The 57,375-nt window shown below is 30.5% G+C and carries 65 protein-coding genes, 1 other RNA gene, 1 riboswitch and 1 other annotated feature (2 of these 68 running past the window's edge); of the genes, 49 read left to right on the top strand and 17 right to left on the bottom strand.

What is annotated here, in order from left to right:
- Both L1S47_RS12165 and ssrS read left to right on the top strand, forming a co-directional pair.
- Positions 1–454: the end of an alkaline phosphatase family protein gene (locus L1S47_RS12165; RefSeq protein WP_238883801.1), read on the top strand. It extends 812 nt beyond the left edge of the window; the window shows 454 of its 1,266 coding nt (coding positions 813–1,266); its start codon lies off the left edge, out of view; the stop codon is at positions 452–454.
- Between the two features lie 143 nt (positions 455–597).
- Positions 598–810, top strand: a non-coding RNA gene (gene ssrS, locus L1S47_RS12160) — 6S RNA.
- Between the two features lie 62 nt (positions 811–872).
- Here ssrS and L1S47_RS12155 read toward each other — a convergent pair.
- The 3 genes from L1S47_RS12155 to L1S47_RS12145 form a co-directional block, all read right to left on the bottom strand.
- The gene (locus tag L1S47_RS12155; protein ID WP_238883800.1) at positions 873–1,064 is read right to left on the bottom strand and encodes a hypothetical protein; all 192 of its coding nucleotides are present in this window, start codon (positions 1,062–1,064) and stop codon (positions 873–875) included.
- A gap of 65 nt (positions 1,065–1,129) precedes the next feature.
- The gene (locus L1S47_RS12150) at positions 1,130–1,558 is read right to left on the bottom strand and encodes a CBS domain-containing protein (RefSeq protein WP_202768705.1); all 429 of its coding nucleotides are present in this window, start codon (positions 1,556–1,558) and stop codon (positions 1,130–1,132) included.
- Positions 1,559–1,606: 48 nt separating this feature from the next.
- On the bottom strand, positions 1,607–2,554 hold the full coding sequence (locus L1S47_RS12145) for a LacI family DNA-binding transcriptional regulator (protein ID WP_238883799.1): 948 nt from the start codon (positions 2,552–2,554) through the stop codon (positions 1,607–1,609).
- Positions 2,555–2,702: 148 nt separating this feature from the next.
- Between L1S47_RS12145 and L1S47_RS12140 the strand changes: the two genes are divergently transcribed.
- Positions 2,703–3,596, top strand: a complete 894-nt coding sequence (locus L1S47_RS12140; protein WP_238883798.1) for a haloacid dehalogenase-like hydrolase — start codon at positions 2,703–2,705, stop codon at positions 3,594–3,596.
- A gap of 101 nt (positions 3,597–3,697) precedes the next feature.
- Complete coding sequence (locus L1S47_RS12135) at positions 3,698–4,654, top strand: NAD(P)-dependent oxidoreductase (protein WP_238883797.1); 957 nt, start codon at positions 3,698–3,700, stop codon at positions 4,652–4,654.
- 56 nt (positions 4,655–4,710) lie between these two features.
- Here the strand turns inward: L1S47_RS12135 and L1S47_RS12130 are convergent, their stop codons facing one another.
- From L1S47_RS12130 to L1S47_RS12120, 3 genes are read right to left on the bottom strand one after another with little or no spacing between them, the layout of a single operon-like run.
- Positions 4,711–5,028, bottom strand: a complete 318-nt coding sequence (locus tag L1S47_RS12130) for a hypothetical protein (protein WP_238883796.1) — start codon at positions 5,026–5,028, stop codon at positions 4,711–4,713.
- A gap of 51 nt (positions 5,029–5,079) precedes the next feature.
- Positions 5,080–5,391, bottom strand: a complete 312-nt coding sequence (locus L1S47_RS12125; protein ID WP_238883795.1) for a hypothetical protein — start codon at positions 5,389–5,391, stop codon at positions 5,080–5,082.
- Positions 5,392–5,446: 55 nt separating this feature from the next.
- Positions 5,447–5,770: a hypothetical protein gene (locus L1S47_RS12120; RefSeq protein ID WP_238883794.1), complete on the bottom strand. Its 324-nt coding sequence runs from the start codon at positions 5,768–5,770 to the stop codon at positions 5,447–5,449.
- Between the two features lie 149 nt (positions 5,771–5,919).
- On the opposite strand from L1S47_RS12120, the gene L1S47_RS12115 reads away from it, so the two are divergent.
- The 3 genes from L1S47_RS12115 to L1S47_RS12105 all read left to right on the top strand — a co-directional run bounded on the left by L1S47_RS12115 (position 5,920) and on the right by L1S47_RS12105 (position 8,756).
- A complete protein-coding gene (locus L1S47_RS12115) occupies positions 5,920–6,876 on the top strand; it encodes an alpha/beta fold hydrolase (RefSeq protein WP_238883793.1) in 957 nt (318 codons plus the stop codon).
- 637 nt (positions 6,877–7,513) lie between these two features.
- Positions 7,514–8,278, top strand: coding sequence for a hypothetical protein (locus L1S47_RS12110; protein WP_238883792.1), 765 nt, complete (start codon positions 7,514–7,516; stop codon positions 8,276–8,278).
- Between the two features lie 4 nt (positions 8,279–8,282).
- Entirely contained in the window at positions 8,283–8,756 is a 474-nt protein-coding gene (locus L1S47_RS12105) for an HD domain-containing protein (RefSeq protein ID WP_238883791.1), read from the top strand.
- On the opposite strand, the gene L1S47_RS12100 is transcribed toward L1S47_RS12105, so the two are convergent.
- The 3 genes from L1S47_RS12100 to L1S47_RS12090 form a co-directional block, all read right to left on the bottom strand.
- A complete protein-coding gene (locus L1S47_RS12100; RefSeq protein ID WP_238883790.1) occupies positions 8,745–9,347 on the bottom strand; it encodes a hypothetical protein in 603 nt (200 codons plus the stop codon). The genes L1S47_RS12105 and L1S47_RS12100 overlap by 12 nt on opposite strands.
- Before the next feature lie 180 nt (positions 9,348–9,527).
- Positions 9,528–10,097, bottom strand: a complete 570-nt coding sequence (locus tag L1S47_RS12095; RefSeq protein WP_238883789.1) for a hypothetical protein — start codon at positions 10,095–10,097, stop codon at positions 9,528–9,530.
- A complete protein-coding gene (locus L1S47_RS12090) occupies positions 10,094–10,561 on the bottom strand; it encodes a DUF5643 domain-containing protein (RefSeq protein ID WP_238883788.1) in 468 nt (155 codons plus the stop codon). Before L1S47_RS12090 ends, L1S47_RS12095 begins: the two co-directional genes overlap by 4 nt.
- A 142-nt stretch (positions 10,562–10,703) precedes the next feature.
- Between L1S47_RS12090 and L1S47_RS12085 the strand changes: the two genes are divergently transcribed.
- The 16 genes from L1S47_RS12085 (at position 10,704) to L1S47_RS12010 (ending at position 25,905) form a co-directional block, all read left to right on the top strand.
- Complete coding sequence (locus L1S47_RS12085; protein WP_202768718.1) at positions 10,704–11,036, top strand: hypothetical protein; 333 nt, start codon at positions 10,704–10,706, stop codon at positions 11,034–11,036.
- Positions 11,037–11,083: 47 nt separating this feature from the next.
- Positions 11,084–11,419 carry a hypothetical protein gene (locus L1S47_RS12080; RefSeq protein ID WP_238883787.1) on the top strand — a complete coding sequence of 112 codons (336 nt, stop codon included), beginning with the start codon at positions 11,084–11,086 and terminating at the stop codon, positions 11,417–11,419.
- 135 nt (positions 11,420–11,554) lie between these two features.
- Entirely contained in the window at positions 11,555–15,244 is a 3,690-nt protein-coding gene (locus tag L1S47_RS12075; RefSeq protein WP_238883786.1) for a nitrate reductase subunit alpha, read from the top strand.
- Positions 15,234–16,703, top strand: coding sequence for a nitrate reductase subunit beta (gene narH, locus L1S47_RS12070; RefSeq protein ID WP_238883785.1), 1,470 nt, complete (start codon positions 15,234–15,236; stop codon positions 16,701–16,703). The genes L1S47_RS12075 and narH overlap by 11 nt, the downstream gene beginning before the upstream one ends.
- Positions 16,704–16,718: 15 nt before the next feature.
- Entirely contained in the window at positions 16,719–17,264 is a 546-nt protein-coding gene (gene narJ, locus L1S47_RS12065) for a nitrate reductase molybdenum cofactor assembly chaperone (RefSeq protein WP_238883784.1), read from the top strand.
- Complete coding sequence (narI, locus tag L1S47_RS12060) at positions 17,261–17,941, top strand: respiratory nitrate reductase subunit gamma (protein ID WP_238883783.1); 681 nt, start codon at positions 17,261–17,263, stop codon at positions 17,939–17,941. Before narJ ends, narI begins: the two co-directional genes overlap by 4 nt.
- 26 nt (positions 17,942–17,967) lie before the next feature.
- Positions 17,968–19,053 carry a hypothetical protein gene (locus L1S47_RS12055; protein WP_238883782.1) on the top strand — a complete coding sequence of 362 codons (1,086 nt, stop codon included), beginning with the start codon at positions 17,968–17,970 and terminating at the stop codon, positions 19,051–19,053.
- 35 nt (positions 19,054–19,088) lie between these two features.
- Positions 19,089–20,306, top strand: coding sequence for a gephyrin-like molybdotransferase Glp (glp, locus tag L1S47_RS20755; RefSeq protein ID WP_238883781.1), 1,218 nt, complete (start codon positions 19,089–19,091; stop codon positions 20,304–20,306).
- A 4-nt stretch (positions 20,307–20,310) separates the two neighbouring features.
- Complete coding sequence (gene mobB / locus L1S47_RS12045) at positions 20,311–20,832, top strand: molybdopterin-guanine dinucleotide biosynthesis protein B (RefSeq protein ID WP_238883780.1); 522 nt, start codon at positions 20,311–20,313, stop codon at positions 20,830–20,832.
- Positions 20,819–21,433, top strand: coding sequence for a molybdenum cofactor guanylyltransferase (locus tag L1S47_RS12040; protein ID WP_238883779.1), 615 nt, complete (start codon positions 20,819–20,821; stop codon positions 21,431–21,433). Before mobB ends, L1S47_RS12040 begins: the two co-directional genes overlap by 14 nt.
- A 21-nt stretch (positions 21,434–21,454) precedes the next feature.
- The gene (locus L1S47_RS12035; RefSeq protein ID WP_238883778.1) at positions 21,455–21,946 is read left to right on the top strand and encodes a molybdenum cofactor biosynthesis protein B; all 492 of its coding nucleotides are present in this window, start codon (positions 21,455–21,457) and stop codon (positions 21,944–21,946) included.
- Positions 21,947–21,972: 26 nt separating this feature from the next.
- Positions 21,973–22,440, top strand: a complete 468-nt coding sequence (locus tag L1S47_RS12030; RefSeq protein ID WP_238883777.1) for an MOSC domain-containing protein — start codon at positions 21,973–21,975, stop codon at positions 22,438–22,440.
- Between the two features lie 88 nt (positions 22,441–22,528).
- A complete protein-coding gene (gene moaC / locus L1S47_RS12025) occupies positions 22,529–23,014 on the top strand; it encodes a cyclic pyranopterin monophosphate synthase MoaC (protein ID WP_238883776.1) in 486 nt (161 codons plus the stop codon).
- Positions 22,995–23,978: a GTP 3',8-cyclase MoaA gene (moaA, locus tag L1S47_RS12020; RefSeq protein WP_238883911.1), complete on the top strand. Its 984-nt coding sequence runs from the start codon at positions 22,995–22,997 to the stop codon at positions 23,976–23,978. The genes moaC and moaA overlap by 20 nt, the downstream gene beginning before the upstream one ends.
- Positions 23,979–24,064: 86 nt before the next feature.
- A riboswitch (cobalamin riboswitch) is annotated at positions 24,065–24,251 on the top strand.
- A gap of 126 nt (positions 24,252–24,377) precedes the next feature.
- Positions 24,378–25,397: a HoxN/HupN/NixA family nickel/cobalt transporter gene (locus tag L1S47_RS12015; RefSeq protein ID WP_238883775.1), complete on the top strand. Its 1,020-nt coding sequence runs from the start codon at positions 24,378–24,380 to the stop codon at positions 25,395–25,397.
- 70 nt (positions 25,398–25,467) lie between these two features.
- Positions 25,468–25,905 carry a GNAT family N-acetyltransferase gene (locus tag L1S47_RS12010; RefSeq protein WP_238883774.1) on the top strand — a complete coding sequence of 146 codons (438 nt, stop codon included), beginning with the start codon at positions 25,468–25,470 and terminating at the stop codon, positions 25,903–25,905.
- 48 nt (positions 25,906–25,953) lie between these two features.
- Here L1S47_RS12010 and L1S47_RS12005 read toward each other — a convergent pair whose 3' ends face one another.
- Positions 25,954–26,544 carry a TetR/AcrR family transcriptional regulator gene (locus L1S47_RS12005; protein WP_238883773.1) on the bottom strand — a complete coding sequence of 197 codons (591 nt, stop codon included), beginning with the start codon at positions 26,542–26,544 and terminating at the stop codon, positions 25,954–25,956.
- A gap of 124 nt (positions 26,545–26,668) precedes the next feature.
- Here L1S47_RS12005 and L1S47_RS12000 point away from each other — a divergent pair, with 124 nt between their 5' ends.
- From L1S47_RS12000 to L1S47_RS11970, 7 genes are all read left to right on the top strand, one after another.
- Positions 26,669–27,244, top strand: a complete 576-nt coding sequence (locus tag L1S47_RS12000) for an NAD(P)H-dependent oxidoreductase (protein ID WP_238883772.1) — start codon at positions 26,669–26,671, stop codon at positions 27,242–27,244.
- Positions 27,244–27,894 (top strand): flavodoxin, encoded by a 651-nt coding sequence (locus L1S47_RS11995; protein ID WP_238883771.1) that lies wholly within the window; start codon positions 27,244–27,246, stop codon positions 27,892–27,894. Before L1S47_RS12000 ends, L1S47_RS11995 begins: the two co-directional genes overlap by 1 nt.
- Before the next feature lie 138 nt (positions 27,895–28,032).
- Positions 28,033–29,226, top strand: coding sequence for an MFS transporter (locus tag L1S47_RS11990; RefSeq protein WP_238883770.1), 1,194 nt, complete (start codon positions 28,033–28,035; stop codon positions 29,224–29,226).
- Positions 29,219–29,869: a TetR/AcrR family transcriptional regulator gene (locus L1S47_RS11985; protein ID WP_238883769.1), complete on the top strand. Its 651-nt coding sequence runs from the start codon at positions 29,219–29,221 to the stop codon at positions 29,867–29,869. The genes L1S47_RS11990 and L1S47_RS11985 overlap by 8 nt, the downstream gene beginning before the upstream one ends.
- A 351-nt stretch (positions 29,870–30,220) precedes the next feature.
- A complete protein-coding gene (gene motA, locus L1S47_RS11980) occupies positions 30,221–31,012 on the top strand; it encodes a flagellar motor stator protein MotA (protein WP_202768738.1) in 792 nt (263 codons plus the stop codon).
- A gap of 17 nt (positions 31,013–31,029) precedes the next feature.
- Positions 31,030–31,755 carry a flagellar motor protein MotB gene (locus L1S47_RS11975; RefSeq protein WP_238883768.1) on the top strand — a complete coding sequence of 242 codons (726 nt, stop codon included), beginning with the start codon at positions 31,030–31,032 and terminating at the stop codon, positions 31,753–31,755.
- 19 nt (positions 31,756–31,774) lie between these two features.
- On the top strand, positions 31,775–32,254 hold the full coding sequence (locus L1S47_RS11970; RefSeq protein ID WP_238883767.1) for a MarR family winged helix-turn-helix transcriptional regulator: 480 nt from the start codon (positions 31,775–31,777) through the stop codon (positions 32,252–32,254).
- A gap of 86 nt (positions 32,255–32,340) precedes the next feature.
- Here L1S47_RS11970 and L1S47_RS11965 read toward each other — a convergent pair whose 3' ends face one another.
- The gene (locus L1S47_RS11965; protein WP_238883766.1) at positions 32,341–32,913 is read right to left on the bottom strand and encodes a TetR/AcrR family transcriptional regulator; all 573 of its coding nucleotides are present in this window, start codon (positions 32,911–32,913) and stop codon (positions 32,341–32,343) included.
- Positions 32,914–33,076: 163 nt separating this feature from the next.
- Between L1S47_RS11965 and L1S47_RS11960 the strand changes: the two genes are divergently transcribed.
- The 5 genes from L1S47_RS11960 (at position 33,077) to L1S47_RS11940 (ending at position 39,959) form a co-directional block, all read left to right on the top strand.
- Positions 33,077–34,267 (top strand): multidrug efflux MFS transporter, encoded by a 1,191-nt coding sequence (locus tag L1S47_RS11960; protein WP_238883765.1) that lies wholly within the window; start codon positions 33,077–33,079, stop codon positions 34,265–34,267.
- A gap of 56 nt (positions 34,268–34,323) precedes the next feature.
- Entirely contained in the window at positions 34,324–34,968 is a 645-nt protein-coding gene (locus L1S47_RS11955) for an MBL fold metallo-hydrolase (protein ID WP_238883764.1), read from the top strand.
- Between the two features lie 56 nt (positions 34,969–35,024).
- Positions 35,025–35,268, top strand: a binding site (T-box leader).
- 102 nt (positions 35,269–35,370) lie between these two features.
- Positions 35,371–37,362 (top strand): class I tRNA ligase family protein, encoded by a 1,992-nt coding sequence (locus L1S47_RS11950; RefSeq protein WP_238883763.1) that lies wholly within the window; start codon positions 35,371–35,373, stop codon positions 37,360–37,362.
- Between the two features lie 48 nt (positions 37,363–37,410).
- Positions 37,411–38,292 carry a VOC family protein gene (locus tag L1S47_RS11945; protein ID WP_238883762.1) on the top strand — a complete coding sequence of 294 codons (882 nt, stop codon included), beginning with the start codon at positions 37,411–37,413 and terminating at the stop codon, positions 38,290–38,292.
- A 119-nt stretch (positions 38,293–38,411) separates the two neighbouring features.
- A complete protein-coding gene (locus L1S47_RS11940; RefSeq protein ID WP_238883761.1) occupies positions 38,412–39,959 on the top strand; it encodes a carbohydrate-binding protein in 1,548 nt (515 codons plus the stop codon).
- A gap of 106 nt (positions 39,960–40,065) precedes the next feature.
- On the opposite strand, the gene L1S47_RS11935 is transcribed toward L1S47_RS11940, so the two are convergent.
- Together L1S47_RS11935 and L1S47_RS11930 are read right to left on the bottom strand one after the other, a co-directional pair.
- The gene (locus L1S47_RS11935; protein ID WP_238883760.1) at positions 40,066–40,758 is read right to left on the bottom strand and encodes a hypothetical protein; all 693 of its coding nucleotides are present in this window, start codon (positions 40,756–40,758) and stop codon (positions 40,066–40,068) included.
- Positions 40,759–40,919: 161 nt separating this feature from the next.
- A complete protein-coding gene (locus L1S47_RS11930) occupies positions 40,920–41,732 on the bottom strand; it encodes an alpha/beta fold hydrolase (protein WP_238883759.1) in 813 nt (270 codons plus the stop codon).
- 170 nt (positions 41,733–41,902) lie between these two features.
- Here L1S47_RS11930 and L1S47_RS11925 point away from each other — a divergent pair, with 170 nt between their 5' ends.
- The 8 genes from L1S47_RS11925 to L1S47_RS11890 all read left to right on the top strand — a co-directional run bounded on the left by L1S47_RS11925 (position 41,903) and on the right by L1S47_RS11890 (position 49,166).
- Positions 41,903–42,919, top strand: a complete 1,017-nt coding sequence (locus L1S47_RS11925; RefSeq protein WP_238883758.1) for an oxidoreductase — start codon at positions 41,903–41,905, stop codon at positions 42,917–42,919.
- A 136-nt stretch (positions 42,920–43,055) separates the two neighbouring features.
- A complete protein-coding gene (locus L1S47_RS11920) occupies positions 43,056–44,045 on the top strand; it encodes an HD domain-containing protein (protein WP_238883757.1) in 990 nt (329 codons plus the stop codon).
- A gap of 177 nt (positions 44,046–44,222) precedes the next feature.
- Complete coding sequence (locus L1S47_RS11915; protein ID WP_238883756.1) at positions 44,223–44,654, top strand: MarR family transcriptional regulator; 432 nt, start codon at positions 44,223–44,225, stop codon at positions 44,652–44,654.
- Positions 44,655–44,773: 119 nt separating this feature from the next.
- Positions 44,774–46,141: an MATE family efflux transporter gene (locus L1S47_RS11910; protein ID WP_238883755.1), complete on the top strand. Its 1,368-nt coding sequence runs from the start codon at positions 44,774–44,776 to the stop codon at positions 46,139–46,141.
- Positions 46,142–46,245: 104 nt separating this feature from the next.
- Entirely contained in the window at positions 46,246–47,106 is an 861-nt protein-coding gene (locus L1S47_RS11905) for a pentapeptide repeat-containing protein (RefSeq protein WP_238883754.1), read from the top strand.
- Between the two features lie 150 nt (positions 47,107–47,256).
- Positions 47,257–48,150: a GNAT family N-acetyltransferase gene (locus L1S47_RS11900; RefSeq protein ID WP_238883753.1), complete on the top strand. Its 894-nt coding sequence runs from the start codon at positions 47,257–47,259 to the stop codon at positions 48,148–48,150.
- A gap of 24 nt (positions 48,151–48,174) precedes the next feature.
- The gene (locus tag L1S47_RS11895) at positions 48,175–48,762 is read left to right on the top strand and encodes a GNAT family N-acetyltransferase (protein WP_238883752.1); all 588 of its coding nucleotides are present in this window, start codon (positions 48,175–48,177) and stop codon (positions 48,760–48,762) included.
- A gap of 167 nt (positions 48,763–48,929) precedes the next feature.
- Positions 48,930–49,166, top strand: coding sequence for a hypothetical protein (locus tag L1S47_RS11890; RefSeq protein WP_238883751.1), 237 nt, complete (start codon positions 48,930–48,932; stop codon positions 49,164–49,166).
- Between the two features lie 100 nt (positions 49,167–49,266).
- Here L1S47_RS11890 and L1S47_RS11885 read toward each other — a convergent pair whose 3' ends face one another.
- A complete protein-coding gene (locus tag L1S47_RS11885) occupies positions 49,267–49,599 on the bottom strand; it encodes a helix-turn-helix domain-containing protein (protein WP_202765776.1) in 333 nt (110 codons plus the stop codon).
- A 144-nt stretch (positions 49,600–49,743) separates the two neighbouring features.
- Between L1S47_RS11885 and namA the strand changes: the two genes are divergently transcribed.
- Positions 49,744–50,757, top strand: coding sequence for an NADPH dehydrogenase NamA (gene namA, locus L1S47_RS11880; RefSeq protein ID WP_238883750.1), 1,014 nt, complete (start codon positions 49,744–49,746; stop codon positions 50,755–50,757).
- Positions 50,758–50,861: 104 nt separating this feature from the next.
- Here the strand turns inward: namA and L1S47_RS11875 are convergent, their stop codons facing one another.
- Positions 50,862–51,779 carry a DMT family transporter gene (locus L1S47_RS11875; RefSeq protein ID WP_373689077.1) on the bottom strand — a complete coding sequence of 306 codons (918 nt, stop codon included), beginning with the start codon at positions 51,777–51,779 and terminating at the stop codon, positions 50,862–50,864.
- A 208-nt stretch (positions 51,780–51,987) separates the two neighbouring features.
- Between L1S47_RS11875 and L1S47_RS11870 the strand changes: the two genes are divergently transcribed.
- On the top strand, positions 51,988–52,365 hold the full coding sequence (locus L1S47_RS11870; protein WP_238883748.1) for a nuclear transport factor 2 family protein: 378 nt from the start codon (positions 51,988–51,990) through the stop codon (positions 52,363–52,365).
- A 52-nt stretch (positions 52,366–52,417) separates the two neighbouring features.
- Here L1S47_RS11870 and L1S47_RS11865 read toward each other — a convergent pair whose 3' ends face one another.
- Together L1S47_RS11865 and L1S47_RS11860 are read right to left on the bottom strand one after the other, a co-directional pair.
- On the bottom strand, positions 52,418–52,630 hold the full coding sequence (locus L1S47_RS11865) for a helix-turn-helix transcriptional regulator (protein WP_238883747.1): 213 nt from the start codon (positions 52,628–52,630) through the stop codon (positions 52,418–52,420).
- Between the two features lie 169 nt (positions 52,631–52,799).
- A complete protein-coding gene (locus tag L1S47_RS11860; protein ID WP_202765771.1) occupies positions 52,800–53,174 on the bottom strand; it encodes a pyridoxamine 5'-phosphate oxidase family protein in 375 nt (124 codons plus the stop codon).
- A 212-nt stretch (positions 53,175–53,386) separates the two neighbouring features.
- On the opposite strand from L1S47_RS11860, the gene L1S47_RS11855 reads away from it, so the two are divergent.
- From L1S47_RS11855 to L1S47_RS11840, 4 genes are all read left to right on the top strand, one after another.
- A complete protein-coding gene (locus tag L1S47_RS11855; protein ID WP_238883746.1) occupies positions 53,387–53,893 on the top strand; it encodes an Rrf2 family transcriptional regulator in 507 nt (168 codons plus the stop codon).
- A gap of 326 nt (positions 53,894–54,219) precedes the next feature.
- Entirely contained in the window at positions 54,220–55,983 is a 1,764-nt protein-coding gene (locus tag L1S47_RS11850) for a PocR ligand-binding domain-containing protein (RefSeq protein ID WP_238883745.1), read from the top strand.
- 118 nt (positions 55,984–56,101) lie between these two features.
- Entirely contained in the window at positions 56,102–57,163 is a 1,062-nt protein-coding gene (locus L1S47_RS11845; protein ID WP_238883744.1) for an IS1595 family transposase, read from the top strand.
- Positions 57,164–57,220: 57 nt separating this feature from the next.
- On the top strand, positions 57,221–57,375 hold the start of the coding sequence (locus tag L1S47_RS11840) for a hypothetical protein (RefSeq protein ID WP_238883743.1). It continues 637 nt past the right edge of the window; the window shows 155 of its 792 coding nt (coding positions 1–155); it begins with the start codon at positions 57,221–57,223; its stop codon lies beyond the right edge, outside the window.

Below are 57,375 nucleotides of genomic sequence, written 5' to 3'. Positions count from 1 at the left end.
GTTTAATGATACACTGATTATGATCAGTGCTGACCATGGACAGATAGAAAGTGATTTAAACAAAAAGTATTATTTAAATGAAATGATACCTGATATTGATAAGTATTTAGTTAAAAATAAAAATGGTGATATTATGTCTCCAACTGGTTACGCAAGAGACCTAATCCTACATGTAAAAGAGGAGCATTTAATTTTCTTAAAGGAACTTTTGGTGAATGAATTAAAAGGGTTAGCAGAAGTTTATACTTTTGATGAACTAGCTAAAATAGGTTTTTTTAATAATCCATCAAAAAGATTAAAAGAAAGATGTGGTAATCTTATTGTATTACCAAGAGGAAATACTAACATATGGTGGTATGAGAAAGATGTTTTCGAAATTATCTTTAAAGGGGTACACGGTGGAGCAAACAAAAAAGAAATGGAGATACCATTATTAACCTATTTATTTGACTAATTTTTGGTTAGAATTTCTAATTGACTATTATTAATTTACCTTATATAATTACTTATACAGACACCGATTAAACATTCTCAAGATGTTATGGAGTCTTAGAAAATAGTATATAAAGACTGAAAGTAAGTTCAGTCTTACATAATAAATTTCTGAAATATTTGAAAAGCTCCTATTTTGAATCTACATTACAACAAAGGGAGTCTCATAAAATTAAGATTATATTAGGCCTATGGTGAGTCCCATATGATTTCATAATTGAAAACATAACGGCAGTAGGAAAATAGAAGCTTATTTGCGGACACCCACCTATCAAGAGATAGGTCTCAAAATTGGAGAAACGGTATTTTGGACGCAATATGCAAATAATGAACTACCTTTATGGTAGTTCTTTTTTGTTTTACAGATTAATTAAAACAATTTATTCTCTTAAATCTTCTTTAATTCTTTGTTCAGCGTAGCTTTCTTCATTTTTCATATTACTTAAACCCATATTAACGGGACCAAAAGCTAAGAGTGTGTTTATTGGCTTAGCAGCTTCTTCTTTTTGCTCATGATTTCTTTTTAAATAAATTCCTTCTTCAATTTCTATATCCTTCTCCTTATGTATCATAGTTACACCTCCATATAATTAGGAAACCAGTATAAGGATACTGGTTTTTATATTTATATATTTAATTAGATGTGATTAGTTGCTGGTTGAGAAATATTTTTAAGTGCGTCTTCAGCATTATCTTGAAGAGTAGGCTCTACAGAAATATCTCCAAGTGCAACTATACCAACAAGATTGTTGTTTTGAATAATTGGAAGTCTTCTTATTTGTTGGTCACTCATTATTTTAGCTGCATCATGAATATCCATATCAGGGGTTCCTGTTACAGGCTTTGATGTCATGACATCCTTTATTTTTTGAATACTTGTATTTTGACCTGTTGCTACTGATCTTACAGCAATATCTCTATCTGTAACAACACCAACTAAATTTTGTTCTTGGCATACAGGAATTGATCCAATATCGAATTGTTTCATCATTTGAGCAGCTCTTTCAACAGAATCATCTTGACTTAAACTTACTAAATCTTTTGACATTATATCTTTTACTTGCATAACATTCACCTCCAAATATATATTTCCCAAGGTGGATGTTTTTTATTATTATAAATCTCCTCTTTTTATAAAAGAACTTCTTATTATTTCATTTCTAAATTCTCCAGATATACACATGGAAACAGCTTTCTTTCCTAAAGTAGTTATATGAAAATCAATAGTAGATATATCTAAAAGCTTACTTATAGCTTGATTATCCTGCCCTATAATTAATGGAACTTTAATTCTATTATCTTTAAAAAATTTATAAATTCCAGCTGCAACTTCATCACTGTTTGCGAATATGCAATCAACATTGTCCTTTAAACTATAAAAATATTTTCCAGCACAGTAGCCGTCCTCAAAATTTTTACAATTATTATATATTAATTTTGTTGAAAAACTTTTTAAGTTAGTTTGAAATATATTAAAAACTTTTTGTGAAGCCAAACTTGAATCATAGGTCCTACTAAAGGTAAGAGCAAAGTTTTTATAATTCTTCTTTTTAAGCTCTGCTAATATAGGTTCATAGGCCTCAAATCTATTTATGTAGACAGAAGGAAGACTGCAGTTACCTACATCTTCACAGCAGATAATTGGGCCATATTTTGTATATTCTTCTATTAATTTAAAAGAATTTGAAGCAGATAAAATTATAAGACCATCAAATTCTTTTGAGGAAAACATTTTTAGATAGTCAAGTTCTATCTCTTTATCGTAGTTTGTAGGTAAAAAGGTAACTTTATAACCATCTCTAAAACCTTCTTCCATAATCCCACTTATTATCGCATCATAATAACTATTAGAACTGCTATAAGGTACTATTATTCCTAGGTTAAAGCTCTTCCCAATACTAAGACTTACTGCCTTGCTATTTGGAATATAATCGTATTTAGATACTATTTCTAAGATCTTATCTCGAGTTTCTTTAGAAATTCTAGGTTGATTATTTAATGCACGAGATACTGTAGAAACAGAATAACCCGAAATTTTTGCAATATCATAAATAGTTATCATAAAGCTCACTCCTTAAACCATTAGTTAAAATAATTTTACCTTAAAATGTTTTTTAAAAAAAGTATTGACGCAGAACCCGTTTCGCAAATTATACTTAGGTAAAGTTAACAATAAAATACCACAGAGATGTAATTAATAGGAGGAAAAAATGAAAAGATTATTAAGTTGTTTTGCAAGTGATTTTAAGAAAATGAGTAGAGATGAATTAAAACAAGCAATTTTAGCAAGTGAAGGAAGAACTGTTCTAGGAGAAACAGTGGTAACTGCAGCACCTTTAATAGAAGGGCTTACTAATGCAGAAGTAATGGCATCTTTTGGTGCTGATTTAATACTACTTAATGAATATGATGTGTATGAGAAGAAGGTTCAAGGATTAAAAGAATGCGATAAAACCATTGATAGACTAAAAGAGATGGTTGGAAGACCAATTGGAATTAATTTAGAGCCTGTTGATGAAGATGCAACATTTATAGAGGATAAGTTAAATATTTCAAAGGGAAGAAAAGCAACTAAAGAGACATTTATTGAAGCAAATAATCAAGGAATAGATTTTATTTGCTTAACAGGAAACCCAGCTACTGGAGTTTCAAATAGTGCTATTTTAAACTCAATTAATATTGCTAAGAAGTATTATAAGGGATTAATATTTGCTGGTAAAATGCATGGAGCAGGAATAAATGAAAAATTTCTTGATGTAGACATTATAGAAAGATTTATAGATGAAGGTGCAGATGGAATTTTGGTTCCTGCAGTAGGTACAGTTCCAGGAGTTCAAGAACAAGAACTATATAATTTAGTTAAGAAAGTAAAAGAAAAAGGGGCACTGAATATAAGTGCAATAGGAACTAGTCAAGAAAGTGCAGATGTAGACACCATAAGGCAATTTGCATTAAGTAATAAAAGAGTTGGGATTGATATTCATCATATAGGAGATGGTGGATATGGAAGAATGGCAGACCCAGAAAATATTATGGCTTTATCTATAGTAGTTAGGGGAAAAAGACATACTTATTTTAGAATGTCACAATCACTAATGAGATAATTCCATAAATTTATTGTGATATAATAAAAGCATATTACCCGGAAAATATTTAAATCAGAAATATATATAAAATGAGGAATGAGAGTAATAAGGAGGACAAAATGAGTAACATTGTATTTCTTAATTCAAGCAGAGTAAATTTTGATAATTCACTTGATTTTTCAACTCTAGATAGCTTAGGTAAAGTTACAAAATATGATGATAGTAATGAAATTGAAATTCTAGAAAGAGTAAAAGATCAAAACATTGTAGTTACTAAAGAACTTGCTATAGGAAGAGAGTTAATAGAAAAGTTTCCTACAAGTGTTAAATTAATATGTGAAGCTGGTACAGGATACAATAATATTGATATAAAGGCTGCAAAAGAGAAAAACATAGCAGTTTGTAATGTGCCAGGTTATAGTAGCGAAGCGGTGGCTCAATTAGTGATTACATTTATGTTAAGTTTAAGTTCATCTTTATCAGAGCAGCAAAGGATGATTGAAAATAATAACTATAGTAATTTTACTAAATACCTAGGGGTGCCACATTTTGAAATACAAAATAAAACACTGGGAGTTATAGGAGCAGGTTCTATAGGACAACAAGTGATGAAAGTAGCTAAAGCCTTAGGAATGAATATACTTGTTTACAGCAGAAGTCATAAAGATTTAGGTGACTCAAGTATTAAGTTTGTAAGTATAGATGAACTACTTAAGGAAAGTGATTTTGTTACTATTCATTGTCCACTTACTCAGGAAACAAAGCATCTTATTGATAAGAGTAAGTTGAAATTTATGAAGCCTTCAAGCTTTATAATAAATACTGCTAGAGGAGCAATTATAAAGGAAGTAGATTTAATTGAGGCTTTAGAAAATAAAATCATAGCTGGAGCAGCGCTTGATGTTCAAGAGATTGAACCGCCAGAATTAGATAATCCTCTTTTTAGTATGAAAAATGTTATTTTAACTCCTCATATTGGTTGGAAGTGCCTTGAATCAAGACAAAGACTTTTGGATATTTTAGCTAAGAATATTGAAGCCTTTATAAAGGAAAAACCAATAAATAGAGTTTGTTAGTTATATAAAGGATATATGGAGTAAAGCATAGAATAACAAACATTTTTTCGTGTTTGTTATTCTATAGATAATTCCCCTTTGCCTAATATAGCTATACTAAAATTAGGGTTTAAAGTAATTAAGTTGAATTTTGGTGAATTAGGAGATAATTTTACTGCCTGTATTATTCTTAAGTTTTCATCAGCAAACACTACAAAAAGCTCTTCATTTGGAGATATATTTTTAATATAGTGTTCTGATTCAGCTGGAAAACTAAAATCTTTGGCACTATATACCCCTTGCTTTAAAGTAGTTGCAGCAGATACAGGAATAACGTTATTAATATTAATTAACATAGATAAAAAAATAAGGGCTGAAACAATAAGTTTTTTCATAAATATAACCACCTCTCAATCTTATTATTTGATTTTAATTAGAATAAGTCCTTAAGTAATTGATATTTGACCATTTCCTAATATTACGATTCTGTAAGTAGGTTTTAAAGCAACTAAATTTACATTTTTAGAGCCTGGCGGCATTTTTAAAAACTGAAGTAGTACTTGCTTTTCATCATAAATCTGTAGAAGTACTTCGTTTTCTTTAGATAGATTTGCTGCAGAATAGAACTCACCTTCTGGAACATTTAAATCTGATAATTTATACACTCCTTCTTTAAATAGTGTTGCAGCATGTGTCGGTATGATTATATTAAATGAAATACAGGAAAAAATAATAAAAAAAGCAATAAATTTCTTCATTAGCATAACAACCTCTCGAAATTATTATATTTAATAACATTTGATTGAGCTTAAATCAGCGTCTTTCTTCTGAAATAAACAATTCTCCTGGACCGAGTATTACAAGTCTATAGTCTGGCTTTAATGCAACTAAAGTAAATTTTCTTGAACCAGGGGGGATTCTTAAAAATTGTTGTATCTCTCTGTCTCCGTTATAAATTTGCACAAATATTTCACTATCTTTAGATAAATTTTGTGCTGTATAAAAGTTACCAGCTGAAATATTGAAATCAGATAATTTGTATACTCCTTCTTTAAATACATTTACAGCAGAAATAGGAATGATCGTATAAAATAATATGCATGAAAAAATCACAAAAAAAGCAAGAAGTTTTCTCATCTAGATAACCACCTTTCCAGTTTATTATTTGTGTTAATTTATAAACTATACCTCTGGCCTACTTAGTAACTCATTAAGTTAAAAAACTACAATATATATAAATTATATTATTAGTAGAATTTAAACAATTAAAGAGGGGAATTAGAGTTATGGGAAAGAAGAAAGATAAATTAATTTATTTGGAGGAGTATGTATTAGTAAACGGAATAAAACAATACCTTTTTCATTCAGGTACAAGCTATGATAATCCAGTAATGTTATTTTTGCATGGAGGACCTGGAAATGCAGAATCCATATTTGCATATGCGTTTCAGGATAAATGGGAAGATATTTTTACAGTAGTTCACTGGGATCAACGTGGAGCCGGAAAAACACTTATTAAAAATCCAGATAAACATCCAACAATTGATTTGCTTTTAAAGGACTTAAATGAAATAATTCAATATTTAAAGAAAAAGTATAATAAGCAAAAGATAATAATACTTGGACATTCTTGGGGAAGTGTTTTAGGCAGTATATTTATAAAAAAGTATCCTAAAAATGTAGCTTATTATATTGGGGTTGGGCAAGTAATAAATATGCGTGAAAATGAGCGTGTAGGATATGATAAAGTTAAGGAGTTAATTATAAGTGCTAATGATAAAAAATCATTAAAAAAAATAGAAGCTATTGAAAATTATCCTGGTGATAAATATGATAGTGAATTTATGAAAAAATGTATTAAACTTAGAAGACTTCAAGGAAAGTATAATTTAGCAGTAAAGATAGGTCTTTCAATGACACTAATTGCATTTAAAAGTCCTATTTCTAAGTTATCTGATTTTTCAGCACTTTTAAAAGGTAATAAAGCAAACGAGAAAATAATAAGTTATTTATTTAACTTTGATTTAAATTCGGAGACGGCAGAGTATAAAGTACCAATCTATTATGTTTTAGGTGAAGATGATTGGCAAACACCTTATGTAATAGCTAAGGAATATTTTGAAAATATTAAGTCACCATATAAAAAGATTTATTTAATACCTAATGCGGGTCACATGACTATGCTAGATCAGCCAGAACTGTTTTATAATGCACTAATTGAAATAAATAATCACGAAAAATAAGTAGTTAAGGGACTTTTTGTTAGCAAAATTGCAAACAGAAAGTCCCTCTGTGCACCTAAAAACTTTTTAGGGCAAATATTTAGAATTTATATTAAATATAATGCATTATATACAAACAAATTAGTCTCAAGCCATATAGTTAACTATAAAGATTTAGCATGCTAATAAGGACAAATAAAGATTTAAGAGCACTAATATAAATAATTTATTATAGATATATAATCTTTTGACTATATACATATTTTATTACTTATAATAATGGTTTTTTATCATATAAGATAATTATATAAACTTATATAATCCAACGACTATAAAGTGTTAGTACAAAAGCTTATATGATGTTAGCTTAAACCTACATGGTAAGTCTAAATATTACTATGATAAAAGATAACTTAAACCATAATAACACTATATCACTTCCATATAGATTAGCTAATCTTTATCTGTCCTCTGATATTATATTAACCAGATTAACTCTAATTACACTGGAAAGTAGAGATAATAAAATGATAACATTAGCTATTAAATTAAAATTTTAGAAATTTGATTATTTTAAAGGTTGCATTTGTGTTAATTATAAAATTCAAATATAATATTAACAAGCATTTGGATTTATTTGTAAGTTGAAATTTTGGAGGTGAGTACCATTAGTAAAAAGAAAAGGTTACTTTTAATTATAGTTCCTATAATAGTATTTTTAGCATCTGTAACTTTTATAGTTTTTAATTTCAATGGTAATAAGCGTAAGGAAGTAGTATCAATTGAGATAATTCAACAAAAGGATGAAGATAAAATTATTCTTTTAGATAAAAATATAATAGACAAGTTTATGAAAGCTTTAAATGATAAAAAGAGAACTAATAAAAAACTTGATATACGCTCACCTGATTATATGGTTAAGATAAATTATATAGATAAATCAAAGGAAGAATATAATCTATGGATAGATAAAAATGATAGTGCACAAGGTGTCTTAATGAAAGGGAGTAAAGTTTGGTTTATAAATAAAAATTCAAATGTTATTTTAAATGAACTTTTAAAAAATAAAGTTAGTACTATTAATATAGAAGAGGCACAAGATATTATATCAAGCTATCTAGAGGCATTAACGCAAAAAGATTTAGAAACTTTAAAGAAATATGGAACTGAAGTCTTTACAAAAGGACTTAATGAAGAAGGAATTTCTTATCTTAGAAAAACTCTTCAATCTGCAAAGTTATTAAATGCTAAAATCAATACTTGTGATAAAGATAGAGTTTTAATTGATTCAGAGGTAGAAATTATATGTTATGAGGATGCACAAACTGCAGGTGATTGGATTCCAGGAAGATCAATTTCTACTAAGCAATTTGAACTAATTAAGGTAGAAGGTAAATGGAAGATTAATTCATGGGGGTATTAATACAATGAATAGATTAGAAGAAATAAGAAAGTTAATTAACAATATTTTGATAGAAGGTAATATATCAGAAGAGAAGAGTGGAGTATTTTCACATTTATATGGTGTATCAAATACATGTAGTTTAATAGCTCTTAAACGTGGACTAAATGTTGAATTATGCGCAATTATAGGAATGCTTCATGATATTTCAACCTATAAAACTCATTATACTTTAGACCACGGTATATTAGGAGCTATCGAAGCGAAAAAAATATTTGAAGAAATTAAGCTTTTCAATGAAAAAGAAATAGAAATTATTTGTAGTGCTATAAGTAAACATAGCAACAAATATAACATAGATAATGAATATGATGAGGTATTAAAGGATGCAGATGTTTTACAGCATTATTTATATAATACAAGCTTTGAAGTAAGTGAGAAAGAGAAGAATAGGTTAAGTAAAGTATTGGGTGAATTGGGAATAGTCTCAAATATTTAAAGTTGATTTTTCATGAAAGTAATAAATTATAGAGTATATAGTAGCACCAACAAGTTTTACTATAATATCTGTCATAGTATCTTCAAGTCCTCCAGCAGCCATGCTGGTTTTTAGAAAATAATCACCAAGATATTCAAAGATTTCCCATAGGGTTCCTAATGTTATGGCAAGACTAAAAGCAAATAGGATTTTAAAGAGTATAAATCTTTTTTCAGTAGATTCAGCACCCTTATTCAAATTACCTTTTATTAAGTAGAATCCAGTTAAGGTAGCATAATAGCCAAATACTCCGTGAAGTAGTAAATCCCACCACCAAAACATAGTATAGAAATTTATAATTTCACCTAAATATTGAGCAGAAAAGATAAAAATTACTGAAACTAGCTTAAAACTAGGAGGTAAGAAAATATTTCTATTTTTAAGAATAGCTGAAATGACAAAAGGTAAGAAAAGACATACAAAGGCTAAGCCGCATAACGCTAAGTCGCCCCACTTAGCAGAAAATAGTGTGGTTACAGTTGTGATGAGCACTATTATTTCAAATATTAAGGTTAATATTATTGGTATTCTATTTCTATAAGTATTATCCATGACCTAAATCCTTTCTTAGCTACATAAGTCCTACATATAGTAATGTTTCAATAATAAATGCTTTTTATACAAAGTTTGAAGGAAGAAGGACATGTTGAAAATGATAAAGGAATCTTGTTATAAATTAGTACAAGATTCCTTTTGGTTTTGCGTTTATATTAATAAATAAATTTTTAATAATTAATGAGGGTACTTATATATATAAACTAAATTATTGTCCTTATCAAAACCGCTTAATGATACTAAGTTACCTCCTTTATTATCAGTATCCCAATAGAATATAAACATTTTACTTGAATCAATTGAATAATCCATAATAGTTTCCTTGCTATTTATTTCGGCATATAGCCTTACTGAAGTTATATTTGGATCATTTACATATCCAAAGACATAATTTTTAGATAAATCTCTAAAGGTTGTAGTTCCTTCAAAAGATTGAGTGATCTTTTCTGAATTATTTATGGGAAGAACATAAGTGTAACCGGAAGGATACCACTTTATTATTTTTTTCTCAATAGCAGTTATTGAAATCCAATCTTTATATTTACCTAAAAATATTTTACCATACTCTAAAGAGAGTTCTTTTTTTGTTTCAGAGGGTCCATAGTGTTCATTTATCTCAGAATCTCTCAATGCTCCATTAGCAGTAAATCTACCATAAGAAAGAAGATAGTAGTGAATGCATAATAGTAGAAGAATTATTGCTAGTATCCATTTAATAACATCCGGCAATTTGTCTTTTATCTTCATATGCTTGTACTCCTTGAACATGGTATTTTCATTTCAAAGTTTCTATCGTATAGTTGAAGTTTTAGTGTAATCTCTTTGCTATTTGAATTGATAAAGTTATAGGAAATTAAATCATCTTGGCCAAAGAGTTTTCCTTTGCTTTCTCCACTATGGCTAATATATTTATTACCGTTATCATCATATAATTCTATCGATTGAAAATAAAAGTTTCCTCCTATTTTTTTATGCTTATAACTATATCTTAAGTAAGTATTTTCATCTGTAAAAGTTATTCTTTGAATTGTTAATACAGCATTATCAATTTTTAAGCTCTTATTAACTTCTATATCATATGCAGTACCTTTTTTTATTTTATCCTTTAATTCAGCATTATCTAAGTATTTCCCTGAGGGTATACTTGTTAAAATTATTGGAATTAATAAAATAGTACAAATAATAATGATTGCTTTTCTAACTCTTTTCAATATAATATCCCCCATAGATTTAATAATTAAAGAGTAATCTTATCAATAGACTTTAACAAATTATAACATTTTATTACATATATTGTATATATGTATATTGCTTTTTGTATTACGCATAATAAAACTGAAAGGTGGTTACATGATGAAGAAGTTTAGAGTTTTATTAATAGTTTTATTAAGCTTATTCTTAAACACATTTGTAGCAATACCGGTGTTTGCGAGTCCAGCAACTACTTTTAAGGAAGGGGTTTACAAAATATCTGATTTAGAACCATCCCCTAATAATTTATATACAATTGAAAATATTTCTCCTAAGAAAAGTATTTTTATATTGCTTGCAAATGAAGATCAAGTTGCAATGCAAATTATAAAATTAGAGCCCGGAACACAAAAATATGATTTGAGACCTATGAAGCCTGAGTATAGAATTTTATTAATTGGTGATGGAGAGGCGCGAATACTTCCTAAAACCTGATAAAGATATAAATGTAAGAGCCAATAGAATTGAAAGGTGGATATATGATGAAAAAGTTTGTTATTTCTCTAATGTTATTTTTCTTATTAGCCTTTAATATTGTTAATGCTGCACCTCAAGTTAGGGCCACTGCAAATACCTTTAAGGAAGGCGTTTATAAATTATCAGATTTTATTTATTCTCCGAGCAATATATATAACCTTAAAAATGTTTCATCAAGCAATACTGTGTACTTACTTATATTTGATGGAAATCAAGCAATAGTGCAATCTATAAGACTAGAACCTAATTCACCTTACTATAATACAATATCACTTAGGCCAGAGGATAGACTGGCTATATTAGGCAATGGAGAAGTATATATATCACCTAAGACATTTTGAAAACACTTTTATATAAAGTGTTTTTTCTTTTAATTTTAAGGTTTTGAATAATATTACTATAGCGTAGGAAAACTATATAAGATTTTTAGGCTTATTAATAAAAACAATTAATATTGGGCTTTGAGGAGGAAATTTATGAGTAAGAGAAATTTACCTATATTAGAAAGATTAAAGTATTTTTCTAAACGAGAACATCTTTCAGATAGATGGACTGAAATTTCCCCATATTCAAGGGAACAGGAAGTTATTTATAGAAACAGATGGCAGCATGATAAAGTAGTACGCTCAACTCACGGAGTTAACTGCACTGGTTCTTGTAGTTGGGATGTATATGTAAAAGATGGGTTAGTAACTTGGGAACTTCAAAGAACAGATTATCCTTCTACTGGACCAGATATGCCAGATTTTGAACCTAGGGGGTGTCCTAGAGGAGCAACCTTCTCATGGTACCTTTATAGTCCATTAAGAATAAAATATCCTTACATTCGAAGAGTACTACTGGAGCTTTGGAGAAAAGCCATGAATGAAACTGGAGATCCTGTTTTAGCATGGGCAAGTATAGTAGAAAATCCAGAAAAAGCATCAAAATATAAGTCCGCAAGAGGAAAAGGTGGATTTATTAGAGTCTCTAAGGAGGAAGCTTACAAAATCATTTCAGCAGCCTTAATATATGACATAAAAAAATATGGGCCAGATAGAATAGTTGGAGTGTCACCAATACCTGCAATGTCTATGATTAGTTATGCTGCGGGAACTAGATTCCTATCATTATTAGGTTCTCCTCTTATGAGTTTCTACGATTGGTACGCTGATTTACCTCCAGCTTCACCACAAATTTGGGGAGACCAAACTGACGTGCCAGAAAGTAGTGATTGGTACAATTCTAGTTATATTATGATATGGGGATCTAATCTTCCGCTTACAAGAACTCCGGATGCTCATTTTATGGTAGAAGCTAGATATAAAGGAACAAAGGTAGTTTCTGTAAGCCCAGATTATGCTGAGTATGTTAAGTTTGCTGATAACTGGCTTCAAGTAAAAGCTGGGACAGATGGAGCACTAGCAATGGCAATGGGTCATGTTATTCTTAAGGAATTTTACATAGATAAAAAAGAAAGTTTTTTTATAGATTATGTAAAGGCATATACTGATATGCCATTTCTAATAATGCTTAAGAAAAAAGGCGAAAATTATGTATCAGATCGTTTCCTGAGAGCTAGTGACCTAGATAAGAATTTAACTAATAGTGAATGGAAAACAATTATATTTGATGATAATTCTCAAAAACTCTCTATCCCTAATGGAAGTGAAGGTTTCAGATGGGAAGAAGGAGGAAAATGGAACATTAAGGGGGAAGACTCTGAAACGGGTGAAAAGGTTAATCCTAGGTTAAGTTTATATGGTGTTCATGATGATATAGTTGGAGTTGAGTTCCCTTACTTTGGAGAAGAAGGAAAGGATACATTTAGACAATCGGTTCCGGTGAAAAGAATAAATAATGGAAATGAAGAAATTATTATTACAACTGTATATGATTTAACAGTTGCTAATTATGGATTAAGTTCTAATTTGGAAGAAACCACATCAATAAATTATGATAGCTTAAATCCATACACACCTGCTTGGCAGGAAGCAATAACTGGAGTAGATAGAAAGTTAGTTATACAAATTGCCAGGGAATTTGCAGAAAATGCAATTGCATCTAAAGGAAGATCAATGATAATCATGGGAGCAGGTATTAATCATTGGTATAACTCAGATACAATTTATAGAGCAATAATAAATATGGTTATGTTAACTGGATGTGAAGGTGTAAATGGAGGAGGATGGGCACATTACGTAGGACAAGAAAAGCTGCGTCCTATAGAAGGGTGGGCTACAATAGCTTTTGGAAAGGATTGGACAGTGCCACCTAAATTTCAAAATTCTACTTCATTTTATTATTTTGCTACGGACCAATGGCGCTATGAAAATATGGAAATAGATGAATTGGTTTCACCTACAGTTGATAAAGCTAGATATAAGCATTGTGCAGATTATAATGTTATGGCTGCAAGACTTGGATGGCTACCAAGTTATCCTCAGTTTGATAAAAACTCCTTATCCTTATATGATGAAGCGCTTAAAAATGGTGCTAAAACCAATGAAGAAATCGCAAACTTTGTAGGGGATATGCTTAAAAAAGGTGAATTAAGGTTTAGTATTGAGGATCCTGATGATGAAAGGAATTTCCCCAAAACAATGTTTGTTTGGAGAGCTAATTTATTATCAAGTTCAGGAAAAGGTTATGAATATTTTCTAAAGCATTTATTAGGAGCAGATAGTGGATTACTTAATGAGGATGATAATAGTATACATCCAGAAGAAGTAAAATGGAGAGAACATGGAGCAGAAGGAAAATTAGATCTTTTGGTGAACTTGGAGTTAAGAATGTCAGGTACCGCCTTATATTCAGACATTGTTTTACCTACAGCCACTTGGTATGAGAAATCAGATTTAAGTAGTACTGATATGCATCCATTTGTACATACCTTTAATCCAGCTGTTGCTCCGCAATGGGAATCACAGTCAGATTGGGAGATCTTTATTGAATTATCAAAAAGTTTTTCTAAAATGGCAGAGAAACAATTTGATGGTCCTGTAAAAGATGTATACGGAATTCCTTTGCTTCATGATACCCAGGATGAAATTGCGCAGCCATATGGTCAAGTAAATGACTGGAGTAAAGGCGATAATAAAGCTATCCCTGGAAAAAATATGCCTAGGATAAATGTAGTTGAAAGGGACTATGGAGCAATTTATGACAAGATGATTTCACTAGGACCAAATGTTAAAGAAAAGCCTATAACTACTAAAGGAGTAAGTTTTTTAGCAGCTGATGAATATGAAAAACTAAAAAATATATGTGGAACAATTAATAGAGAAGGAGTCGCCCAAGGGTGTCCTGACTTAACCGTAGATAGAAATGCCTGTGAAGCTGTACTTATGCTTTCATCTACAACAAATGGAACAGTTGCAGTTAGGGAATGGGAAGGGCTTGAAAAGAAAACCTCACTAGAGCTTAAAGAATACGCTCTTGAGAGGGCAGAAGAGCGATTTACTTTTGAGGAAATAACAGCTAGACCTAAAACAGTTATTACTTCTCCAGTGTTTACAGGCTCAGAGAAGGGAGGAAGAAGGTATTCACCATTTACTACAAATGTTGAAAAGTTAATCCCTTGGCACACATTAACCGGTAGACAACATTTTTATTTAGATCATGAGCTAATTTTAGAGTTTGGCGAAGCCTTAGCATTATTTAAACCCCCATTGAAACATTCTCCATTTGCAAAAGAGGGCAAAAGACCAGAAAGCAAAGGTAAAGAAATAACTGTAAATTATATGACTCCTCATAATAAATGGTCTATTCATACTATGTTCCATGAAACTCCTAATATGTTAACTCTGTTTAGAGGAGGTCCAGTTATATGGATTAATAATAAGGATGCGGAAGAAGCTGAGATTAAAGATAATGATTGGGTAGAGTGTTTTAATAGAAATGGAGTAGTTGTTGCAAGAGCAGTAGTAAGTCATAGACTTCCTCGTGGAAATGCCTATATGTATCATGCACAAGATAAAACAATAAATGTTCCTGGCTCAAAAATAACTAATACAAGGGGAGGAACACATAATAGCCCTACTCGAATTTTTATGAAACCAACTCATATGATTGGAGGCTATTCGCAACTTAGCTATGATTTTAATTATTACGGTACTACAGGCAGTCAAAGAGATTTAAGTGTTGTAATAAGGAAGTTATCGGAGGTTGATTGGTATGAGGATTAAAGCACAACTTGCTATGGTAATGAATCTAGACAAATGCATAGGATGTCACACTTGTAGTATTTCTTGTAAAAATGTTTGGACTAATCGCCAAGGTGCAGAACATATGTGGTGGAATAATGTTGAGACTAAGCCCGGAATTGGATACCCAAGAGAGTGGGAGAATCAAGAAAAATATAAGGGAGGCTGGAAATCAGTTGGAGGAAGGCTGGTTTTAAGAGCTGGAAACAAACCAACAGTACTTGCAAAAACCTTTTATAATCCCAATCTTCCGGTTATTGATGATTACTATGAACCTTGGAGCTATGAATATGAAAAGCTCATGAATGAAAAAGATAAGAAAAGTCCGCCATCAGCGCGCCCTATCTCATCCTTAACCGGCAAGCATATGGATATTAAGTGGGGTCCTAATTGGGAAGATGATTTGGCAGGTGTATATGAAACAGGGAAGAAAGATTCGGATATGTATGGGGTTGAAGAGGGAGTTCTTTCTGATTTTAAAAAGGTGTTTATGATGTATTTACCAAGAATATGTGAGCATTGTCTTAATCCGTCATGCGCCGCAGCATGTCCATCAGGAGCTATATATAAAAGGGATGAGGATGGCATAGTTTTAGTTGATCAAAATTTGTGTAGATCTTGGAGGCTTTGTGTATCAGCATGTCCGTATAAAAAGACCTATTATAATTGGAATAGTTTTAAAGCAGATAAATGTGTGTTTTGTTTTCCTAGAGTTGAAGCAGGGCTCCCAACATTATGTGCAGAAAGCTGTGTAGGAAGATTAAGATATATTGGAGTTATACTTTATGATGCAGATAGCGTTGGTTATGCAGCATCAGTTAAGCAAAATAGTAGAGCATATAATGCTCACCTTAATGTAATTCTAGATCCTAACGATGAGGATGTTATAAAGCAGGCAAGGAAAGATGGAATACCAGAGTCATGGATAGATGCAGCTAAAATATCACCTATATATAAATTAGCAGTTAAATGGAGAATAGCTTTTCCTCCTCATCCAGAGTATAGAACTCTTCCTATGGTTTGGTATGTCCCACCACTTAGCCCTATTTTGAAGACAATAAATGGAGAAGAACGAATTTCGGACATAAGAAAGGTATTTCCAACTATAGAGAACATGAGAATTCCAATACATTACCTAGCAAATTTATTAACAGATGGGGAAGATGGATATATTCAAGAAGCACTAAAAAAAATGGCAGCCATGAGATATCATATGAGAGCAGTTAATCTAGGGATTGAAACAGATAAAGAAATACTAAAGGAAAATGGACTTACAGAGGAGTCTGCAGAAGAAATGTATAGGCTTCTTGCAATATCAAAATATAGAGATAGGTTCGTTATTCCATCTAATCATAGAGAAATAGCAGAAGATTTATTACATGAGCAGGGAACTTGCGGGATTGACCTTGAAAATAATAAAGGACCATACATAAATAGTTAGTGGGAGGTGAGGTATATGAATGACGATTTTATAAAAAAGGTATATTTAATTACCTCTTTCTTATTGAGATATCCTGATAATAATTGGTTTATTGAATTAAAAGAGATTAAGAATGAAATAGAGGAAGAAGGAAATAAAAAAGAGTGGAGTGAAGTTTTAAGTTTTATTAATTATGTTGAGAATATTATGGAACTTGATCTTCAAGAACTCTATGTTAGTACATTTGATTTTACAAATATGACTCCCTTAAACTTATCTTATTTTAAATATAAAGAAGATAGGGATAGAGGAATGGGGCTTCTCAATATAAAAGAAAAGTATAGAAAGGCTGGCTTTGAAATGGTGGAAAATGAGCTTCCAGATTTTTTGCCTTTGATACTGGAATTCTCAGCCTTAAGCTTAAATAATGAAATACTTATGGAATATAAAGAGTCAATTTATGAAATGTTTCTAAAGCTTAGAAGGGAAGGAAATCCTTATAATAAGGTGTTTAACATACTGCTAAATGTATTAAAAAAGGATGAGATTGATTGTGAATTAACTGGGGGTGGAAACCTATGATTTTTTTTGAACAACTTTTATGGATTATATATCCCTATATAGTAATAACAGTTTTTATCCTTGGCTTATTTTTAAGATATAACAATGACCAGAGAGGTTGGAGTTCAAAATCCAGCGAGCTATTAGAGAAAAATCTTCTTAAGTGGGGGAGCACTCTTTTTCATATAGGGATTATTTTTGCATTCTTAGGCCATGTGGCTGGAATAATAGTTCCTTTGTGGTTTTATAGAGGATTAGGGGTTAGTGATGAACAGTATCACATAATGGCTACAATTATGGGGGGGCTGGCAGGGTTAGCTAGTTGTATAGGTTTAGCAATTCTTGTATATAGAAGATTTATGGTTACAAGAGTTAGAATGACAAGTAGTTTTAGTGATTTAATATCAATTCTATTACTTCTATTAGTTGTATTTAATGGAATGCTTGTAACTATAGTACATTCAATTAATCCAGCAGGGTTTGACTATAGAGCATCTCTTGCTCCATGGTTTAGAGGAATATTAACTTTAAAACCTGACGTAACGCTTATGATGCAGGTCCCAATTTTGTTCAAGTTTCATGTGTTTACAGCCTTTTTATTTTTCGCACTAATGCCATTTACAAGAATGGTTCACATAATTAGTCAACCAGTGACCTATATATTTAGAAGTTATATTGTATACCGTAAAAGAAGTTAAAGTAATTTTCTTGGAGGAAATTCACTATGCAATTTACCTTAATGTTTATCTTGTTATTTTTGATTTTTTTCATAATTAAAATATTATTATTAAAGTCTACCCCTTCTGAAACAGCTGCAGGGGCAATAGTTATGGGGTGTGGGATATTTATAAATGGAGCAATGAAGAATATACCCTTACTAGAAAATAAAGCAGGGAAGATACTTACAACTTCCTTGCTAATTATATGGATATTCATTGCTGCGTCTTTTATAGAATCTGCTATAAAAAAAACAATTAATGAAATTCATTTTAAGGGGGCAATAAAAAGCTTTGGTGTTGGGACTTGGGTGGCAGGAACTTCTGTATGCGGAATAGCCATTTTTCAAAGAATTCATGAATTAGATACATTTGCAAGGGTTATGTTTTGGGGGAATTTAGCTTTGTGGGCTTTATATTTAGCAATATGCATTAGAAATTATGGTGCTATTTTCGGTCAGGGATTATATAGTAAAGTTCACGGCATATTATTACTTTCTACAGTAAGCACTCAATCTATTGTGGTATTTGGAAATACAATCTTTGGAGAAAAATTTCCTAAGCTAGTAAGCTCCTCACTTATATACTTAGGAATAGCCTTATACATATTAGCCTTTATTCTAATAATAAGAAAATATTTTTTTTCGAAAGAATGGAATCTCGAGGATGGCTGGACAAATACAAATTGTATTCTTCATGGAGCAATGTCTATTACTGGTCTAGCAAGTGCAGTGTCTGGTGCTATTAATTACAACCTAGTGTTGTTTATATGGCTTTGGATATTATTATGGTTTATTATAGTTGAATTTATTGAAGTATTAAGAGCAATTAAAAGAGTAAATAAGTATGGCTTTATAAAGGGGGTTGCAGTGTACAATGTTACACAGTGGTCAAGAATATTTACCTTTGGAATGCTATATACTTTCACAATGAAATTTAATCTAAGTCTTCCTACTTTAACTAGTAAGTTTTTATTTTCAATTCAAAATTTTATTTTAAGAAGCGGAACTTGGATAATGGTATTAATACTTCTTTATGAAGGAGTATTGTATTTTATATACCAGTCAAAGAATAGATTGGGAAAAAGTGCATAAAATAGAAACGAAGAAAGTATATAGGGGAATGATTTGTGATTAAAGTAGAAGAAGCAATTAACACAATTTTAAGTAGTACTTCTACATTGAAAACTGAAGTGGTGGATATTATGGAAGCACTAAATAGAGTTTTGGGAGAGGATATCTATTCCAAAGAAAACATACCACCATTTAATAATTCTGCAATGGATGGATATGCAGTAATATCTTCCTGCTTCGATAGTTTTGATGAAGAAAGTGGAGTTTTATTAAATATAGAAGGAAATATTCCGGCGGGTTATGAATTAAAAGTATCTCCTTGTAAAGAAACAGCCATAAGGATTATGACAGGAGCTAAAGTTCCTGAGGGTTATGATACTGTAATCCCTATTGAACATACTAAAAGCAATAATAATAAGGTCATGATTCTTAAGAAAGCGAGAAGATGGGAAAATGTTAGATTTCAAGGAGAAGATATAAAAGAGGGAGATTTAGTCTTAAAAAAAGGAGAATTGATAAATCCTACAAAAATAGGGATGTTGGCTGCTTTAAATATTAAATATGTTAAAGTTGCTGTTAAGCCAAAGGTTGCAATATTAGCAACTGGAGATGAACTTATAAATCTTGGAGAAGAACTTTTACCAGGAAAGATAAGAAATATAAATAGTTATAGTTTGCAATCAATGTTAATTGATGCTGGATGCAATGTAGAGGATTTGGGAATTGCTAAAGATAACAGATATGAAATAACAAATAAATTAAAGAGGGCCAAGGAATGCGATATATTAATTATTTCTGGTGGTGTTTCTGTAGGAGATTATGATTATACAAAAATTACTCTAAAGGAAATGGGAGCAGAAGAAAAGTTCTGGAAAATAGCAGTTAAACCTGGGAAACCTGTGCTGTTTAGCTTACTTGTAAATACTCTTGTGTTTGGCTTACCAGGAAATCCTGCGTCAACCGTGGTAGCATTTCAGGAATTTGTATTACCTTCTATTTATAAACTTCAGGGAAGAATAAATAAACAATTAAATATGGTTACAGCAGTTCTTGAAGAATCTATAAAAAAGAAACCTGGAAAAGTCCATTTCTTAAGTGGAAAGTGTTTTTTAAAAGAAGGTAGATTATACGTTAAGGCTATGAAAAAGCAAAGTTCAGGTTCATTTAGTTCTATAATAAATTCTAATTGTTTTATCGTTGTTCCTGAAGAAGTTACTGAAATAAAAAAAGGGGAAGAAGTTCTTATTCAAATAACTAATGAAATAGGTGAATAAATAAATGATACCAGTAGTTTCAATTGTTGGATACAGCAATAGTGGAAAGACAACTCTGATAGAAAAGATAATACCGTTACTAAAAGACAAAGGATATAAAATTGGAACAATTAAACATGATGCACATGAATTTGAGATAGACCATCAAGGAAAAGATACTTGGAGAATGAGAAGAGCAGGAGCAGATGTTGTAACAATATCATCAGAAATTCAAATGGCAATGATAAAAACTGTCTATGCCGAAGAGAATATTGACGAAATTGTAAAACAACTATTTAAAGATGTTCATCTTGTAATCACAGAAGGTTATAAGGCAAGTAATAAACCTAAAATTGAAATAATTAGATTTAAAAATCCTTTAATTATGCCAGAAAACAATCTTATAGGAATAGTGGATAATACCTCTGTAGGAGAAGTTATTACTCTCCCTAAAGAATATAAGAATATTAACAAATTCAAAATAGATGACGTAAATAGTATTGCTGATTTTATAGAAGAAAGGTTCTTAAGTGATGTGGAATTATGAAGTAGAGGAGAGATTGTTAAAGGTTACTGGAGTAATTCTAGCTGGTGGAAAAAATACTCGTATGGGAGTAGATAAAGCCTTTTTAGAAATTGATGGGGTCAAATTTATAGATAGAATTCTTTCTGTATATAAAAAGATCTTTTCTGAAATAATCATAATTACAAATACTCCTGAAAAGTATAAGGTTACTGGGGTAAAAATTTATAGAGATCTTATTTGTGGGAAAGGTTCTCTAGGAGGTTTATATACCGGCATATTAAAATCTCAAAATGATTATGCGTTTATTACTGCATGCGATATGCCCTATCCTAATAAAGATTTAGTAGAATACATAGCCTCAATAAAAGAATATGATGCAGTGGTGCCACTAATAAAAGAAAGATATCACCCTCTTTTTGCTATGTATTCAAAAAAATCAATAGAGATAATAGAAAGCCAATTAAAAGCAAATAACTTAAGAATTCAAGAAATATTTCAAAAGTTAAATGTAAGAAAAATTAATGAAAATGAAATAATGAAATTTGATAGGATGATGCTTTCATTATTAAATATTAATACTCCTCAGGAATATAGAAATTTCCTAAAGTGTGAAGTGAAATAAAATTAAAAAAGGGGAGATACTATGTATAATGTTGGGATAATTACTTGTAGTGATAAAGCTTATAAAGGTTTAAGACTAGATGAAAGTGGAAAAGTTATTGAAAAAGTAGCAAAGGAAAATGGCTTTAATGTATCTAGATATACTATATTACCCGATGAAAAAGAGAAAATAGCTGATGAATTAAAACATATGAGTGATGAACTTAAGCTAAATGTAATCTTTACAACTGGTGGTACAGGCTTTAGTAAACGAGATGTAACTCCAGAGGCAACAAAGGAAGTTATAGAAAGAGAAACTCCAGGTATTCCTGAGGCTATGAGAGGATACAGCCTTACTATAACAAAAAGGGCAATGCTTTCAAGGGCAGTTGCTGGAATAAGGGGAGAGAGTCTAATAATAAATTTACCTGGAAGTCCAAAGGGAGTTAAGGAATCATTGGATGTAATTATAAGTAGTATTACTCATGGGCTAGACATACTTACAGGAAAAGCAAATGAATGCGCTAGTAAATAGAAAACACTAATTAATGGGAGAGTAAAATGGGAGAAGTTATTGCACTTTGCATTAGCAAGGAAAAAGGGACAGCTAAAGATGAAATTCCTATTGCTAATTTTATTGAAGATTACGGTATTGAAGGTGATGCTCATGCAGGAAAATGGCACAGGCAAATAAGCTTACTTTCATTAGAACGCATAGAAGAATTTAGACAAAAAGGCGGCAAGGTGAAGTTTGGAGATTTTGGGGAGAATATTGTTGTGAAAGGAATTGAACTTACTAAGCTTCCTATTGGGACAAGACTTAAGTGTGGAGATGTCATCTTAGAAATGACACAAATAGGAAAGGAATGCCATAGCAGATGTCATATATTCTATTCCGTTGGAGACTGCATAATGCCTAGAGAAGGAGTATTCTGTAGAGTTATTAGAGGAGGAGTCTTAACTATAGGAGAAAAAATAGGACTTTTAAGTGAGGATGAGAGGCAGAGGAATTTAACAAATCAAGGGTGATAGAAGAAACATAAGTTCAAAATCTTTTATTGTCTTATCAAATTTGATTATAAAGAATAACAAATAACTTTGGTTAGGGGAGCGTACTATGGAAAAGAGATTCACACATTTTAATAAGGCTGGAAATGCTGTAATGGTCGATGTAAGCGAAAAATCCAACACAAGTAGAAAAGCTATTGCCAAAGGTAATATAAAAATGAATAAGGAAACCCTTGATCTTATAAGTGAAGGAAAAATAGGAAAAGGAGATGTACTTGGAGTTGCAAGAGTTGCAGCGATAATGGGCAGCAAAAGGGCACAGGATATTATTCCTATGTGTCATACTCTCATAATAACTAACTGCCAAGTTGATTTCGAGATAGATTATAAGAATAATTGTATTCAAATTGAAGCTATAGTAAAGACAACAGGAAAAACTGGCGTTGAAATGGAGGCATTAACTTCAGTCTCAATTGCTGCACTTACTATATATGATATGTGTAAAGCTGTGGACAAGAGTATGATTATTGAAAATATATACTTAACTCAGAAAAGTGGAGGAAAGAGTGGGGATTATGTTAGACATGTACTGTAGAACTATTAGCTACTTAAGAATTTCAATTACGGATAATTGTAATCTAAGATGTATATACTGCCTTGGAAAAGGTAATACATATTTTAAAAAGGAGCATGAATTGTTGTCCTTCGATGAAGTTATTAGAGTTGTAAGTATTGCAGCTAAGTTAGGTATAGAAAAAATCAGAATTACTGGGGGAGAACCTCTAATGAGGAAAAATGTATGCAGCCTAGTAAGAAAAATTAAAAATGTTGAAGGTATTAAAGAAGTGCTAATGACTACTAATGGAATTCTACTTAATGAATACTTAGAAGAGCTAATTGATAGTGGTGTTAATAAAATCAATTTAAGTCTAGATAGTATAGATCATGAGAAATATAGAAAATTAACAGGAGGGGGTGAGCTTAGTACAATAATTGAAGTTATTGATAGATGTATAGAAAAAGGTGTGATTTTAAAACTTAATACAGTAATTATTAATAGCTATAATAATGGTGAAATTTTAAATCTTATAAAATTTGCACTAGAAAGAAATATAGATATTCGCTTTATTGAGATGATGCCAATAGGGCTTAGTAAAGGGACAGAAGGTATAACCTCAGATGAAATTAAAAATATAATTGAAGAGGAGTATATTCTTAAACCTTATGAAGGAAATATTTTAGGCTCCGGGCCAGCTATATATTATTATGCTCATAGTAAAAATTATAACAGAGGAGGAAGAATAGGATTTATAAGTCCATTAACTCATAATTTTTGTAGTTCATGCAATAGGCTTAGAATAACTTCTGATGGTTTTCTAAAGCAATGTTTGCATTGGAAATATGGTGTTGATTTGAAAAACATATTAAGAAAAGGAGTTTCAGATGATGAACTTGAGAAAATAATTAAAAATACAATTCTAAATAAGCCGAATAAACATAATTTTGGAACAAACAATCAAGACGAAGATAAAAGGCTTATGTCACAGATTGGTGGATAAAGGCAAGAGAGTTTTTCTAAAAGAATACACAGAATTATAATCTTGAACAAAATAACTATACTTGTTTAATGTAATGTGCTATTATACCATTTGTATATAATATAGGTTTAATCGTAGTTGATTAATTAAAAGGGAAGTTGGGTGAAAATCCCTCACGGTCCCGCCACTGTAAAAGAGTAGTTCTTATAAAATATGTCACTGAGATATCTTGGGAAGGCTTATAAGAATGTAGATACTTAAGTCAGGAGACCTGCCTATATTTTGAGAAAATAACTCTACGGATGATAGGGGGTATTTGTAATGATAAATGTTTATATTTATTTTCGCAATTATGCCTCTTGACGAATAAAGTTAAGAGGCTTTTTAAATGAGAATATTATATAAAGGATGGAAAACTTTTTGGAGACAATAAAATCAAATATACAAGAAAAGAAATATTCAGGATTCGTTAGATATATTATTGCTGTACTAGCATTGCATATCATAGGTATTGCACTATTACTAACAGGTGTTAGCGAGTATCCACAAATAATTGGTATGGCAGTTCTTTCTTATACATTAGGGCTTAGGCACGCTTTTGATGCAGACCATATAACTGCAATAGATAATACAGTTCGAAAGCTGGTGCAAGAAAGACAAAATCCAAAAGGAGTAGGTTTTCTATTTTCCTTTGGACATTCAACTGTAGTAATAATAATGGCAGCACTTACAGTTTTTGCAGTAAAGTGGACTGAAAGCAGTATGCCACAGTTTCAAAAGTATGGAGGTGCTATTTCACTTGCAGTTTCAGGTAGTTTCCTTCTTATTATTGGATTAGTTAACCTCTTCATGTGGAAGGATATTTTTAAAACTTTTTTAAAAGTAAGAAAAGGCACCTATAAGGAAGAAGAGCTAGATTATGACAATTCCAAAGGATTTATTAATAAATTAACTGGAATTGTGTACAAGTCTATTAGAAAAGGATGGCATGTGTATATACTAGGATTTCTATTTGGATTAGGGTTTGATACTGCAACTCAAGTTTCTCTTTTAGCAACTTCAGCAACTGCAGCAAGTCATGAGATACCGATTCTTGCCACGTTATCTTTCCCAATATTATTTACAGCAGGAATGAGTTTAATGGATACAGCAGACGGCTTCTTTATGTGCACGGCATACGAATGGGTTTTCTCAACACCAATTCGTAAAATCTATTACAATCTTACCATTACAGGGCTTTCAGTAATTGCAGCTTTGTTTATTGGATTCATTGAAATAATACAAATGATAACACCTATACTTGGACTAGATAATGAATTCTGTAATTTTATTAGTAACTTAGATTTTAATATTGCTGGTTATATTTTAGTTGGATTATTTATAGTGGTATGGGGAATATCCTATGCTGGTTGGAGGATACTTAATATAGGAGAAAAATAGAATTATTTGTAGGAGTACAATAAGCATAGTATAATTCTATTAAGATTAACAGTAAATTGGGGTGGTAATTTTGAATATAGAAAAAGTTAAGCAAGAAAACATGGAAGAGGTCATAAAGCTATCAATAGAAGTTTTTAAAAAAGAACAACATATACCGGAAGAATTAATTCCCATAAGTGAAGAATTTGAACCCATTTGGTGGTGTGGAAAATTAAATGGAGAAATAGTCGCTGTTGTTGCAAGTTGGAAAAAAGAAGGAGAATGGCATTGGGGCAGATACGCAGTTGATAAAAAGTTACGTGGAAAAGGTTTAGGTAAGAAGATTGCTTTATTTTCACTTAATGAAGTCTTTAACCTCGGAGCAGAGGAAATATATATTGAAGCAAGAGATATAACATTAAAAATGTTAGAAAAGTTAGGATGCGAAGTAATTGGAAATGCAGAAGATTTCTATGGAGATAGGGTAACACCTATTGTTTTAAAAAAGAATAAATTTATCCACAGATAAAGAATTAAGAGAAGCCATTTTATATTTATGGCTTCTCTTTTTTATAAGCTATTCAAGTTTTTCATTAATCATTTTTTCTACTAATTCTAAATAATCTCCATCATATTCGATTACTTTATTTGCGATAAGTAGTGCTATACCGTGTACTAAACTCCACATTGATATAGTATCTAAGTAATACATTTCTTTTTTAGTTGATATTGAATTAAGGTAATTTTCACAGCTCTTTTTAAAAATATCAAAAGGAGTATCATTAAGATGATGTAAATCTTTATTACTAATAAATATTGGATACTTATGTTCTGTAAGAAACATAAATTTTAAATATTCAGGATTTTCTACCATAAACTTAACGTAGGATTTTCCCATCTCAAGAATTTGAATTCTTGGATTATCAGGATATTTTTCTGTAGACTCTAATAAAGAAATAGAAAAAGCCTCCCAAACTTCTAAAGCTATTGAGTTAATTAAATCTTCTTTATCTTTAAAATGCTTATATGGTGCAGTATGACTAACACCACACATACTAGCAACTTTTCTTAATGAAAACCTTTCAAAACCTTCTTTGTTTAAAAGCTGTAGACCATTTCTTATCATATCTTCTTTTAATGTGCCATGATGATAGTTATCTTTTGCCATTTAGTTTTTCCTCCAAAAAATTTTCTAAAAAAAATTATATCATAAAATGTTGACAGTGTAAACTTAGTGAAATATAATACAAATATAAAGTTTACAGTGTAAACATACTAAAAGGAGGATAACTATGAATATATTGTTAGTTAGTGATGGTGAAGCTACAAGTAGCGTGGGAGAAAAACTTCAAGAAGAGTTACTTAAAAAACTTAGAGAGAGTAATTATAATTACAAATACTATAATGTTAAAGATGAGAAAATGAACAAATGTATAGGGTGTTTTAATTGTTGGTTAAAGACACCTGGTATATGTGTTTTTGATGATATAACTAGAGAAATAAGTAGAACTGAGATAAATAGTGATTTGTATATTGTTTTAAGTGAAATAAAATATGGATGCTATAGCCCTAAAATAAAAAGGGTATTAGATCGTGGTATATGCAAAATTCTGCCTTTCTTTAAAGATGTTAATGGTGAAATGCATCATGCACCACGTTACGAGAAGTATCCAGAGCTTGTTTTTGTCGGTTATGGTAGAGATATTACTGCTAATGAGGAAGAGACATTTAAAGGGTTAAATCAAGCAAATGCTATAAACTTTCAAAAGGATAATGCAGAAAGCTATGTATGTAGAGATGCAGCAGAAATTGAAAACTTGGTAAATAGTATATTAAGTTATATTAAAGTTGTGGGGGAGGAAATATAATGGGAAAATTATATTTTGTTAATGGAAGTCCAAGAGGTAATAACAGTGCTTCTATGTTTTTTATTGAGGAACTTACTAAGTTGATCCAACTTGAAAATGTTGAAGTAAATAATTGTACTATAAATAATAAGGTGAATTATGAAGAACTAGCAAGTTCAGATATATTAGTAATTACTTTCCCGCTATACGTAGATTCTTTACCATCGACAGTAGTTGAGTTTTTGGTTAATTTAGAAGAACAGGCTAAGATTATTAAAAAATCTGTAAAAGTTTATGGAGTAGTTAACTGCGGATTTTTTGAGGGAATACAAAATAGATATGCTCTTAAAATATTAGAACATTTCTGCAAAAAAGTAGGTTATGAGTGGAGATTTGGTGTAGGTATTGGAGCGGGAGAATTTATGAGAGGGACAAAAGATATTATTCCATTTAATAGCGAAATGAAAAAAGATGCATATAATGCATTCTTAGAAGTAAGTGAAGATATTGTTAGTAATTCAAATAAATCAAAAGATAACTTTTTTATATCCCCCAAAATACCTAGGGAGATGTTTTTTTCAGAAGGACAAAAAAATTGGGTGGAAGCTGCCAAGAGTATGTCTGTTAGTGAAGAGAAGTTATATGATAAGCCTTTTATAGGGAGTGTTTAATGAATAAATAAATTTTTATAAATAGAGTGTGCGAGAATTCTGCATACTCTATTTTTTTCTTTACAAAACAAAAAAAGAAATATAAAATAGTTTACATAGTGTAAACTATTTACTATGTGTAAACTAAGGAGGATAATAATGTTTAAACTATATGAAAAAAAGAGATTTCCTTTATTTATATTGATGCTTAATTTGTTTATTGCTTTATTGGGACAAGGCATGGTTATTCCAATATTACCTGACTATCTTAAGCAATTTAATGTTGCTGGAGCAGCTGCAGGATACCTAGTTGCAGCCTTTGGAGCAGCTCAATTCCTCTTTTCACCTATTGGTGGAAGACTTTCTGATAGGCATGGTAGAAAAATAATGATATTAGCAGGTTTATCTTTAACTGTAATTGCTGACTTTATATTTGCAATTTCACATACTTTAATGTTACTCTACATAGCTCGCATTATTGGGGGAATTGGACTAGGAATAATGGTTCCATCTGTTTTAGCATATGTTGCAGATATAACTACAAGAGAAACTAGAGCAAAAGGGATGGGGTATATAAGTGCAGCTATGAATTTAGGTATGGTATTAGGTCCAGGAATTGGAGGTATAATAGCTCAATTTGGATTAAGAGCGCCATATTTTTTAGCCTCATTTTTAGGACTGATTTCAACGTTACTAACTATAATACTTCCAGAAACTCTTCCAATAGAAAAAAGAAATATTTCAAAGGCATCAAAAAAGCAGGAGTCAATCATTAAACAACTTACAAGATCGTTTCATATGTCATATTTTAAATACTTGTTATTAATACTCGTTATGACTTTTGGGCTGGTTAGCTATGAAACAGTATACTCACTTTATGCAGAATATAAATATGGATTTAATTCTCAATATATTTCCATATTAATTACACTGGGTGCAGCCATTGGAATTCTAACTCAAGTATGGCTTTTAGATAAAGTAGTAACAAGATTTGGGGAGTTTAAGTTAATTAAGTTTTCTTTACTAATGTCATCAATTGCGCTTTTATTAATGATAGTAAAAGTAAATTTTATTTATCTTTTAGCTGTATCTTCTATATTTTTCGCATTTAATTCATTTTTAAGGCCAACTGTAAATACATTGTTATCGAATGAAGCAAAGAGTGATGAGCAAGGGTTTGTTTCTGGATTAAATACTACGTATACTAGTATGGGAAATATAATCGGCCCAATAATGGCAGGCAACCTTTTTGATATTAATTTTAATTTACCATATATATTGGGTGCATTAATTCTTTTTGGTACAATATTCTTAACTAAAAAAGATAAAGATGAGGTTATACAAAATGAGTGATTCATGGCATGAGAATTTAAAAAGTAAAAATCGACTTGAGATTATTGCTTCAGCAAGAGAATTATTTCTAGAAAATAATTTTTTTAATGTTAGCGTCAAGGATGTATGTAACTTAGCAGGAGTAAGCAGAGTTACTTTTTATAAACATTTTAAATCCATAGATGAGTTAATATTTGAAGTGCAAATGAATGTTTTAGATAATATGACGGAATATATAGTTAGTAGAGATAATAGTGATGTTAGTGGAATGGAAAGGCTTAAATTAATACTTAATGCTTGGATTCAATTTGCAAAAGAGCATAGGGAACAGATGAAATTTATTATTTTATTTGATCTTTATTATAATACCTATGATTCTGATGAAGAACTTAAAAATAAGTATGCGAACTTTGTTAGTAAGGAAAACCAAAATTATTTTCTGAATTCAGCAATTAACAAAGGAATAAGTGACGGAACACTAAGAAAAGATATAAATCCAATTAGAACTGGTTACTATATATTTCAAACGATAATGGGAGTTTTGCAAAGAATGAGCTATACTAAATTGCCTGAAAATAATGAAGATATTACGTTTGAAGATATTTCTTCATCTGTATTGGAGATGATCATAAATTCTATTAAAGCACAAAATATAAAAAATTGATTTTGGATTATATGGAACGTCTGGGTAAGTAATGCTTATCCAGGCTTTTTTATATTTAAAATTATTTAATTATTAATTAATAAATGTTAAGAATAGACAAACACTTACACAAAATGGTAACAAATTAATTATTTTTGTTAATTGTGAAGTGGTGTAAAGTGTTATAAAACCACGTCTCTTAGTGAATTATTCATGGGTTGGAAAAAATTAATTTGCAGTTAAATCTATCGAAAGATACTTTTCATACGATATATATTATGGTAAGATATTTATATCATAAATCAACAAATTTGTACTAAAATATACAAATTTCGGGTTTAAAAAATACATAAATACTGAAGGGGTGAGAAGATGGACATATTTCTATTGATTGGTATTGTTGTTGGGTTTTTTGCGGTTTTGACAGGATTACTTTTAAAAGGTGCTAGTGTTGCTATACTAGTAAATGGAGAAGCTGTAATAGTTATACTTGTAGGTACTATGGCTGCAGTAATGAATGCTTATACTTCAAAAGAATTCTTAAATATGCCAAAGCTATTTGGAGCTCTTTTTAGTAATAAAGTAAAGCAAGATCCAATAGACATCATAAACCTAATAATCAATTTAGCTCAAGAAACTCGTAGAAATGGATTACTATCGCTAGAGACTAAAATTCAAGAGATGGAAGCAGGTTTCATGAAGAGAGGTTTAGAGATGGTAGTTGATGGTGTTGAACCTGATATTTGTAGACAAGTCCTTGAAGGTGAAATTCAGGCTTTGGAAGAAAGACACAGAGTCGGAGCTTCAATGTTTACTACTGCAGGAGGAACGTCTCCTACACTTGGGGTTTTAGGTGCAGTTATAGGATTAATAGGAGCGCTTGGAAACCTAAATGATACTCAAAAGCTAGGAGAATCGATAGCTTCAGCTTTCGTTGCGACACTTTATGGTATTTTCTTTGGTTACGTTATTTGGCATCCATTTGCTTCAAGACTTAAAAGAAAGTCAACTGTAGAAGTGAGTAATATGGAATTAATGCTAGAAGGTATTTTATCTATACAAGAAGGAATAAATCCAAAGGCAATTGAACAAAAGTTAGCAAGTATGTTGAGTCCAAAAGACAGAAAAAGACTTGAAGAAGGTAGTAGCACTACTGAAAATTAATTGAGAGGAGGCCAATGATGAAACGTAAAAAAGAACATCATGAAGAACATGTTGATGAAACATGGCTTCTTCCATATTCAGACATGTTGACACTTCTATTGGCACTTTTCATAGTAATGTTTGCAATGAGTCAAGTAGATAACAAAAAACTTGCAAGAGTAAGTCAAACATTCAATGCAATTTTTGCTGGTGGTAAAGGTGTCTTAGTTGATAGTGGCGGAGATACTCCTGGGGCAGCAGCAGTAACAAATAGTATAATGGAACAAGATAAGATGGCTGATATTAAAGTAGCCTTAGATGAAGAGATCAAAAGCAATGGATATGATAATCAAGTAAAAGTGAATCTTGGTGCAGAAGGATTAAGTATTAATATTCAAGATACAGTGCTTTTCAATTCAGGTGAAGCAGATGTTCTAGAAAAATTTAATCCAGTGCTTTTACAAATATCTGGTATGATAAAAGATTTAGATAATGAGATAAGAATTAGTGGACATACTGATAATATACCCATAAAGAATGCAAAGTTCCGTTCAAATTGGGACTTAAGTTATATGCGTGCCTCAAATGTTATGGAGTTCTTCGTTCATAGTGGTAAGGTTGCGCCAGAGAAATTTTCAATTGAGGCTGATGGTGAATATAGACCTAAATATGACAATTCCACAGCCGAAGGAAGGGCTAAAAATCGAAGCATAGACATACTAGTAGTCCGTAAATATGCGCTTAATGATAAAAAATCAGAATAGTTATTTATGGAGGAAGTATATGAGTGAGGTTGAAAGGAAAGAGGCAATATACACAATAGTTAATTTTCATACAATATTTCAAAAGGAAGTTCTAGATTTATTTCCATACTGGGTTTCAGGACTTAGCCCACTTTTATCAAGGGCCCTTATTGAGATATATAATTCTCAGGATATAACTCCGTCTATTTTAAACAAGAGATTATCAATTACAGTTCCTAATACTAGTAGATGTTTACAGCAATTGAGCGATTTGGGCTATATAGTTAAAATTAAAGATAAGGCTGATAGAAGAATTACTCATATTAAACTAACTGAAAAGGGACTAGCTTTAGTTGGAAAGTCTATTGAAATTATGGAGAGTATATTGTTAGAGAAACTAAGTGTATTAGAAGTGGGCGAGATAGTTAAGCTTTCGGAAGCATTTACTACAATCAAAGATTTACTTGAAAAGATAGGAAAATCAAGCACTAAAATATACGAAGATAAAAAAGCATTTTAAATATGTAAGTTAAGTTATTAAGGCTACATCATATAATTTATAATTTAGCCTTAATTCATTTTTAGGTAGTTCAAATTAATTTTGAACTACCTATTTTTATTATTCATTTGTATAGATAAAATAAAGTCATCAATCATAATCTTAAAGCTTTCCTCTATATTAGCTGGCCCTTGGAAGTAACCTAGTGAATGTAGAGAAACGAAACCATGTAGAAGACTTCTTAATATTCTACTTTTATGAACCTGAAGATCCTCGTCTTTCACATAATAGTTTAAAACTTGACGAACTATAGTGTTGGTTTCTTTAGCTAAATTTAAAATTTCTTCATCCTTAGTTTCAGGAATATTAGTAAAAAGCCCATAAGCAGTTTTGTTTTCTAGGGCAAAATCCCTATAAACATTAGCGAATTCTCTAATGGCATCTTCCCCGCTTCTTCCAATTAATTTTTGCATTAATGTAATATTCAATTTTTTTAAAAGATATATGGTCATTTTTATTTTTAGGTCATCCATATTAGTAAAATGATTATATAATGAAGGGTATTTTATACCCAATTTCTCAGCAATTTTAGGAAAAGTAACCTGATTAAGGCCAATCTCATCAGCTAATGAAAAGGACGCTTCAATTATTTTTTCTTTAGTTAAATTACGTTTTTGCATACGGTATCACTCCTTGAAATATCAAAGTATAGAAATAGTTTAACATTATATAATGTATTAATCAAACTATAAATAATAGTTTACAAACTATAAAATATAGTTTATCATTATTTTTAGAAAGAATATATTCTGACTTTGATTTATTTAATGGAGATGAAGTTTTATGGAGTTATGGAAAAGAAATCTAGCAGTTTGTTGGTTTGGAATGTTTGTAACAGGAATAGGAATGAGTCAGATTGCACCTATTTTACCACTTTATATAAAACACCTTGGAGTAGGAAATACAAATTCAATTACACAGCTATCAGGAATAGCTTTTGGAATTACTTATATAATATCAGCTGTTTTTTCACCGATATGGGGACAAGCAGCTGATAGGTATGGTAGAAAGCCAATGTTACTTAGGGCTAGTCTTGGTATGGCAATAATTGTTGGGTTAATGGGTTTTGCACCAAATGTATATGTGCTTATAGGATTAAGATTATTACAAGGTGCCATAACTGGTTATAGTACTGCCTGCACAACATTAATTGCGACCCAGACAGAAGAAGCTCACGCTGGCTACGCATTAGGAACACTTTCTACAGCGAATATAGCAGGATCACTTTTAGGACCAACTATTGGTGGATTTATTAGTGATTACATAGGATTCAAAAGTGTTTTTTTCATAACTGGAACACTATTGTTTATTGCATTTATTACAACTTTATTTTTTGTAAAGGAGTCATTTAATCGTGAAGAGAAGAAACCTCTTAGCATAAAGGAAGTGTGGAATAGTATGCCTGAAAGAGGATTAACAATAACTATGTTTGTAACCTTTTTAATTTTAACAATAGCGCTGTATACTGTTGAACCAATTATTACAGTATATATATCAGAGTTGTCTAAGAATACTACTCATATTGCATTGCTTGCAGGAATCACTTTTTCTGCCTCTGGTCTAGCAAATATAATAGCAGCTCCAAGGCTTGGGAAGCTTTCTGACAAGATTGGTGCTTATAAAGTTATATTAGTTGCACTAATAGCTGCAGGAATTATATTTATACCTCAAGCATTTGTAAAAAATCCATGGCAATTAATGATATTGCGTTTCTTATTTGGATTAACTGCAGCAGGCCTTATACCTTCAGTAAATATACTAGTAAAAAAAATAACACCATCGTCTCTTATAGGTAGAGTGTTTGGATTTACTACAGCAGCAGGATATTTAGGAGCATTTATAGGTGCAGTTTTAGGGGGACAAATTGCAGCGTGGTTTAGTTTTAAATATGTTTTCTTTATTACAAGCGCACTATTATTTATTAATGCAGTATTAGTATATTTTAAGGTATATAAAAAACTTAATTTAAATTAGTAATAATATAAAATATAATAAATTTATAAAAAATTTAGAAAGATTGGAGATTTAATATGAAAATTGAATGGTATGGACAGGCATGTTTTATGATAACTTCTGAAAATGGAACTAAGATACTTATAGATCCGCTTAATAAAATGTTAGGATATGAATTACCTGAAGTTGAAGCTGATATAGTATCTATAAGTCATGAACATAAAGATCATAATAATGTTGATGCAGTAAAAAGTAGTTTTGTACTTATTAATAAGCTCGGAACTTTTAATGAAAAAGGTATAGAGGTTAAAGGTGTTGAAACTTATCATGATAATGAATCAGGAGCTAAGAAGGGAAAAAACACAATATACAATTTTGAAATAGATGGTTTAAATGTATGTCATTGCGGAGATCTTGGGCATATTTTATCAGAAGAGCAGGTGAAAGAAATAGGAAAAGTGGATATTTTATTACTTCCTGTAGGTGGAGGATTTACAGTAGATGCTTCAAATGCAAATGAAGTAAGAAAACAATTAAATCCAACGGTTATAATTCCAATGCATTATAGAACAAAGGCCTTAGGAATATTAGGGCTTATATTTGCAAAGGTTGATAAATTTATTAAAGTTTCTGGGCTTAAGTCATGTGAGTATGCTGAGTTTAATGTAAATAAAGAGAATATTAAAGAGCATGAAGGCATTGCAGTTCTTCAATATAAATAAATAAGACCTTTATACCCCCTTGACAAAGTTCTTTCCATTTATTATACTTTATAAAAATAAAGGCTATGAAGAGAAGAGTAGTTATTATTGAAACTTACAGAGAATTCCTATTTTGCTGAGAGGGAATGGTGGATATTTTAATGAAACAAGGCTCGGAGCTGCATACGGATCTTATTTAAAAATAAGTGATGATATGACGTTTGTTCACGTTACAGAACTATAGTATATTAGTACTTGATAAGGTTAGTATGGCGACATACTAATAAAATAGGGTGGTACCGCGATAGATTCGCCCCTACAAAAAGATTATTGTAGGAGGTGTTTTTTTATCGCTTTTTTTATTAACAACATAAATTCATTTTTAAAAAGATATACTAATTATTATTTTAAGGAGTGTTTATTATGGAAGATAGAAAAATAGAAAGACCAGTATTCCCTAAGAAAGCAGTAATAACTTCAGGGATGCCCTATGGAAATAAAGAATTACATTTTGGACATGTGGGAGGCGTATTTGTACACGCTGACACATTTGCAAGATTTTTAAGAGATAGAATAGGATCTGAAAATGTTGTATTTGTATCTGGAACAGATTGTTATGGATCACCTATATTAGCAAGCTATAGAAAAATAGTAGATGAAGGTAACTATAGAGGAACTATAGAGGATTATGTTAGAGAGAATCATGAAAAGCAAAAAGAAGTATTAGATAAATATGAAATGAGCCTTAATTTATATGGTGCTTCAGCATTAGATAGAGCAGGAGAAATACACAAAGAAGTATCAGAGAATATATTTAATAAGTTATATGAAGGTGGATATTTAGTTAAATTATCATCACCACAATTTTATGATCCTGATAAGAAAGTGCTCTTAAATGGACGCCAAGTAGTAGGTAAATGCCCTATTGAAGGTTGTGCTTCAGAAAAAGGATATGCAGATGAATGTGATTTAGGACATCAATATATGCCTAGCGAATTAATAGATCCTAAAAGCATATTATCAGGTAAAACACCTGAATTAAAGGATGTTACTAATTGGTATTTTAAATTAGATGAATATAATAATTTATTAAATGAAGATGTTAATTATTTAAAAAACAATTCTAACTGGCGTAAGTATTTATTAAATACAATTGAAGAGTTTTTAAAATCTCCAATTATTTATGTAAAGCGTAAGGAATTAGAAGAGGTCACAGACCTTGAAGAGAAGCTGCCAAAATACACAATAATTGATGAACCAAAGAAACCATCTATTTCATTTGTATTTGAAAATTTAAATGATAGGGATAAAGCAAGAGAAATATTTGATAAACTAGGTATCAGATTTAGAACAGGTAAAACCTTAGTACCTTTTAGATTATCTGGAAATGTTGAATGGGGTATAGAAGTACCTGAAAAAGAAGATCTAAAAGATTTAACCTTCTGGGTATGGCCAGAATCTTTATGGGCACCTATTTCTTTTACAAAAACTTATCTTGAGTCTATTGGGAAAGATAAAGAGTCATGGAAGGATTTTTGGGTTTCAAAGGATTCAAAGGTATATCAATTCATAGGTGAAGACAATATTTACTTCTATGGAATTGCAGAAATGGCTATGGCTTTGGCTTTATTAGGAATAAAAAGTTCAGATGCTGTAAATTGGGAAAATGTAAACCTTCCTCATTTAATAGCAAATAATCATTTATTGTTTATGGATAAGAAAGCAAGTAGTAGTGGTAAAGTTAAGCCACCTATGGCAAGAGAGTTATTAAATCATTATACAGCAGAGCAATTGCGAATGCATTTTCTAAGTCTTGGATTAGTTAAGAAAAGTGTAAGTTTTATGCCTCAAGCATTTATGAAGGAGGAAGATAAACAAGGGCCAGATACAGTTTTAAAGGATGGTAATTTACTAACCAATGTATTTAATAGATTAGCACGTTCATGCTTTTATACAGCTCAAAAATATTTTGAGGGTAGTATACCAGTTGGAGAAATAAGCAAAGAGATTTTAGATGAATCTAACGATGCTATTTTAACCTATGAGAGGTATATGTATAATCATGAATTCCACAGTGTAACCTATGTTTTAGATAGTTATATTCGTAAAATGAACAAGTATTGGGTAAATAATATGAGGATAGCAGAAACAAATGGAGATGAAAAGCTTCGTAAGCAAGTGTTAATAGATTCTTTCCATGCAGTTAGAACTACACTTACATTAATTCATCCAATAGCACCTAATAGTTCAGAATTTTTAAGAGAATATTTAAATGTAAATAACAACCTTTGGAATTGGGAGTATATTTTCGAACCAATATATAAATTTATTGACGAGCCAACTAGTCATAGATTAAAATATTTAGAACCAAGAGAAGATTTCTTTGAGAAACATGAGAGTCAATTTGCTAATTAAGTATGAATTTCTTTAGTATTAAACTAAAGAAGTAAAGGAGAGGTTAATATGCAAAAAATAGTTCCACACCTATGGTATGATAAGGAAGCTAGTGAGGCAGCAGAATTCTATATGTCTTTATTTGAAGGTTCAAGACTAATAGACAAAACAGTATTAAATAACACTCCATCAGGAGCAGCAGAATTGCTTACGATTGAGATAGCAGGACAAGAATTTATGCTAATATCAGCTGGCCCATATTTTAAATTTACCCCAGCTATATCATTTATTATTTCTTGCAGTACTTTAGGAGAAGTTGATAAGTATTGGAATAAATTGATTGATGGCGGTGCAGCACTTATGCCAATAGATGCTTATCCTTTTAGTGAAAGGTATGGATGGGTATGCGATAAATATGGTCTTTCATGGCAGATAATGTATGTTGGTGATGCTTCTATAAAGCAAAAAATTACACCAGCGCTAATGTTTGTAGGGGATCAATGTGGAAAAGCAGAAGAGGCTATAAATTTCTATACAACTACTTTTAAAAATTCAAAGATAGAGAGTATTGATAGATATGGAGAAGGAGATGAATTTAATAAACCAGATACGATTATGCAGATTAAATTCAATCTTGAGAATCTATCTTTTTCAGCTATGGATAGTGGTTATAAGCATAACTTTACTTTTAATGAAGCTATTTCATTTGTAGTAAGTTGTGATGATCAAGAGGAAATAGATTATTTTTGGGATAAATTATCTGCAGTCCCTGAAGCAGAGCAATGTGGTTGGCTTAAAGATAAGTATGGATTATCATGGCAGATAACCCCAACTGTTATGAGTGAAATGATGCAGAATAAAGATCCCCAAAAGATGACTCAGTTAACTGAAGCTTTTCTTAAAATGAAAAAATTTGATATTGCTGAGTTAATAAAAGCTTATGAAAAATAATTAAATATTTAAAATAGCCTAGATAAATTTTATTTATTTAGGCTTTTATTATTAAAAATTCGGTATATATCAGAATACTCTCCAATAAAATATACAAAAAATAAAAGGAGAGAAATGCATTGTTTAAGAACAAGTTTTTAAAAAAGGTAATTTCAGTCATTGTAGTTACGGGAGTAATGGTTACAGGAGTATCATTAAATGGTGCAACAAAGGCATCAGCAATTACTACAAATAAGCCTCCAAGTCATGTAATCGTAGGATACTGGCATAACTTCAATAATGGTTCAGGAGATTTAAAGCTTAGGGATGTCTCTAATAATTTTGATGTTATTAATATTTCCTTTGGAGAACCAACATCTGTTACTTCAGGAGATATTAGATTTACACCATATAATGCTACAGAGGCTGAATTTAAAAGTGATGTTCAATATCTTCAAAGTAAAGGAAAAAAAGTTTTGCTATCAATTGGTGGACAAAATGGTGAAGTTCAATTAACTACAACCGCTGCAGTTGATACCTTCTATAATTCAGTAGGTGCTATAATTGACAAATATGGATTAGATGGTTTAGATGTAGATTTTGAAGGGCATTCTTTACATTTAGATTATGGTGATAAAGATTTTAAAAATCCAACAACGCCTGTTATAGTTAATACTATAAGTGCACTTAAGAAGTTAAAAGCTAAATACGGGGAGAACTTTATGTTAACAATGGCTCCAGAAACCTTCTTTGTTCAATTAGGACATACCTATTATGGTGGATTAAATCAATATGTCGATAATAGAGCAGGGGCATTCTTGCCAGTAATATATGGATTAAGAGATTCATTAACTTGGCTTCAAGTTCAATATTATAATTCTGGACCGATTAATGACATAAATGGCAAGTCTCAATCAATGGGAAGTGCAGAATTCTATGCTTCTTTGGCAGACATGCTTTTAACTGGATTTACAATAAATAACGATTCAAATTATTTCTTCCCAGCACTAAGACAAGATCAAGTAGTTATTGGGGTTCCGAGCTGTAATAGCGCTGGTGGTGGATATGTTTCAAATGCTGAACTTCAAAAGGCATTGGATGGATTAATCTATAGTGGAACAGTTGGAAGTTATAAAATTAATAATAGATACCCTAATCTAAGAGGTCTTATGACTTGGTCAATTAATTGGGATAAGTATACTAACTATGATTGGTCAAACTATTTTAGAAGTTATATTAATAAATTAACTCCTCCTACAAATACTCTCAGTCCAGCAGTAGTAAGTGCATCTTCAGTTACTAATAGAAATTATACAGTATCTGCATTAATTTCAGCTTATAATACAGCAACTTCATATAAGATATATGAGGGGACAGCTATAGTAGCATCAGGTAATCTAACACCAGGAAGTCAAGCACAAACAATTAATTATAATGTTACATCAAAGGCATTAGGCACTTATAACTACAAAGCTGAATTAAGTGATGGAAGTAAAACAGTGGTTTCAAATACAGTTACAGTTACTGTATCAGACTCAGTACCTAGCGCTGAATGGGCTCCGAATCATGCATATACAGCAGGAGATATAGTAACTTATAACGGTGCTACTTATAAATGTCTTCAATCCCATACATCTTTAGTTGGCTGGGAACCTGATAAAGTAGCAGCTTTATGGCAAAAACAATAAAGATATAAAGATAAAGAAGAATCCTTATTTGTGAACTGCCCCCTGTCAAGTAGACAGGGGGCAGTTCATTGCTTAGGATTCTTCTTTATTTAAAAGAATCGATTTATCAAAGAAAATTACTTAAAAGAAATAAAACTAAAAAAGGTACTAATACGATAACATAAGTAGAATTAGTTATTTTTCTATTGCCCTTATTATCCAATTGATTGCTTAAACAAGGTAGTAACCAATTTATAAAAGATACATTCTCCATATATGAATACATTCTTTTATTAAATAAAGTAAAAATTCCAAATAAAAAATATAACATTATAGATATACAATATATTATAAATAGCCAGTATAGACTTGGAACATCATAAAAATGCTGTAGCCAGTTAGTCAAAACTATTTTAGCTGGGAGAATTAGAATAAATCCAACACAAGCGGAGAGTGTAACACTTATAACCTTTGAAGGAATAATTCTTTTAATTGAAAATGCTGCGTATTGTAATATTCCGAAGTATGGCTGAAAATATTTTTTATATGTTTCAAAAAGTGAAGAATTCCCAATAGGTGGTCCATTAAAATATGGAGGTTCAGCATAAGCCTCAAAGTTATAATATTTTTTTAATATTATTATATATAGATAAGCAATAACCATTGAGAATATCCATAAGAAGGACATTATGAAGTTATAAATTTTATTGTATTTTAAAGTTTGTTTTTCTTTCTTTTGATTTTCTAAAAACTCCTCAATTCTATCTATATCACTTATTATAGGTTGGTACTCCTTTTCGTAATCAAAATCATCATCCATTTTAATTTACTCCTTGAAATAATATTACTATAATAATTATATGGTAAATATTAGGATGGGTAAAATGAAATTTATAAGTTCATTGATAGTTGTAGAGGATTTAGAAAGTGAAAAGAAGTACTTAGCTTTATAAAGACTAAGTACTTCTTTGTTTAGTGAGATTACTCTTCAATAAATTTAACTAATTCCTTATTAAATCTTTCACGTTCATCATAAAAAGTTGCGTGACCGCTAAATTCGAAAGGTATAAGTTTTGAATCTTTAATACTTTTATTCTGTACTTCACCTAATTCAAAAGGAACAACTTGATCATGTACTCCATGAATTATTAATGTTGGAACATCTATAGCTTCAAGATCTGAAAATAATACATCTCTTATCCAAGTATTTGCAATTGCTGCAGTTGACCATCCAGCAGCTTGCAATCCTAATTGGAAGAACCAATCTGAAAAAGCCTCACTTGTATGTTGGAAGAAAAATATGTCGCCAAAACCTTTAAGCATTTTTGGGCGATCAGTATATGTTCCTTCAATAAGTTGTAAAACAGTTTCTTTATCAAGACCATAAGGGAAATCCTCACGTTTAATTAGGCTAGGAGCTGCAGCAGCAAAAAGAGCAAGTTTTGATACACCATGACCTTTATGTCGTCCCATATATTTAACTGCTATAGACCCACCAGTTGAGTGCCCTGCTAATATAATATCATCTAACTCAAGTGCATCTATTACACATCTAACATCATCTGACAATCTTGCATAATCATAACCTTGGAAAGGCTTGTCTGAGTTACCAAAACCTCTTGTATCAATACCTATACATCTATAACCCATTTTAGGAAGCATATCAAATTGATATTCAAATAATTTATGACTTCCTGGCCATCCATGTATAAAGAATATGGTTTTATTACCTTGGGGATTAATATCCTCAACGTAAATTTTTACGTTAGGTTCTACTTTGACATAGTATCCCATTTGAAAACTCCTATAAATTAATAATCATTGTGATATTTTATTCTTTAAAAATAAAAATGTGATTGTATGCTATTGTATAATTTATAAATAGTATATAATTAATTGTAAGTAATTAATTCCATTATTTATGATGAAAATATATTTTAATATAAGAATTTAAGGGGGAACATATGCTTACAATAGGGTATATTGGAAATGGAAAGAGTACTAATAGATATCATCTTCCGTTTGTATTACAAAGAAAAAATATTAAAGTGAAAACTATATATCAAAGAAATCCTAAGCATGAAAGCTGGAGTAGAATTGATGGGGTAAATTATACCTCTGATTTAAGTGAAATACTGAATGATGAGGAAATACAATTAGTTGTAGTTTGCACTAATCATGATAGTCACTACGCTTATGCAAAACTAGTGTTAGAACATAATAAACATTGTCTAGTCGAAAAGCCATTTATGGAGACATCAGAACAGGCTAAAGAAATTTTTTCTCTTGCAAAGGAGAAAGGCGTGATTGTTCAAGCGTATCAAAATAGAAGGTTTGACAGTGACTTTTTAACCGTTCAAAAGGTGATTGAAGAAGGAAAGCTCGGAGAATTACTTGAATTAGAAATGCATTATGATTATTATCGCCCAGAAATTCCAGAAGGGATAAATAACTTCAATCCTACTGGATCATATTTGTATGGTCATGGTTGTCATACGTTAGATCAAGTAATCAGTTATTTTGGAAAGCCAGATAGTATTAAGTATGATGTAAGGCAATTATTAGGTTCAGGTAGAATGAATGATTATTTTGATTTAGACTTATATTACGGAACCTTTAAGGTATCCGTAAAATCTAGTTATTTTAGAGTTAAAGAAAGGCCAAGCTTTGTTGTTTATGGCAAAAAAGGGTGCTTTGTAAAAGAGACAAAAGATCGTCAAGAAGAACATTTAAAGTTATTTTATATGCCAGAGAATGCTGATTTTGGTGTTGATACTATAAAGCATTATGGAACATTGACTTATATAGATGAAGAAGGCACAATTCATGAAGAAAAAGTAAAATCTGTTAATGGTGATTATGGAAGAGTGTATGATGATCTATATGAAGCAATTATAAATGGCAAGAGTAAAACAATAACTGATGAGCAGACAGTATTATTAATGGAAATACTAGAAACAGGAGTAAAAAATTTAAAGTAGAATAAAGTACTTAGTGTTTTTTCACTAAGTACTTTTTAGTTTAATAAAAAAACAAATTTAATTTAAATATTTAAAAAAATATCATAATATGTTATGTTATTTATAGATATATACATTGACTTGAGGGGAGAAAAAGATGAAGTTAGTTCTAACAACAGATAGATTAGTTGGCGAGGTTTTAGCAAACCCAATTTACACCGAATATGGAGTAATGTTTTTAAATAAAGGAAATAAACTAACCAGAAGCGCTATATCAAAGCTTAAGAAAATGGGCATTATTACTGTATATATTGAAGATGGCAATGATGAAATTTCACTGCAAGAAATATTGCCTACTCCTATAAAACTTGATGTAATAGCTAGGTTAGCAGAAATATTCGAAGAAGTAAAAAAGAAAGAGCAAGTAAATCATAATAAGGTGTCGGAAATTGTCACTGATATTATGGATAATATAAGTCTATCAGAAAATGCAACTATGATTAGTAATTTAGCACCAAAGGATGAGACCGTAAAATTAATATTACATTCACTCGATGTTACGCTGTTATCTTTGATGGTAGGCGTTAGTAAAAGGTATGATGAAAGAAAGTTGTTAAATCTAGGAGTAGCAGCAATATTACATGATATTGGGAAGTTATTTGTAGAAGGGCAAAACCACGTAAGAAAAGGCAAAGAAATATTAAAAAGAAATCCGTCAATTCCTGTAACAACATATATGGCAGTATTCTACATGTATGAAAGAGAAGATAAATCAGGACTTTTTGGTGCTACTGGTGATAATGTACATGAATATGCTAAGATCTTAGGTATATGTAATGATTATATAAAAGATATTAAAGGAGAAAATCCAATGCTTCCGCATGTTGCAATTGAAAAAATCACCACTGATGCAGTGAATAAATATGATAAGGAAATTTATAAATATTTTCTTCAATCAGTTTACTGCTATCCGAATGGATTACAAGTAAAGCTTAATAATGGACAAGAAGGCGTAGTTGTTATGCAGAATAAGGGATCAACTGCAAGACCTATTTTAGCAGTAAAAAGTGAAAAAGGTTATGAGTTCTGTAATTTGGTTCAACCAGATAACTTAACGCTTTTTATAGAAGAAGTAATAATGGAATAATATATTGAGAGATCTTATGTTTCAACATAGAAAATGGGATCTCTCATTAATTTTATACAAAATGATATTAACAAAAAGATAAATAGTTAGATTGTTGACAGTTAGAATTCTAAGTATTATAATAAATTTATCTTATATAGGATTAAGTTATTATTTTTTATTAGGAGATATAGAATTATGGCTGATAAGAAGAGAGAGCTAGCTGCGCCAATTTCATACCTATTTAGAGTAATTAGTATTAAGTTAAAAAATAAAACAGATAGTAGTATTTCAGAGTTGGGGCTAAATGGAGAACAAGGACGCACAATTGGTTTTATTAATGAGCATGAAGGAATCATACAAAGAGATTTGGCAGAATTTTTTCATAAGAGAGGTGCAAGCATAACAAGTATGCTTCAAGGACTTGAAAAGAAAGGCTATATAGAAAGAAGAATTCCTAAGGACAATGAGAGGGAAAAAAGATTATATGTTATGCCAAAAGGAAAAGAGTTAATTGAAACATTTAATAAAAGGTTTGAAGGGATAGAAGGGGAAGTTACAGCTAGTCTTACAGAAGATGAAGCTGAAACATTAATGAGATTACTTACTAAAATAAATAATAATCTATAATTATTATAAGTAATATAGATATAAGGCAAACACTCATAATCTATATTACTAAATGCTACATAAATAGTTAGAATTCTAACAGTTCGCAATCAAACAGTTTAAACAGGAGGTATTTTGTTATGGAAAATATTAATGAAAAATCAGATCAATTTTATTTAGAAAAAGCACCAATGGGTAAAGCTATAATTCACCTATCAATACCTATGATGCTAGGAATGTCTATAGGAGCAATTTATAATATTATAAATGCATTTTTTATAGGATTAACACATGATTCAATTATGCTATCAGCTATAACCTTTGGACTTCCAATAATGACTTTATTAATGGCACTAGGAAGCATTTGGGGAGTAGGTGGAGGCACATATATTTCAAGATTATTTGGAGCCAAAGAAACTGAAAAAATTAGAAATGTATCTGCTTTTGTACTATATGGAAGTATGATATTTGGAGTAGCAGTAGCGCTTTTATGTATGATATTTATAAATCAAATAACAAGCTTTGTTGGTGCTGATGTAAAAGCATTTAGTGCAACAAAAAATTATATATCGTTTCTTTTTCTAGCAACACCTTTTCTAGTAGCTAATTTTACTCTTGAACAAATAGTTAGAGGAGAGGGAGCTGCTAAGGAATCTATGAATGGTATAATCATAGGGACTATAGCTAATTTAATATTTGATGTGCTTCTAATTTTAGTTCTTAATCTTAATGTTATTGGCGCTGCTTTAGCTTTTGCAATATCAAATTTATGTTCATTAATTTATTATATTTGGTACCTACAAACAAAGAGTTCAAACATAGATTTATCTTTTAAATATTTCTCATTTGATAAAAAAATCATGAAAGAAGTTTTTAGTATTGGAATTTCAGATTTTTTAATGACAAGTTTTCTAATAGTTACTTCACTATTACTTAATAATTTTGCAGTACGATATGGTGATAACGTAATTGCTGCATTTGGAGTATCTCTTCGTATAGTACAGTTGCCTGAATTTCTATGTATGGGATTATTTATGGGAATTACACCACTAATAGGATATTCATATGGAGCTAAAAACAAAGAGCGTTTAGAAAGTGCAATGAAACAAACTGCTATTGCAATTGCATTAATTGTAGGTGTTTTCTCATCAGCAGTTTATATTTTTAGAAAAGATGTTTTTTCATTATTTGCATCAGATAAAAGCCTAATTGGTATTGGAATATATATTTTAAGCGTGATGCTTATATCAACTTTATTTAATGGGTTTACTGGGTTAATTACTAGTTATTTTCAAGCAACAGGAAAAGCTAAAAAGGCACTTGTTATGTCCATTTCACAAGGAACATTATTTATTCCAACAATTATAATTGCTAACTCTTTATTAGGACTTCACGGAATAATTTTTTCAATGACCATTGCAGAATTTATTACATTTTTATTAGGAATATTGTTATATTTTTATAAAAAAGATCAAGAGGCTGATTTTAATTTAGCAGTTCAAGAATAAGGTGAAATATTTATAATTTTACAGTGAATCCTCAAGTTATGAGGATTCTTATTTTTTGTGATATACTATAGGTATTTGTATGGATTGTAGTAGAGGTAATTAAAATGAAAAATAATAATGAGAATATAAAAATGGAAGTTGTGAATAATGAAAATCTTAGGGCTGATTGTGAAAAATGTTTTGGTTTTTGCTGCGTTGCTCTATACTTTTCATCTTCAGAAGGGTTTCCTGAAAATAAGGATGCTGGAAAACCCTGTATAAACTTGCAGTCAGATTTTCGCTGCAAAGTTCATAATGATCTTAAGAAAAAAGGATTAAAGGGATGTATGGCATATGATTGCTTTGGGGCAGGCCAAAAGGTTGCTCAAGCTACTTATGAGGGAAATGATTGGATAAAGAATACTGAATCGTCTAAAGAAATGTATGAGTGCTTTTTGATTATGAGACAAATATATGAAATGCTTTGGTATTTAACAGAAGCATCATCCCAAGATATATCTATAAGTCTTAAGCTTGAGATAAAGTCAATGTTGGTTAAGACTGAAGAACTCACGTTATTAAAGCCGGATGCACTTCTAAAGCTAGATTTAATTATGTATAGAGTTGGTGTAAATAACTTACTTAAGAAGGTAAGTGAACTAGTTAGAAATAAATATTATTCTGTGAAAAAAGTTCCTTTAAAAGGTAAGAAAATTTTTGGTGGAGGATTAGATCTTATTGGTAAAGATCTAAGAAAAAAGGATTTGCGTGGAGAAAACTTAAGCGGTGCTTTTCTTATAGCTGCAAATCTCAGAGGAGTAGATTTAAGTGGAGCAGATTTAATTGGAGCTGATTTAAGAGATGCTGATTTTAGCGATGCGGATTTATCAAAAAGTATTTTTCTTACTCAAGGGCAGGTAAATGCAGCTAAAGGGAATAGTAGTACCAGGCTTCCTAAATCACTTACTAAACCTTCTCATTGGTAGAAGATGCATAGGACATTTTACTTATTTTTTAGGTAAGATGTCCTTTTATTATGTGTAAAAAATAATATAGAAATATTTTTTCTATTGTATAGGTACTTATTTCAATATTAAAATAAGATAAAGTATTAATGTAGCGGATGGTGAAAGTATATGAAGGTAGAATACTTGAGTAATGAGAGAATATATGAATTTATTGAATATTGTAAGAAACATAAAAATGAAGTAGATGAATCTTTTTTATATGATGAAGATATGAAGGATTTTAAACCTAATGAAGATAACCCAACTTTTATAATTACAAATGAAGAAAATAATATAGTAGCAACAGCATCTTTAGTAATTACTAGTTATTATAGAAAAGGAAAGAGAGCAGCTTTTAGAATATTCCATTCAGAAATAGATGATATAGAATGCTATAAAATGTTAATGGAAGCTGTTGTAAAACAGGCAAAGACACTAGAGAAAATATTTGTTTTTGTACCTATAATAAATGAAAAACTCATAGGAGTTATGGAAGAGTTAAAGTTCACTATACAGAGATATTCATATTTTCTAGTAAGAAAAGAAATGGAAGTCCCTGATTTTATATTACCAGTAGACTATGAGATTAGACAATTTAGAATAGGAAAAGATGAAGAAACTTGGTGTGAGGTTAGAAATAGCGGCTTCGCAAAGCTTAAGGGTAGTGAAACACCGATGTCTCCAGAAATGGTAAAGGAAATGACTTCAGGTAATAGTTATTTAGATGGGGGACTAATGATACTGTATCACAAAGATAGACCTGTTGGAGTAGTTAGAGGCGGTAATGATATATATGAAGGGGTATCAGTTATGGATATAGGACCACTTGCTTTGATTCCAGAATATCAAGGAAGAGGACTTGGAAGAATACTACTTAGAACTGCAATGAAGCTTGCAAAAGAAAAGAATTTTGAGGGGACAGTGCTTTGTGTAAATGCAGATAATGAAAGGGCAAAGAAATTATATATCAACGAAGGCTTTAAGGAAGTTGAAGCGGTTGCTTGTTATGAATACTACCTATAGAAAATCGTTTAAGGAGAACTGAGAATGAATACTAGAAATTTTCTGGAATTAAAAGGAGATTTAATTTATTTAAAAAAATTAGATCCAGAATATATTGAAGAATACTGGGATAGCTTCAAAGATATTAGTATAGAATCAATGATATTTACAGGATCTACGCTACAATTTAGTAAAGCTAATATAGAAAGATTTTTAGAAAGTATCGCAAATGATAGAAGTAGGATAGATTTCTTAATATGCTTAAAGAAATCTGACAAAATAGTTGGAGAAGTTGTTATAAATGAGATGGACAAGAGTAATAGAAGCGCAAATTTTAGGATTTTAATTAATAAAAAAGAAGATTTTAATAAAGGATATGGTAGTGAAGCTATGGTTTTAGCATTAAATTATGGATTTGGCATGTTAAACCTTCATCGTATCGAGCTAGAAGCATTTCCTTATAATGAAAGAGCAATCCATGTTTACGAAAAAATTGGATTTGTAAGAGAAGGCATAAGGAGAGACGGTTGCTTTTTTAATCATAAATACTATGATGTAATTACCATGAGTATGCTTGAAGAAGATTTTAGAGAAAAATATGAGCATGCTGGAGATTTATTAATATACGAGTAAAAAAGATATAATGAGATATATAACATATTTCAACACTTGCAGATAAAGATCACATATGATAAGCTATAACGATGATAAAAGTAAATAAAACATTACTATATACGAAAAGGCGGTGAAGATTTAGTGGAGCGGCGTAAAAGTATACAGTGGACCACTAAATATAATGTATGACAAATGATGAAATATATAAACGTATAATGGTTATGCCTAGTGTGAAAAGTGCAATTGCCTTTATAAAAACTTGTGATATAAATAAGGCAGACTTAAGTAAATTATGCAAGCGATACAATATAGATATTATTCCAGGGAAAACTACTAAAGAAGAGATCATTGATAGATTTGTAAGTGAAACACTTGGTGTTAAATTAAGAAAAAAAGCAGTAAATAAGTATAATACAAAATAAAAACTGAAGGAATATAAAATGCTATGCGGAGTTATCTACATAGCATTTTTTACATTTAAAGACGTCCTTAATCCTTATTGATTATAGTGATTAACGTTTATTATAAAATTGTAAGTCCCCACCTCTTAAGTTCTATGAAAACAGATTCCAAGTTTTTTCCCTTTTCTGTTAATTTGTATTCAACCTTTGGAGGGACCTCTGGATAAACTATTCTATTAACTAATCCAAATTTCTCAAGTTCTCTAAGTCTTAGTGATAGGGTCTTTGGACTAATTCCATCTAAAGAACGTAATAAATCACCAAATCTTATAGTTCCATCCATTAATAAATCTCTTATTATTAAGAAGGTCCATTTACTACCTATAATATCTATTGCCGCTTCTATCGGACATTTTTCAGAAGGGTTTCCACGTTCAAGCTTAATTTCAGACATAAATAAAACTCCTTTCAAGCCTTTGTTTATCAATAACTAACTTTTTTGAAATAATATGAAAAAAATATCACTACTTTTCAAATTATAGTATACAAAATATAATGATATTAATCAAGAAACTTAAATAAAAAGGAGATTAAAATTATGAACACATTTAAAAATTTTACTTTGAAGGATATGGAATTAAAGAACAGAGTGGTTATGCCGCCAATGTGCATGTACTCATCCGATGAGACTGGTAAAGTAGATGAATTTCACTATAATCACTATGTAACAAGAGCAATTGGAGGGGTAGGACTTATAATACTTGAATCTACAGGAGTAGTTAAAAATGGACGAACTACAGATAATGATTTAGGAATTTGGAGTGACGAGCATATAGATGGTTTGAAAAAACTAGTGAGTGGTGTTAAAAAATATGGTTCAAAAGTTGCGATACAATTAAATCATGGAGGAAGAAAATATACTGGAGTTTCAGGTGAAGCGGTAGCACCAAGTGCAGTTAAATTTGATGAAAAGAGCTTATTACCGAAAGAGTTAACTAAAGATGAAATTCAAGAAATAATATTAAGCTTTAAAGAAGCAGCTATAAGAGCTGATAAAGCTGGATTTGATGCGATAGAAATTCATGGAGCACATGGATACTTAATCCATCAATTTTTATCTCCATTATCAAACTTAAGAATAGATGAGTACGGTGGAAGTATAAAAAACAGAACTAAATTTTTAAAAGAAATACTAGAAGCAGTAGCAGAAGTTTGGCCAAAAGAAAAAGCAATTTTTCTTAGAGTATCTTCCTATGATTATAAAGAGGGAGGATTAGACTTAAACGGTATGGTTGAGATTATAAATGAGGTTAAGGAATATATAGACATAGTGCATGTTAGTACTGGAGGACTAATTCCTGCTGAAATTGAAGTTTATCCAGGATATCAAGTAAATTATTCAAGTGAGATTAAGGCCAGATGTAATATTCCTACAATAGCTGTTGGGTTAATTACAGATGTGAAAATGGCAGAGGAAATAATATCAAATAATAGAGCAGATTTAGTTGCGATAGGTAGGGAGCTTTTAAGAAATCCGTATTTTGTATTAAATGAAGCTAAGAGTAGGAATATAAATGTTGATTATCCAGAGCAATATAAAGGTGCATTTTAAGCAAAATATGTTTAACTTACTTGATAAGTATTTTGGGGAAAAGCTATTTTTAAGCTTTCCCTAAGTAAATATATCAATTGTATAAATTTCTCAAGAAAGGTTTGCTATGAACTAATGTTATTACTAGATTTGTTTTTTGCATATGAAAGAATCATTATAGTGATAATAATGCAAATGATACCTAACCACTCTATAATTCCTAAAGAAACATGTAACCAAACTACAGATAAAAGTGCAGCTGATAGAGGCTCAACTGAAGACAATATGCTTGCTTCAGTAGGGTCTATATATTTTAAGCTTTCCATATAACAATAAAAAGCAATGAGAGTTCCAAATAAAACTACAAATATAATAGCTAATATAGAATTAACGGACAATGTACCTGAAGTATCCCATGGTTGTTTAACAAAACTAAAGGCAATTCCTCCAATTAGCATTCCCCATCCGACTATAATAGTAGAACTATATTTTGCAATTAAAGGACGAGGCTGTAATGTATAAAATGCAGCTGCAAAGGCAGATAGAATTCCCCAAAACAATGCTAATTTAGAAATTGAAATGTTATGAATATCTCCTTTTGTAATTATAAGAAAGGTACCTAACATTGCTAAGGAAATAGCTATGATTTCATGGAGGCTTGGCAACTTTCTACTTCTTATTGCTAAATAGCAGGCAATTACTACTGGAGATAGGTATTGAAGTATAGTAGCAGTTGCTGCATTTCCATGTTTTATAGCTGCAAAATAAGTATACTGGACAGCTACCATACCAAAAATACTAAAAAGTAGAAGGTTTAATGCTGTATGTTTAGTTTTCCAAACCTTCCATATATCATCAGTACCTTTTAGGAGAGCATATAATAATAAAATTAATCCTGTAACTAATAAACGAATTACAACAAGCCATTCAGGAGTAAATCCTTTTTGTTGAAATAAATATTGCGCAACTGTGCCAGATACTCCCCATAGCATTGAACCTATAATTACAAGAATAATTCCTTTTGTTCTCGGTTGAAATTTCACTATGTTTTCACTCACTTTCGTCATTACTAAACTAAAAATTTTTCTATAAAGAATCTCTACTTATTTTATTACTATTTTAACTTTATAGCAATTAAACACTATGTCCTTGGATGATATTACTAAAATAAAGAAAAAATGATAAAATATGAATTGTATTAGTATTTATTTATAAAAGGAGCAAAAATTTAGACCTAGAGGAGAATTTGTTATGGGAGAAAGAGTAATTAGATCGTTTTGGGAGTGCATAAATAATGCGGATTTTGATGGTCTTAGTAAACTTATGAACGGCAATGCATATATATGGTTGCCTAACACAAAAGAGGTTTTTAAAGGTAAAAATAAATATATAGAATTTAATAAAAGATATCCTGGAAGATGGTACGTGGATCTAGAAAAAATATATGAATGCGGAGAAACTATAATTACAGTAGCTAGAATATTTACTGATGAAAACACTCTAGGACTATACGTAACGTCATTTTTCAAATTGAAAGATAATCTTATAGAAGAAATAACAGAATATTACAGTGAAAATGAGGAACCTCCTAAATGGAGAGTAGAAAAAGGATTAGCTGAAAGATATTAACATAGAATGTTTAATAAAAAACTAAGAGATATAATATCTCTTAGTTTTTTTATTATCGTTTCTTTATTGCATTAATAAAAACATCGTAATTAACATTATAAAAATCAGCTAAAGTATTCAAAATTCTTGGGGAAGGAATTTTGTTAGCTTTTGTCTCTAAAATCCATAGATAAGATGCAGATATGCCAGTTAGTTCTTCTAATTCGGTAAAAGATAGATTTTTCTTTTCTCTAAGTTCATTCAATAGTGCACTTAATTTATCCATAAATGAAACAACTCCTTTTATAATATATCAGTCACTTTTTATATATTATGTATATTCAGAGTAAAGAAAAAAATGAGGGGTAAAATATAAGCCCTCGAGATATATATGGAAGACTCTATATCTCAAGGGCTTTATATGGGGGTCTTTCTCGTTAAATTTTATTACTTTTCTAGATTTTTTGAACAGCTGAACTAACTGTTATTTCTAAAACTCTACTTAAGAATGGAAATTTTTCTTTCATCATATCAAAGTCAGAACCTGACTCAAGATATTTTGCAGTTCCATCAATTACAAATCCAGTACCTTGGTAATCCTTATAACCTAAAACTTCTTTAGTACCTAGTGCTAATTTTACTTTGCTATTTTCATTGATATTTTTTTCAGTTTTACGCATTCCAGCGGCAGGAATTAAAAGTCTTTCATCATCTGTAACAACTATAAATGAGTTCCAAGTGTTAACAATATGTGGCTCATCTGTCCCCCAGGATACTATTGAAACCACACCTTCATGTTTTAATACGTCATAAAATTTTTCTGATAACATTTATAAATCCTCCTAAAAATATATTGAACAACGCCTAGAAATAGATAATAGATATATTGTAGATAAGTGTTGTCTATAATTATTATATGCGTATATTTTAAAAAAGTCAATATATATTATAGATAAGTATTATCCATGATATATGTTGACTAATAAATGTTTATGAAGTATTATGTGGGAAGATTATATTTTTTATTAGGATGGTGATTTTATTGCAATTTTCAATTGGGGTAGAGTATGCATTACATTGCTTATTATATATGGTTGACATTCCATCAGGTAAATCAGTTGGAATTAAAGATTTAGCCACCTTTCAAGGGGTTTCAGAAACATACTTATCAAAGGTATATACAAAGTTAAGAAAAGCTGGAATTGTAAGATCTATTCCTGGGGTAAATGGAGGATATGAACTTGCACGTAATGCAGAGGAAATTACATTTTGGGATGTTGTAGAAGCAGTAGAGGGAACTTCACATATGTTTCAATGTGCAGAAATAAGGCAAAATGGTATATTGATTGATAAGAATAATATGCCAGATGTAGTTACAAAATGTCCATGTACTATAAAGGTTGTTATGCTTGAAGCAGAAGAACAAATGAGACAATATTTAAAAGGAAAAACAATTGGGTGGTTACATGATCATGTTTTTAGTATCATTCCAAAGGACCAAGGTGAAGCAACGATAGAATGGTTTAATAATCCAGAATCAAGAAAATAGATAAAAGGTAACTCATTTAATTTTGAGTTACCTTTTGTTTTTAAAGGAGAAATTTAAAAGTACTATAAAATCCGACAATATATTTCTATATAATCCAAAATATACTTCTTTAAACATTATTTACATGATATAATACTGTAAAATACAGTATTTTCAATATGTTAGTTTTATTAATATTCTGAGATAAATTTGTTTAATTAAAAGATACTACATATAATGCAAAAATCATATTACATTTCATTGTCCAACTCTTAGTTGAAACGACTAAGAGTTGGACTGTGATGTGTAAATTCTTAAATGCATTATATATGCATAAGGAGTTTTTTATGGGAAAATTAAATTTTTCGGAATTAGTAAATGTAAAAGCATTAGAAAAAATGGCTGAAAGCCTCTATGCCATTTCAGGTATTCCTGTAGGAATTATTGATGTTGATGGAACTATTTATGTTAAAATTGGATGGCAAGATATTTGCACAAAATTTCATAGAGGGCATCAAGAAACAAATGAACGCTGCACTTTAAGTGATAAGAGTATTAATGAAAACCTTGTCAAAGGAAAATATATTGAGTATAAGTGCTTAAATAATATGTGGGACATAGGGGTTCCAATTATAATTGCAGGAGAACATCTTGCTACAATTTTCATGGGTCAATTCTTTTATGATGATGAGGAAATTGACAGAGACTTCTTCTATAATCAAGCATTGCAATTTGAATTCGATATAGAAGCTTATATGGAAGCACTTGATAGAGTACCGAGGTACTCAAAGAAAAAGGTACAAGATATAATAGGATATTACCAAGGGCTTGTTAATACTTTAGCTGAAAGTGGGCTTAGACAACTTGTATATGAAGGTTCTAAGAAAGAGTTAGCTAAGAATCAAAAATATCTATACACAATTTATAATTCTGTAAACGATGCTATTTTTGTTCATGATTTTTATGGGGAAATTATAGATTGTAATCATACAGCGACAACTATGTTTGGGTATTCAAATGTTGAACTTATTAATATGAATATAAACGATTTAATGTCAGAAAAATCAATACTAACTAAAATTCAATTAATGCAATCATTTCAAAAAGCTAGAAAAAATGACACTATTGTTTTTGAGTGTATTTTTACTAATAAAGATGGAAATGAGTTTTGGGTAGAATTAAATACTAGTGTTATTAAGTTTGATGAAAATGAAGATATAATAACTACAGTTAGGGATATTACAGATAGAAAGTTAGCTGAGCTTGCGTCACAAAAGGAAGCCTATGAATTGGAGAACTTAAGAACAGAATTTTTTGGGAATATATCTCATGAGCTAAAAACGCCATTAAACATAATTTTTGGAGTAACACAGATTGTTGAAATGGAAATGCAAAATAAAGACAAGCCGATAGATAGAGAAAAAGTACTAAACAACTTAAAGATTGAAAAGCAAAACTGTTTTAGACTTTTAAGATTAATTAATAATTTAATCGATTCTACGAAATTAGATTCAGGCTATTTTGAACTTAATATGGTTAATTGCAATATTATAAATGTAGTTGAAGAAATCACTCTGTCAGTGGCTGAATATATTAATAGTAATAATATATCATTAACTTTTGATACCGATGTAGAAGAAAAGATAATAGCTTGTGATTTAGATAAAATTGAAAGGATAATTTTAAATCTTCTATCCAATGCTGTAAAATTTACACCAGCAGGAGGAGATATATTTGTAAATATACTTGATGGAAAAGAATATATAACGATAACAGTAGAGGATACAGGGATTGGAATTCCTCCACAAAAGTTGAATATAATATTTGATAGATTTAGACAAGTTGATAAGTCCTTCGCAAGAAATCATGAGGGGAGTGGGATTGGATTATCACTTGTAAAATCTCTAGTTGAAATGCATGGTGGAGATATAGATGTTCAAAGTAAGTATGGGGTTGGGACAAAGTTTATAATAAAGCTTCCTATAAAGATAGCTGACAATATTACAAGAGAAGAAAGCAACAAACAAGTTAATAGCATGATAGATAATTGTGTAGAAAGAATTAGAATTGAGTTTTCAGATATATATAATATGGATGAGAGGGATATTTAACTATATCCCTCTTTTTTTATATTAATAAAGGCTCTGTTAAAGAACTATGTTGAAAATTGACTACTACCTGTAAAATTGGTTATAATAAGACCATACGAATGATTATGGAGGTCTTATTATGCCAACAGTAGAGTCGGTAAAACATGATATAGACGCATTAGGGACAGCAGGAAAAGAAGAAATTCTAAACTACCTTGAAGAAGTATTTGTGTTAGGTTCATTTGCTACAGAGGTTACAAATGCTGTTAAAGAAAACAGGTTTTCAAGGGGGAAAGTCTGCCCTCATTGTGGACATGATGAAGTATCCAGAAATGGAAAGTATAACGGAAAGCAAAGATATATCTGCAAGTCCTGCCGAAAGACTTTTACTGACTTTACACTCTCACCAAAACATAATAGCAAAAAAGATGTTAAGCAATGGATACAATATGCCAAGTGCATGATAAATGGCTACTCCATAAGAAAGTGTGCCGATGAAGTTAAAATAAGCATACCTACATCATTCTACTGGAGACATAAAATATTAGACGCAATTAGAGCCTTTATGTGTGTAGGAAGTGTCGGTGGTGTTATAGAGGTTGACGAGGCTTTCTTTAGGGAGTCTTTTAAAGGAAACCATAAGAAAAATACTACTTTTGTTATGCCACGAAAAGCCCATAAAAGAGGCGTTAAAGGTAGTTTTAACAGTAAGACCGAAAAGAGAAAAAGAGGTATCTCAAAGGAGCAGGTTTGCGTTTTATGTGCTATGGACAGAACGGGAAATCTTGTTACTGAACTTATATGCAAAGGAAGAATGAAGCATACAGATTTAGAAAGACTCTTTAGGGATAGGATTGAGGATGAAGCCATCCTTTGTACAGACTCTCACAAGAGTTATATTAAATTCGCACAAAATTTAGGTATTGAACTTCAACAAATTAAGCGTGGTAAACATAAAGAAGGTATATATCATATACAGCATATTAATGCCTTTCATAGTAAACGCAAGAAGTGGATGGATAGGTTTAATGGTGTTGCAACTAAATACCTTGCCAACTATATGTATTGGTTTAAATGGCTTGAACTCTTTAACACAGAGAAAGATACTATCAAGAGCAAAAATTTATTGGTGCAATCACACACATCTCATTCCGATACAAAATTAAAGGATTTCAGGATTCGAGAGGCAGTTTATATATAATTATACTAAATATTTGAAAATACTGTCAATATTCTGTATAATGGATTAAATAGACGGATGAAGGTGAATAAATTGCTAACTCATAGAAATACATTTGATAGTATTGAGAGTTTTATTGAGCAAATGAAACAAAATGAAAATGTGATAGGAATAGTTGAATATGGTGGACGAACCTATACTGATATGTCTGTCGGTGGAGATTACGATTTAAC

It is taken from the genome of Clostridium sp. YIM B02551 (assembly GCF_022324735.1).
GTDB lineage: Bacteria > Bacillota > Clostridia > Clostridiales > Clostridiaceae > Clostridium_T > Clostridium_T paridis.
Note: the sequence above shows the minus strand (reverse complement) of the source record. Positions and strands in the feature narration are given on the sequence as shown.

What these genes read in the sequence shown, in the direction of transcription:
- L1S47_RS11960 (WP_238883765.1), top strand. Translation starts at nt 33,077, where the DNA reads ATGGAGTTATGGAAAAGAAATCTAGCAGTTTGTTGGTTTGGAATGTTT.
- L1S47_RS11845 (WP_238883744.1), top strand. Translation starts at nt 56,102, where the DNA reads ATGCCAACAGTAGAGTCGGTAAAACATGATATAGACGCATTAGGGACA.
- L1S47_RS12000 (WP_238883772.1), top strand. Translation starts at nt 26,669, where the DNA reads ATGAATATATTGTTAGTTAGTGATGGTGAAGCTACAAGTAGCGTGGGA.
- L1S47_RS12095 (WP_238883789.1), bottom strand. Translation starts at nt 10,097, where the DNA reads ATGAAGATAAAAGACAAATTGCCGGATGTTATTAAATGGATACTAGCA.
- L1S47_RS11955 (WP_238883764.1), top strand. Translation starts at nt 34,324, where the DNA reads ATGAAAATTGAATGGTATGGACAGGCATGTTTTATGATAACTTCTGAA.
- mobB (WP_238883780.1), top strand. Translation starts at nt 20,311, where the DNA reads ATGATACCAGTAGTTTCAATTGTTGGATACAGCAATAGTGGAAAGACA.
- L1S47_RS12145 (WP_238883799.1), bottom strand. Translation starts at nt 2,554, where the DNA reads ATGATAACTATTTATGATATTGCAAAAATTTCGGGTTATTCTGTTTCT.
- L1S47_RS12155 (WP_238883800.1), bottom strand. Translation starts at nt 1,064, where the DNA reads ATGATACATAAGGAGAAGGATATAGAAATTGAAGAAGGAATTTATTTA.
- L1S47_RS12080 (WP_238883787.1), top strand. Translation starts at nt 11,084, where the DNA reads ATGAAAAAGTTTGTTATTTCTCTAATGTTATTTTTCTTATTAGCCTTT.
- L1S47_RS11870 (WP_238883748.1), top strand. Translation starts at nt 51,988, where the DNA reads ATGGGAGAAAGAGTAATTAGATCGTTTTGGGAGTGCATAAATAATGCG.
- L1S47_RS12030 (WP_238883777.1), top strand. Translation starts at nt 21,973, where the DNA reads ATGGGAGAAGTTATTGCACTTTGCATTAGCAAGGAAAAAGGGACAGCT.
- narJ (WP_238883784.1), top strand. Translation starts at nt 16,719, where the DNA reads ATGAATGACGATTTTATAAAAAAGGTATATTTAATTACCTCTTTCTTA.
- L1S47_RS11925 (WP_238883758.1), top strand. Translation starts at nt 41,903, where the DNA reads ATGCTTACAATAGGGTATATTGGAAATGGAAAGAGTACTAATAGATAT.
- L1S47_RS11985 (WP_238883769.1), top strand. Translation starts at nt 29,219, where the DNA reads ATGAGTGATTCATGGCATGAGAATTTAAAAAGTAAAAATCGACTTGAG.
- L1S47_RS12130 (WP_238883796.1), bottom strand. Translation starts at nt 5,028, where the DNA reads ATGAAAAAACTTATTGTTTCAGCCCTTATTTTTTTATCTATGTTAATT.
- L1S47_RS11920 (WP_238883757.1), top strand. Translation starts at nt 43,056, where the DNA reads ATGAAGTTAGTTCTAACAACAGATAGATTAGTTGGCGAGGTTTTAGCA.
- L1S47_RS11930 (WP_238883759.1), bottom strand. Translation starts at nt 41,732, where the DNA reads ATGGGATACTATGTCAAAGTAGAACCTAACGTAAAAATTTACGTTGAG.
- L1S47_RS12120 (WP_238883794.1), bottom strand. Translation starts at nt 5,770, where the DNA reads ATGAGAAAACTTCTTGCTTTTTTTGTGATTTTTTCATGCATATTATTT.
- moaA (WP_238883911.1), top strand. Translation starts at nt 22,995, where the DNA reads ATGTTAGACATGTACTGTAGAACTATTAGCTACTTAAGAATTTCAATT.
- L1S47_RS11950 (WP_238883763.1), top strand. Translation starts at nt 35,371, where the DNA reads ATGGAAGATAGAAAAATAGAAAGACCAGTATTCCCTAAGAAAGCAGTA.
- L1S47_RS11965 (WP_238883766.1), bottom strand. Translation starts at nt 32,913, where the DNA reads ATGCAAAAACGTAATTTAACTAAAGAAAAAATAATTGAAGCGTCCTTT.
- L1S47_RS11890 (WP_238883751.1), top strand. Translation starts at nt 48,930, where the DNA reads ATGACAAATGATGAAATATATAAACGTATAATGGTTATGCCTAGTGTG.
- L1S47_RS12100 (WP_238883790.1), bottom strand. Translation starts at nt 9,347, where the DNA reads ATGGATAATACTTATAGAAATAGAATACCAATAATATTAACCTTAATA.
- L1S47_RS11905 (WP_238883754.1), top strand. Translation starts at nt 46,246, where the DNA reads ATGAAAAATAATAATGAGAATATAAAAATGGAAGTTGTGAATAATGAA.
- L1S47_RS11885 (WP_202765776.1), bottom strand. Translation starts at nt 49,599, where the DNA reads ATGTCTGAAATTAAGCTTGAACGTGGAAACCCTTCTGAAAAATGTCCG.
- L1S47_RS11860 (WP_202765771.1), bottom strand. Translation starts at nt 53,174, where the DNA reads ATGTTATCAGAAAAATTTTATGACGTATTAAAACATGAAGGTGTGGTT.
- L1S47_RS11995 (WP_238883771.1), top strand. Translation starts at nt 27,244, where the DNA reads ATGGGAAAATTATATTTTGTTAATGGAAGTCCAAGAGGTAATAACAGT.
- narH (WP_238883785.1), top strand. Translation starts at nt 15,234, where the DNA reads ATGAGGATTAAAGCACAACTTGCTATGGTAATGAATCTAGACAAATGC.
- L1S47_RS12035 (WP_238883778.1), top strand. Translation starts at nt 21,455, where the DNA reads ATGTATAATGTTGGGATAATTACTTGTAGTGATAAAGCTTATAAAGGT.
- L1S47_RS11990 (WP_238883770.1), top strand. Translation starts at nt 28,033, where the DNA reads ATGTTTAAACTATATGAAAAAAAGAGATTTCCTTTATTTATATTGATG.
- L1S47_RS12005 (WP_238883773.1), bottom strand. Translation starts at nt 26,544, where the DNA reads ATGGCAAAAGATAACTATCATCATGGCACATTAAAAGAAGATATGATA.
- L1S47_RS11850 (WP_238883745.1), top strand. Translation starts at nt 54,220, where the DNA reads ATGGGAAAATTAAATTTTTCGGAATTAGTAAATGTAAAAGCATTAGAA.
- L1S47_RS11975 (WP_238883768.1), top strand. Translation starts at nt 31,030, where the DNA reads ATGAAACGTAAAAAAGAACATCATGAAGAACATGTTGATGAAACATGG.
- L1S47_RS11915 (WP_238883756.1), top strand. Translation starts at nt 44,223, where the DNA reads ATGGCTGATAAGAAGAGAGAGCTAGCTGCGCCAATTTCATACCTATTT.
- moaC (WP_238883776.1), top strand. Translation starts at nt 22,529, where the DNA reads ATGGAAAAGAGATTCACACATTTTAATAAGGCTGGAAATGCTGTAATG.
- L1S47_RS11865 (WP_238883747.1), bottom strand. Translation starts at nt 52,630, where the DNA reads ATGGATAAATTAAGTGCACTATTGAATGAACTTAGAGAAAAGAAAAAT.
- L1S47_RS12135 (WP_238883797.1), top strand. Translation starts at nt 3,698, where the DNA reads ATGAGTAACATTGTATTTCTTAATTCAAGCAGAGTAAATTTTGATAAT.
- L1S47_RS12085 (WP_202768718.1), top strand. Translation starts at nt 10,704, where the DNA reads ATGAAGAAGTTTAGAGTTTTATTAATAGTTTTATTAAGCTTATTCTTA.
- L1S47_RS11910 (WP_238883755.1), top strand. Translation starts at nt 44,774, where the DNA reads ATGGAAAATATTAATGAAAAATCAGATCAATTTTATTTAGAAAAAGCA.
- L1S47_RS11895 (WP_238883752.1), top strand. Translation starts at nt 48,175, where the DNA reads ATGAATACTAGAAATTTTCTGGAATTAAAAGGAGATTTAATTTATTTA.
- L1S47_RS12040 (WP_238883779.1), top strand. Translation starts at nt 20,819, where the DNA reads ATGTGGAATTATGAAGTAGAGGAGAGATTGTTAAAGGTTACTGGAGTA.
- L1S47_RS12055 (WP_238883782.1), top strand. Translation starts at nt 17,968, where the DNA reads ATGCAATTTACCTTAATGTTTATCTTGTTATTTTTGATTTTTTTCATA.
- namA (WP_238883750.1), top strand. Translation starts at nt 49,744, where the DNA reads ATGAACACATTTAAAAATTTTACTTTGAAGGATATGGAATTAAAGAAC.
- L1S47_RS12140 (WP_238883798.1), top strand. Translation starts at nt 2,703, where the DNA reads ATGAAAAGATTATTAAGTTGTTTTGCAAGTGATTTTAAGAAAATGAGT.
- narI (WP_238883783.1), top strand. Translation starts at nt 17,261, where the DNA reads ATGATTTTTTTTGAACAACTTTTATGGATTATATATCCCTATATAGTA.
- L1S47_RS12115 (WP_238883793.1), top strand. Translation starts at nt 5,920, where the DNA reads ATGGGAAAGAAGAAAGATAAATTAATTTATTTGGAGGAGTATGTATTA.
- L1S47_RS11970 (WP_238883767.1), top strand. Translation starts at nt 31,775, where the DNA reads ATGAGTGAGGTTGAAAGGAAAGAGGCAATATACACAATAGTTAATTTT.
- L1S47_RS12150 (WP_202768705.1), bottom strand. Translation starts at nt 1,558, where the DNA reads ATGCAAGTAAAAGATATAATGTCAAAAGATTTAGTAAGTTTAAGTCAA.
- L1S47_RS12125 (WP_238883795.1), bottom strand. Translation starts at nt 5,391, where the DNA reads ATGAAGAAATTTATTGCTTTTTTTATTATTTTTTCCTGTATTTCATTT.
- L1S47_RS12075 (WP_238883786.1), top strand. Translation starts at nt 11,555, where the DNA reads ATGAGTAAGAGAAATTTACCTATATTAGAAAGATTAAAGTATTTTTCT.
- motA (WP_202768738.1), top strand. Translation starts at nt 30,221, where the DNA reads ATGGACATATTTCTATTGATTGGTATTGTTGTTGGGTTTTTTGCGGTT.
- L1S47_RS11945 (WP_238883762.1), top strand. Translation starts at nt 37,411, where the DNA reads ATGCAAAAAATAGTTCCACACCTATGGTATGATAAGGAAGCTAGTGAG.
- L1S47_RS12105 (WP_238883791.1), top strand. Translation starts at nt 8,283, where the DNA reads ATGAATAGATTAGAAGAAATAAGAAAGTTAATTAACAATATTTTGATA.
- L1S47_RS11900 (WP_238883753.1), top strand. Translation starts at nt 47,257, where the DNA reads ATGAAGGTAGAATACTTGAGTAATGAGAGAATATATGAATTTATTGAA.
- L1S47_RS11935 (WP_238883760.1), bottom strand. Translation starts at nt 40,758, where the DNA reads ATGGATGATGATTTTGATTACGAAAAGGAGTACCAACCTATAATAAGT.